The following is a 54,327-nucleotide window of genomic DNA, read 5'->3' as shown; positions in this document are numbered from 1 at the left end:
CTCCCCCATGCGAAGAAGCCACCTATCCGGTATTAGCTACCGTTTCCGGTAGTTATCCCGGTCTTCCGGGCAGGTTGCCTACGTGTTACTCACCCGTCCGCCGCTCCGGTTGATTCCCCGAAGGAAACCATCCAGCGCTCGACTTGCATGTATTAGGCACGCCGCCAGCGTTCGTCCTGAGCCAGGATCAAACTCTCCAATAAATATTGCTTTTACCCCGGAAAGGGGATTGGATGCTGATTCAGCTCATGGCTTTGACTTGCTTAAAGTCGCACAAACACTTGCTCGTTGTTCAGTTTTCAAAGGACAAGTCATCTTCACTTGTTAAAGTCACCGTTCAAGCGGCGACTTGATTAATATAACACAAACCACAAACAAATTGCAAGGCTTTTTTTAAATATTTTTTTCAAATCAAGGTTAGCCTATAACCCACAGCTTTAATGCGGCCAGCATCCCGAGGCCGGGCGCCCCCAATACGCTGACTGTCCCGACCGTAACGGCGTTGATCGGCAGCTCAAAATGCGTATAACTGCTGAACAGATTTATAATATACAACGAAAAGATGGCGAGCGCAACATGCAAACACATCCTCCCCATCCATTGAAAGGCGGACGGCGTGCGAAACACGACAATCATCAGCAAAATCGTCGAAGCAATAAAGATGCCCCAAGGCAAATAAGCAGCCATCTTGCCCCCTCCTATGCTTGTCCGAAGCAAATGTCGCGTGCGGTAACGTTCATTTCCTTGGCCTGCTTAAGCAGCATTTCGAACCGTTTTTCCGCTGCTTCGAGCGCATATACGGCGTAATCGATCTGCTCTTTTTCCACCGCATAATCAAACCGGTGTTGGGCAGTCGTCCATTCCATATGAGCCTTATGGATTTCCTCGAGCAGCAAATAACGGTCCCGTCTGATCGATTCCGACAGTTCGTCCGGCTTCTTTTTCCTGATCCAACGGTTCAGCCACTCCGGCTTCTGCAATAGTAACACCTTCCCTCACTTCTTCTTACTTCATACATATAAAGTCCGAGAGGGAAATAGAACTAAAAAAAGACCCGCATCAAACCGGGTCTTGACTTTACGACTTCTACAGCTCTCTTCTGCCTTCCAGCGCCTTGGTCAGCGTCACTTCATCGGCATATTCCAGATCGCCGCCGACCGGCAGACCGTGCGCAATTCGCGTTACTTTAAGCCCGAACGGACGGACAAGACGGGACAAATACATGGCCGTAGCCTCTCCCTCAATGTTGGGGTTTGTCGCCAAGATCAGCTCCTGCACGCGTTCGTCGCTTAGCCGCTTCAGCAGATCGGCAATGCGAATCTCATCAGGACCGATTCCCTCCATAGGAGAGATCGCTCCGTGCAGCACATGATAGTAGCCGTTATATTCTTTAGTGCGTTCCATCGCCACAAGGTCTTTAGGCTCCTGGACGACGCAGATCGTCGAGCTGTCGCGATGCTTGTCCTGACAAATGCGGCACGGGTCTGTATCGGTAATGTTGCAGCATACCGAGCAATACAGCAAGTTCCGCTTCACGTTAACAAGCGCTTTGGCAAAATCGACAACTTCGTCCTCCTTCATGCGAAGCACGTGAAAGGCCAGCCGGGCGGCGGTTTTTGGCCCGATTCCCGGCAATCTGGTGAACGAATCGATCAGTTTGGCTAACGGTTCCGGATAAAACAAAGGATTTCGGCTCCTCGCTATCTTGAAAATAGCCCCCAGGGCCCGCGACCCAATTTTCACCATCTGATGGTGCCGCGCAAGGCGGCATGGGCGTCTATCTTGAAAATTTGGCGGTATACGCCGACAAAATTTCAACACCGAAGGTGACGACCGATGACGACAGGAATCGCTCGTCATAGGCGTCTATAGTAATCGAATACCGAAACAAACGGCCTCATCTTTATCGCATCGAATGCGCCGCTGTTACAAGGTGTGGCCTGAAAAAAAGCGGCCTTCAAGGCCGCGACCTGCCGGGAACCGTTTAGAACAATCCCGGGATGTTCAGTCCTCCGGTCAGCTTGGACATTTCCTTGCCGGCCATCTCCTCCGCCTTCGTCATCGCATCGTTAATCGCCGTAAGCACGAGATCCTGCAGCATTTCCACATCGTCCGGATCGACCGCTTCCGGCTTGATGACGACGGCGGTTACCTTCTTCGCGCCGTTCACGGTTACCGTGACCACGCCTCCGCCAGCGGAGCCCTCCACGGTTTTCGCTGCCAGCTCTTCCTGCGTTTTCAGCATTTGCTCCTGCATTTTCTTAACCTGCTTCATCATTTGCTGCATGTTATTCATGGTCAATACACTCCTTTAATGTAATCAAGATTCATCTTCCCTGATCTTCACCAAATCCTCGCCGAACAGCTGAATAGCCTCCTGAATCCATTCCTCTTGAGAAGCGCCCTTCCCGTCATCCTCGTGCACCAGCTTCAGCTCTTCCCGCGGCTCAGCCCCGCCCGCTGGCTGCTCTGTTGCGGCTCTCCAATCTTTAAGCATGACTGTAACGAGGCGGTACGGCTGTCCCAGAACGTGTCCGATAACCTCCTCGATCAGTTGCTTGTTGGCCGGCTTCTCCGTCGTCTCCCGATGAATGTCATTGCGGAAAGCAACGAGTAGAGAACCGTCGCTGACAGAGACCGGCTCCCCGTTCTTCAGCCATGCCTCCAGCGAAATGCGCCGTTCCTTCACGCCGGACAGGACGTTACTCCACTGCTGAATCACTGCCGCAGTTTCCTCGCTGTCCTTGGCCTGAAGATACCGATCCAGCTTCTCGACCGTTCGTTTGGATACCGGGACGGACGGACGGGCAGCGGACGCGCCTCCGCCTGAAGCCGGGAACGGCGCCGCGCCTTCCTGCGCGGCGACCCCCTGCTTCATGAGGCGGGAGAGCTGCTCCTCCAGCTTGGCTATGCGCTGCAGCAGCTGCCCGACGATCGCCGTATCCTGCGGCTCCGCTCCGCTCTGCGCGCTTGCCGGATGGCCGGCTGCGGCACCAGCCCGGCTCGGGCCGGCGCCTTCCCCTGCAGCGAGACTGCACAGCTTCATGACCGCAATCTCCAGCAGCGTCTGCGGCTGAGCGGAATATTTCATCTCGGTCTGATAATAGTTAAGTGTATCAATCATGGTCATTAAGGCATCCGCGCTGAATCGCTCCGCCACTGCGACAAATCCCCGTATATCGAGAATGCGTTCGGTAACGGCCTGCGATTGCGGCACGAGCTTGACCATGAGCAAATCCCTGAAATAATAGATCAGGCTTTCCATGCACTTATCCGCGCTCTTGCCTTCTTGCATGAAGCCGTCGATAAGCTGCAGCGCCCCGCCAACGTCCCGCGCCTGCACCGCTGCGACAAGCTTGCCGAACTGATCCGATGCGAGCCCTCCGGTGATCGATAGCACATCGTCATAAGTGACCCGCTGTCCGCTGAAGGCGATGATCTGATCCAGCAGGCTGAGCGCATCGCGCATGCCGCCGTCCGACAGCCTGGCGATGAAAGCGAGCGCATCCTCATCCGCGTCAATCGCTTCATCCTGGCATACTTCCTTCAGCCTTAAGACCTGCTCCTCCAACGGAACCCGGTGAAAATCGAACCGCTGGCAGCGGGAGATGATCGTGGCCGGCAGCCTGTGGGGCTCTGTTGTCGCCAAAATGAACATCACATGCGCCGGAGGCTCCTCCAGCGTCTTGAGCAGCGCATTGAATGCCTCCGTGGTCAGCATATGCACTTCATCGATAATATAAACCTTCCGCCGCACTTCGGTCGGCGCATATTTGACCTTATCGCGAATATCGCGAATTTCCTCCACTCCACGGTTGGAAGCCGCGTCGATCTCCAGCACATCCATCACAGAGCCCTCTGTGATTCTGAGACATGCTTCGCATTGATTGCAAGGCTCCTCGGCAGGACCTCTCAAGCAGTTGACGGCTTTGGCCAATATTTTGGCCGTCGTCGTCTTGCCGGTTCCCCGCGGACCGTTGAACAAATACGCATGGCTGAATCTGCCCTCGCGCAGCGAATTTTGCAGAGTCTGGACTATATGCTTCTGGCCGACCATGTCGCGAAAAGACTGCGGTCTCCACGTCCGGTATAAGGCGATGTGCGTCATCTCGTCCTCTCCACCTATCTTGAAAATACAGCGGTGTACCACACGTTGAACTTTCAATACCGCAGGTGACGACCGATGACGATAGGAATAACTCGTCATAGGCGTCTTTCTTGAAAATTCGACGAAAGTCCTTCGGCGAATTTTCAATACTGAAGGCGACGGCCGATGACGGCAGGAATTGTTCGTCATAGGCGTCTCTCTTGAAAATTTGGCGGTAATCCGCCGACCAAAATTTCAATACCGAAGGCGACGGCCGATGACGAGGAATTGTTCGTCATAGGCGTCTCTCTTGAAAAATTCGGCAATACCTCATGAGCCGAATTTTCAATACCGAAGGCGACGGCCGATGACGAGGAATTGTTCGTCATAGGCGTCTAACGGCTTATTGTGCTATTATACTATACTTGAATGGAGGTTTGAAGCGGACGCTGAGCACAAACCGGAGTTTATTGAAAGGGAATGCATACGGTGAAGGTAGTGCCGAAGCCTTTGGACGATACCCGGATATGCCCGCCGATGTCGTGAATGATGCGTTGGCATACGGACAGGCCGAGACCGGTACCTTCAGGCTTGGTCGTAAAGAAGGGGTCAAAAATTTTATCTATAATGAACATAGGGATTCCAGGGCCTGTATCGCATATGTCGATAAACACTTCTTTTTCTTCGTAATTGACGCCTTCCAGCAAAGTCAAACGCCCTCCTGGCCCCATCGCCTCAATGCCGTTTTTGCAAATATTAATGAACACCTGCTTCAGCATCTCCCGGTCCGCGACTACCAGGGGAAGCTTCTCTTTGACCTCATGCTGCACGGTGACCCCGTGAAGAATCGCTTCATTGTGGATGATCGGCCAAATATCCTTAAGCACCTGGGACAAATCAACCTGCCTGTAAGTGACGTTTTTCGGCTTGCTGAGCAAAAGAAATTCGTTCAGCAGCTCATTGATTCGGTCGATTTCCTCGAGCATGACCTTCGTATAGCTGCCTTCCCGGTCCATGCCTTGCTGCTGGAACGTTTTGAGAAGCACCTGCATGAAGCCTTTGATCGACGTCAGCGGATTGCGAATTTCGTGCGCGGTCCCCGCGGCAATCTGGCCGATCATGGCCAGCCGGTCGCTGCGCTGTACCTGCTCTTCGAGCGAGCGCAAATTCGTGACATCCTTGAAAATGATGTACGCCCCTACGATGCGACCTTCCTCGTCGCGAAGCACATTCGAATCCAGCAGCAATTCGTAGCGTTCCTTGTTGTTAGTCCACGACAACGCCTGATTACGAACAATGACCCCATCCAAAATATTTCTCCGTACCAGGTGATGCTCGAGAGGCAGATCGGCAAATACGTCTTCCATCGAGCGATTGACGATGTCCTCGCGCCTCAGCCCGAGCACTCGGCAGGCCATATCGCTGATATCAATCAGCTCGAATTTCGTGTTGATCAGAATGACTCCCAAATTGACATCCTGTAGAAAAGTTCCTGCGAATCGTTGGAGCAAAGTCAACTTACCGCGCAACGTTTGTCCCTCCTCAAACAACGCTTTCGGAAGCTTTTTCTGAATCAAATCGCCCTTCCTGTTTCGACCCGGCCTCTTTCAGTTCTAAAGAATTGACTGGGTTAACTTTGGTATACAATTCTCTCCTTATTCCACTTTTCCTTCTTTTGGCAACAAAAAAACACCGCCTCCGCCAAAGATTTGGCTGAAAACGATGTTTGCGTTCGTATTAGGCCCGTGCACCTACCTTGATATAACGATCCAAGCGGAATTTCCCGCTCGGGCTCAAGCCAGGCTGCCCTTCGGCACATGGAACCTCCTGCTTACGGCTGCTTCCTTCCGGACCTGACCGGGTTCACAGGCATCCATTGCGAAGGACCTGACTCTCAACACCCCATTGGAAACCACAGACCTTACATCGTTATACCGCGAATAGGCGTTCGACCCCGCTACAGCGGATTGCGGGTTACAGGGCACCGCTACCTCCCCGTCTAGCACGGTATTTACAAGTATAGTGCATTCGCACGCAAATATCAACCTCAAGGATTATTTAGCAGAAACGGTAACGTCCATCTTATATCTCGGTACAGCCTCGGTCAGCTGCTGCAGCGCCTGCTGGCGAATCGTTTCAAGCTGTTCGGCCGCCGCAACGCCGGGGACGCTTAACCGGACGCGGGCATTCGGTCCGTTAATCGTAATGGAGCGAACGACAACCCCCGGAATCGAACGGACGGCCTGCTCCATCGCACGCATGTCATTCCGGTACGTATGGTAAGAAGGATTCAGCGGGACGTTCGGGTTCACATCCGTCATCCCCATATAACCGTCCCGCGAATATGCCTTCGTCTGCTGCTGGCCTTGACAGGACGAGAGGATCAGCACGAGCGCCGTCAGGCAGGCAATCACGAGCGAGGCGATTCGCGTCATCGGATGAGACATAAATAAAAGCACCTCCTGAAGGCTTGAATGATCGACATTCATAGCTTGACCTCAGGAGGCGCGCTTATGCGAAACGGGATACGGCAAAATATTACATGCCGTATTTTTTCTTAAATTTATCGACACGACCGCCGGCATCCACAAACTTCTGCTTGCCTGTAAAGAACGGATGGCAGGCGGAGCAAATTTCCACGCGCAGATTTTGCTTGATGGAGCCCGTCTCAAACGTGTTACCGCAAACGCAAGTAACGGTCGTTTGGTGATATGTCGGATGAATTCCAGATTTCATTGCTTTCACCTCTTTTGCCCTGAATCACCATGTGAAACAGAGTTATCAATAACACAACAGAGATTATATCATGCTGGGCTATCCGGTTGCAACACTTTCCTTATGCCTTGGTTCAACAGCCGCTGCGTTAGCGGTATTGCCATCAAGAGCGCGCATCCGGTCAGGAAACCGAGTGCTTCACTCTGCGGCCGCCGCCTCCGCCGCCGGAGAATTGGCCGTTCTTGTCAAGCGTGTCCAAAAATTCCTGGTTTGTTTTGGTATCGGCGAGCTTTTTCAGGAAAGCGTCCAAATATTCCGGAGAATCGTGCATCGTTTTCCGGATCGCCCATACTTTTTCCAGCTCTTCCTTGCTCAGCAGCATTTCCTCTCTGCGCGTGCCCGAACGCCGAATGTCGATCGCCGGGAAAATGCGCCGCTCCGCCATTTTGCGGTCCAAATGCAGCTCCAGGTTGCCCGTGCCCTTGAACTCCTCGTAGATGACATCGTCCATCCGGGAGCCTGTCTCCACAAGCGCCGAAGCGAGAATCGTCAGGCTGCCGCCCTCCTCGATATTGCGCGCGGCGCCGAAAAAGCGCTTCGGCCGGTGGAACGCGCCGGGATCGATGCCGCCGGACAGCGTGCGCCCGGTCGGAGGAACGACCAGGTTGTAGGCTCTGGCCAAACGGGTGATGCTGTCGAGCAGGATGACGACGTCCTTCTTATGCTCGACCAGCCGCTGCGCCCGCTCCAGCACCAGCTCTGCTACTTTAATATGGTTTTCCGGCAGCTCGTCGAACGTGGAAGCGATCACTTCCCCTTTGACCGAACGCTGCATATCGGTCACTTCCTCCGGCCGCTCGTCGATTAGCAGGACAAACAATTCGACATCAGGATAATTGGTCGAAATGCTGTTGGCGATTTCTTTGAGAAGCAACGTTTTGCCGGCTTTCGGCGGAGCCACGATCAGCCCCCGCTGTCCAAATCCGACAGGAGCCAAAAGATCCATCAATCGGGTGGAAAGATTCGTCGGGGAAGTTTCCAGAACCAATTTTTTTTGCGGATAAAGAGGAGTGAGCGCAGCAAAATGAAGCCGTTCGGCAGCCGTTTCGGGGTCCTCGCCGTTCACGGCCTCCACCTGCAGCAAGCCAAAATACCGTTCGTTCTCCTTCGGCGGACGGCACTTGCCCGAAACGACGTCGCCGGACCGAAGATCGAAGCGCCGAATCTGCGAGGCCGAAATATAAATGTCCTCCGAGCTGGGCAAGTAATTGATCGGCCGCAAAAAGCCGTAGCCCTCCTGCAAAATATCGAGCGTCCCCTGCATGAACATAAGGCCGCTTTGTTCTGCCTGAGCTCTTAAAATCGCAAAAATGAGTTCTTTCTTCTTCATTTGGCCGTAATAAGGAATCTGATGCTTCTTGGCCAGCTTGTAGAGCTCAGTCAGCTTCAGCGCTTCCAGTTGCGCTAATTGCAGATCCATAACTGTTCAACCACCAAACCTATGAAATTTTCAAGACTTGCAAAACTATGTTCTAGCATTGCCCAACCGAAGGATAATCTATACCGATGCTTGCGTATTTTCGCGCCAAACCTCCGCACCCAGGCTTGCTAGATTATCCACCAAATAGTCATATCCCCTGTCAATGTATTCCACGCCGGAAATTTCCGTGACTCCTTCATCGACCGTCAGTCCGGCAATGACAAGCGCCGCTCCTGCCCGCAGGTCGGTCGCCTTGACTTTGGCCGCCGACAGCTTCGAACCCTCAATGACGGCCGATCGTCCTTCCACTTTGATCTTCGCCCCCATGCGCAGCAGCTCGGGGATATGCTTGAAGCGGTTGCCGTACACATAATCGGTCAAAATGCTGACTCCGCGCGCCTGTGTGAGCAGCGTCGTCATCGGCGATTGCAGATCGGTGGCAAAACCCGGATACACAAGCGCCTTGACATCCACGCTTTCGTATTCCGGCTGCCCGACTACGCGAATCGACTCGTCCATTTCGTAAATATGGGCGCCCATCTCCTGCAACTTCGCCGTGATCGCCTCCAGGTGCTTCGGGATGACATTATCGACCACCACATCGCCCCGGGTCGCCGCTGCGGCGATCATATACGTTCCCGCCTGGATGCGGTCGGGGATAATCGAATGCCTGCAGCCGTGCAGCGCATCGACGCCTTCGATCCGGATCGTCTCCGTGCCGGCTCCTTTGATTTTTGCTCCCATGGAGTTAAGCAGCGTTGCTACATCTATAATTTCAGGCTCTTTGGCCGCATTTTCGATAACCGTAACACCTTTGGCCCGAGAAGCCGCCAGCATAATGTTGATCGTCGCCCCTACGCTGACGATATCCAGATATATTCGCGCGCCTCGCAGTTGCTTGGCCCGAATATGCAGTGCTCCGTTCTCCGTAGAAACCGAGGCGCCAAGCGCTTCAAACCCTTTGATATGCTGCTCCATCGGACGCGGTTCGAAATTGCAGCCTCCCGGCATGCCGACAATCGCTTCGCCGAACCGGCCAAGCAGCGCGCCCATCAAATAATAAGAGGCCCGCAGTTTTTTGACATCGCCGTTAGGCATAGGCTTGGATCGAAGAAGGCTCGGATCGATGATCATCTGATCGCCGTTCCTGGTCACCTCTGCCCCTAGTTCACCCAAAAGCTGGGTAAAGACGGCCACATCGCTGATTTGGGGCAAATTATCCAGCGTGATCGCGGTTTCGGCCAGCAGCGCCGTTGGAATGAGCGCGACAGCGCTGTTCTTGGCTCCGCTAATTTGCACCGTCCCCCGCAGCGGACGTCCGCCCGCTACCATCAGTTTCTCCATTTCGTCCTTTTTCCTCCCACATCGCTGCTTTCACGCAAGAACCTGACCGAGCGGACCCGGGAACCGCACGCGGCACGAAATAACCGTTCCTCCGCCGAGCAGAAGACGATTCCTTTCGGTTAAGCCCAGATGATGATAAAGAACAGAAGGGAAATACATCCCGCAGGATGCATTTCCCGGCACGTTATGTGATTACGCCTGGTTGGCGCTTCCGAACAGCTCAATCTTGGACTTCACAACTTCGATCATAGCATTGCGGGCAGGTGTGAGGTATTTGCGGGGGTCGTATACTTTGGCATCCTTGTTCAACACTTCGCGGATCGTGTCCGTACATGCGACTTGGTTTTCCGTGTTGACATTGATTTTGCCGACTCCCGCCGCGATCGACTTGCGGATCATCTCATCCGGTACGCCCGAGCCGCCGTGCAGCACGATCGGAACCGGAATTGCGGAGGATACTTTCTCGATGATATCGAAGCGAATGTTCGGCTCGCCTGCGTACATGCCGTGTGCGGTGCCTACGGCGATCGCCAGGCAATCGACGCCGGTTTCTTCGTAGAAACGGATCGCTTCTTCCGGCTTGGCCAGGTTCGCATCGGATTCGTCAACGCTGATATCGTCTTCCACGCCGCCGATTGTGCCGAGCTCGCCTTCCACGGATACACCCATGGCGTGAGCCGCTTTAACGACTTCCTTCGTCAGGCGTATATTTTCTTCGAAAGGATAGTGGGAGCCGTCGAACATCACCGAGCTGAAGCCAGCGCGGATACATTTCATAGCCACTTCGAAGCTGCTGCCGTGGTCCAGGTGAAGGGCGATCGGCAAGCCCGATTTCTTCGCCGCCGCTTCGGCGATCGCTACCGTAAATTCGATGCCCATGTATTTCAGTGCGCCTTCGGACACACCGTAGATGAATGGGGAGCGGAGCTCCTGGGCCGCCTCGACGATCGCTTGAGCGAACTCCAGATTGTTCATGTTGAACTGGCCTACAGCGAATTTGTTCGCTTTTGCCTTCGGCAAAAACTCGTTCATAGAAACTAGTGGCATACGGTTCTTCCTCCTAGAGTGTTTATTGACCGTGTCGAGTGTGTCGTAGACCGCTCGCTGTCATACTGGCCTATTATATCATAGAACTCGGGAAACGTTAAGAAAAGCTTGATCGATGAAAGCGCGAAGAAGTACATCCGTGTCTAAATTTAAAAAAGAGAGATCCCTTATCAGGATCCCACAGCATATGAATTGTTGGGCGGCATGCACAGATGCTGATTCACCGCCTGGCGCAGCTCGTCGATATCAAAGGGCTTGGTAAAGTGCATAATCGCTCCGAGATCAGTCGCCTCTTTGATCATGTCAAGCTCGCCGTATGCGGTCATCATAATGACTTTGATGGAAGGATTGATGCTCTTGATATGCTTCAAAATATCAAGTCCGTCCATCCCCGGAATTTTCATGTCCAGCAGCACCAGATCCGGCGATACGTTGCGCACGATCTCCAAAGCCAACTTGCCGTTGGAGGCCTGGTAAGTCTCGTAGCCTTCACTGCTGAACACTTCCATGAGCAGGATTCGAATACCGTTCTGATCGTCTACGATAAGCAGCTTCTTCTTCAAATTAGTGCCCTCCCATCCGTCCAAGCGACGGTTCATCCGATCTGTCCGCAGTAGCTTTACGAAGTAACTAATTCGATGCGAAGACCCGTATTCCTGCAAAGAGAATAAATAAAGTTGAAAACTTTTACAGATCAAGCAGTTCCTGCAGATCCCCGGGGGGAAGATCCGGACAGCCTTGCCGCATTGCGATTTCCCGGTTTTTCGACATGATCCGAACGGTTCCAACAATTGACCACTGATCGTATATATATTTCAGCAGACAAAAAAATATACCCGCCGCCAAAAGGCGACGGGCCCAGCTGCCAGGCAATCATCATTGCGCTTGGCGAATAGCGGCTTGTACGAATCCCCGGAACAACGGCTGCGGCCGGTTCGGCCGGGAAGTGAATTCCGGATGGAATTGCACGGCCAGGAACCACGGATGATTCGGGCATTCGATAATTTCGACCAAGCGGCCGTCCGGGCTCGTCCCGGTTACCATAAGGCCTGCCTTCTCCAGCGCGTCGCGATATTCGTTGTTGAATTCGTAGCGGTGGCGGTGACGCTCGTACACCAATTCGTCCTCATAGCAACGCATCGCAAGCGACCCTTCGCGCAGCTTGCACGGATATAGGCCAAGGCGCATCGTGCCGCCGAGATCCTCGATATCCTTCTGCTCCGGCAGCAGGTCGATCACCGGGTAAGACGTCGTCGGATTGATCTCGGAGCTGTTCGCCCCCTCCAGTCCGAGCACCGAACGGGCATACTCCACCACGGCCACCTGCATCCCCAGACAAATGCCGAAGAATGGAATGTTGTTCTCCCGGGCAAAGCGGATTGCGCTCACCTTGCCCTCGATGCCGCGATCGCCGAAGCCGCCGGGCACGAGAATGCCGCGCACGCCGGCAAGCAGTTCGGCAACATTGCGGTCGTTTACTTCCTCCGCGTTCACCCAGCGAATCTTCACTTCCGTGTTGCAGTCGATGCCGGCATGTCCGAGCGCTTCCACGATGCTGAGATAAGCGTCATGCAGCGCAACGTATTTGCCGACAATCGCAATTTCGGTTGTATCCCTGAGCGATTTGACGCGCTGAATCAGGCCTTCCCACTCCGTCATATCCGGCGCGGGAGCTGCTCCGGTCAAGCCGAGATGGCTCACCACAATATCGTCCAGCCCCTGCTGGCGAAGCATCATCGGCACTTCATACAGCGTCTCCGCATCCAGACATTCGATCACCGCGCCGGCATCGATATCGCAAAACTGCGCCAGCTTGCGCTTCATGTCCTCGCTCAGCGGCTTCTCCGTCCTACATACCACCACATGGGGCTGAATGCCGATGCTGCGCAGCTCCTTGACGCTGTGCTGCGTCGGTTTCGTCTTCACTTCGCCCGCCGCCTTCAAATAAGGGATGAGCGTAACGTGAATATACATCACATTGTCCCGGCCGATATCGTTCTTGATTTGACGGATCGCCTCGAGGAACGGAAGGCTCTCGATATCGCCGACCGTACCGCCGATTTCCGTAATGACGACATCCGAATGCGCCTCGCGGCCGGCGCGGAACACGCGTTCCTTGATCTCGTTCGTAATGTGCGGAATGACCTGCACCGTTCCCCCAAGATATTCTCCGCGCCGCTCCTTGGCGATGACCGACGAGTAAATTTTGCCGGTCGTCACGTTGCTGTTCTTGGATAGATTGATGTCGATAAACCGCTCGTAATGTCCAAGGTCAAGGTCGGTCTCCGCTCCATCGTCCGTGACGAAGACTTCGCCGTGCTGGTAAGGGCTCATCGTGCCCGGGTCTACGTTGATGTAAGGGTCGAATTTCTGAATGGTAACCTTCAGCCCTCTGTTTTTGAGCAGCCTTCCGAGCGATGCCGCTGTAATCCCTTTGCCTAACGAGGAAACGACGCCGCCCGTCACGAAAATGTATTTGGTCATTATGTAACCTCCTGAATGAATGTAGTTGACGCAGGCGCGCAAGCTTTTTTACCCCGGTCCGCCCCATAAAAATGCGACTAAAAAAAGAAAAAGCCCCCCGCATTGGCGGGGCACTTTATGCTTAGAACCTCTCGGTTCGTATCGTCCTATCTAAAGCCCGATGACTAGTTTAACCGCTCAGGTCCATGCTGTCAAGTGAACGCAAGACGAAACCGCCCTGATCATTTGACGGGCAAGGACAAAGCGATTCTCCGTCTCAGACGCTTACTTGTCGTCATCGAGATCGTCGTCTTCCGTCTCGGTCTCTTCCTCGTCCACATCTTCTTCGATCTCGGCTTCGTCGAGCTCCTCTTCCTCCATCTCCTCATCCTCGAAGAATTCGGAGTCTTCCTCCACCTCGTCCCCTTCGAAATCTTCGTCGCGAACGGTATCGAAGCTGTCGTATTCCTCTTCCTCGGCGTAGGCATCCTCTTCCTCCGGGAACAGATCCTCGTCGAGTTCATCGTCGTCGTCGTTGATGATGCGAGGCCGCTTGCCGCTGGCTACGGCGTCATCCGACTTATCTACAGGGTACCAGCGCTTCAGCCCCCACAGATTCGTGCCGACGCAGGCGAATCGCCCGTCAATGTTAATCTCCGTATATAATTGAGCAATAACCTGCATGACTTCTTCATCGGAGAGCCCTTTGATTTTGGCGATTTCCGCCATAAGATCCCGATAATAAAACGGGGTGTTCGCCGCTTTCAGCACTTCGAAAGCGAGATCCACCATAGGCATTTCCTGGGCCTGCTCCGCGGTGATTTTCAGCGCATACTGACCGCTCATTCCAGCACTTCCCTTCCAACATTTTCACGGCTACCTCTACAATATCCACTATCTTCAATAAGTAAACCTTATTTTATGTAAAAAAGCAACTGGTTCCCTCCAGGCGAAAGCTTGAGCGGAGGGCGATCCCCTCCGCTCCGACTGTACCCCTTGCCAAGCGCCCCGGCGTTCCCGGCTTGCTCGGCAACTCGCTCGTTTCGGGAAAGCGCAAGCCGCAAGCCTCCCGTTGATATCGTATGTGCACCGGGCGAATCTGACACGGCCACACACCCATTATTCCGGAAAAAGGCCTGTGCTCATACGAAAAACAATTCTCCCACATACGATACACAAATGCTTCTCCATGCTTCATCAGACACGACACACGGAAGGGGAGGTCCCGTGGAACTGTCACAATTTATCGAATGGCTGGCCGAAGCGGCGAACGGATCGGGCAACGACAAGCGCAAACTCATCATCCGTTTTACCAGTCCCCGGGACTACGAATACTGTGTCCGGCTCCTTGGCCGAAAACCGGTATGGTCCAGGTTGCAACCGATGCCGATGATCCAGGCGATCGCGTGTACACTCAGCCCCGCTAGCATCCCCGACGGGGCCATGCTGCACGGAATCGGAACGATCGAAGAGGACACGAGGATGAGCGTTCACACCCCCCTTCGAAAAACCTCAACCGGACTGCAGCCGGCCCGCAAGGCCAAATCCGCTCCCGTCATTCCGTGGGGTGTCCGACATATCCGGGCGCCGCTCGCCTGGAAAAAAACGCGCGGCGAGCGAATTCGCATCGGCGTCATCGACACCGGGGCGGACTATACTCATCCCGACCTCAAACACTGTCTGTCCCACGGCGTCAACATTTTGAACCGTTACTTGCCTCCGGACGACGACAACGGCCACGGCACCCACATCGCCGGAACCATCGCCGCGTTCACCCGCAGCCGCGGCATGATCGGCGTTGCTCCGCTTGCTTTTGTTCATCCCGTCAAAGCGTTCGATCAGTTAGGCAGCGCCTTCGTCTCCGATATCATCGGCGGGATCGAATGGTGCATCGAGAACAATATGCATATTATCAATATGAGCTTCGGTATGAAGACATACAGCAAGGCGCTGGAAGCCGCCATCCGGGCCGCCCATCAATCGGGCATCATCGTGATCGCTTCATCCGGCAACGAAGGCAAGCGGGGCACGATCGACTATCCGGCCCGCCTGCCGCAGGTCATTGCCGTCGGAGCCACGACGCGCCAAGGGCGGATCGCTCCGTTCAGCAACGCCGGCAAGCAGATCGACATTTACGCTCCGGGAGAAAAAATATACTCGACCTGGCTGCGCGGCCGGTACAACGAGCTGAGCGGCACCTCGATGGCCACCTCGCACGTATCCGGCGTCGTGGCGCTGATGCTCTCGCGCAACCCGGCGCTGAACGTGCAGCAGGTGAAGACGCTGCTCAAAAGGCACGGCAAGCCTATTCCGAAGCCGGGCAGGCAAACGATCGCGCCCAAGGAAGTTCACGCCTCGCGCTCCGTGATTGCCGCAGCCCGCCGGAAGCGCTGAAGACCGGTTGACACGAGTCCCGGTCTTCAGCGCTAGCGCGCCTCCAGCTTGAGGCGATACATGCCGGCCAGATCGCCGCCGACAAGCAGCTCGTAGCTCCAGACGGCCTTAAGTTCCCCGGAGCCGCTAACCGGCAGCTCCGTCCGAAGCGACTTCGTCACAATCTCCAGCTCAAGTCTTCCCTGCGGAGTCGCGTAATACCCGCGGAAAGGCGTCCCGACGGAAAACCTTTGCTCTGACCGGATATCCCCGCTCCTGACGATTCGTATTTCCTTCCCGTCCAGACGGATCGTCGTCTGCGTTTCTCCCAGTTCGCCCTCCGTTTCGGCATAACGGAGATAGACGTGATCTCCCTTCGGATATAGTACACCCGAAGCCTTCTGAACGATACGATCGCCGCCGCTGACGCTTTCAATCCTGATGCTGACTTGCCGTTTCGTCATGCTCCTTTGCCGAGCCTGTTCCGTCATGCTCCTTTGCTCCTTTGCCGAGCCTGTTCCATTATGAAAAGAAACAATCTTGTCCAAAATGTAGAATCATAGGTTCTTCCATAGTTTTTTTGCGCTGGCGCTATGCCCAAGAATCGGGCCAATGCCAAGTGTAGCGAAGAAGACGCCGACCGTCAACGCACACAGCGGGCGCCGCCCGGAAGAAACCAATCGCAGCCGCAAACCGTCCTACTATATATAGAAACGACAGCTGCAAGGAGGGCTATGCCCACATGTCTGAATACAAGAACATCCCCCCTGTCCCTCAACCGTCCGCCCGCAGCATGACCCGCCGGAAGTTTATTAAGCGCAGCATCCGTCTGGCCGCCGCGCTGATGGTCGCGCCAGCTTCCGGATTCGGGTATGCAAGGTGGGTAGAGCCGGGATGGCTGGAGACGGTGAGCGTGGACGTGAAGCTTCCCCGGCTGCCGCAAGCCTGGGACGGCATGCGCATCATCCAGTTCAGCGATCTGCATCTTGGCTTCTACCTGCATGCCGAAGACTTGCCTCCGCTCGTGGCAACGATCAACCGGCTTCAGCCAGGGCTCATCTGCTTCACCGGCGATCTCCTCGACCATCCGATTGACAGGGCGGAGAGGACCGCCGCCGCGAAGGCGCTGGCAGAACTGCATGCCCCTTACGGCAAATACGCTGTGCTCGGCAACCACGATTATGGCGGGCGTCCGGAGAACGCCGCGTCCCTGCTGAGCGAAGCCGGCTTCCAAGTGCTTCGCAACGGTCTTGCCCGGCTGGAGCATCCAGGTGGCGCCTTTTGCATTGCCGGCGTCGAGGATTCGGTCAAGGGGATTCCTGACCTGGGCGGGGCGCTTTGGGGCAGCAGAGACGAGGAGTTCAAGCTGCTGCTCGCCCATTGTCCGGATTTCGCGCTGACGGCAGCAAACTTCCCCGTCGATCTGCAGTTGTCCGGGCACAGCCATGGAGGGCAAGTTCGCATCCCCTTCTACGGCCATGTCGTAACGCCGCTGGAAGCCAAACATTTCGTTCAAGGCATGTACTCCCTGAATAACGGCAAGCTGCAGCTGTACGTGAACCGGGGCATCGGCATGTCGCTGCTTCCGGTGCGCTTCTTCTGTCGTCCGGAGCTGACGGTAATCACGCTGCGAAGCGCGCAGAGCGCTCATTAATAAAAAGAGAACGCCTCCGCACATTCGCCGGGGGCGTTCTCGTTCTCCACTGCTGCTTTCACTGCTCCTAGCTCTGCCAATGAACATCCGTATCGCCGGATTATTTCACCAGCCCGAGCAGTATCTCGCGAATCAGCTTGCTGGCGACGATCTGCGTCTGCTCCGTCGGATCGTACGCCGGCGCCACTTCGACGACGTCGGCTCCGACGAATCGCAGCTCGGAGTCCGCCATCGCGTGAATCGCCGCAAGCAGCTCCTTCGAGGTAATGCCGCCCGCTTCCGCCGTTCCCGTGCCGGGAGCGCACATCGGATCGAGCACGTCGATGTCGATCGTCAAATAAACAGGGCGGCCGGCCAGCTCGGGCAGCGCCTTCTTCAGCGGCTCCAGCACCTCGAACGGATAGAAGTTGACGTTCTCGCGCCCGTATCGGAATTCTTCCCGCGATCCGGAGCGAATGCCGAACTGATAGACGTTCTTGCCGCCCATAAGCTCCGCCGCCTTGCGGATCGGCGTCGAGTGGGAGAGCGGCTCTCCCTCGTACGATTCCCGCAGATCGGCATGCGCGTCGATATGAATGAGCGCAAGATCCGGGTACTTCTTGTATACCTGCTCGATAACGGGCCAGGAGACGAGATGCTCGCCGCCCAATCCGAGCGGAAATTTGCCGTCCGCAAGCAGTCCGCTTACATATTCGCCAATGATGTCCAGGCTGCGGCCGGGGTTGCCGAACGGCAGAAGCAGATCGCCCGCGTCGAAGTAAACGATGTCCTCCAGACTCTTGTCCAGATACGGGCTGTACTCCTCCAGCCCGATCGACACTTCGCGGATGCGGGCAGGGCCGAAGCGGGAGCCCGGCCGGAAGCTGACCGTGAAATCCATCGGCATCCCGTAAATGACCGCGCGGGACGCCGCATAATCGTCGGAGCTCAAGATGAACACATTGCCGGAATATTTTTGATCCAATCGCATGCTGGCCTACTCCTTCTATATTAAATGAAGTGCAAACAGGGAGCCCTCAGCTCCCCGTTTCGCGCAGTTCACGATACGGCTGCGCCGCCCCGCTTACTTCGTCATATCTTCTACGAACTTCGGCAGCACGAAAGCCGCCTTGTGCAGACGGGGCGTATAATACTTGGTGTCGATCTCCGGAATCTTCGTTTCGTCCACCTGCAGCGGATCGTATTTCTTGCTGCCCATCGTGAAAGTCCACAGCCCGCTCGGATACGTCGGAATGTTGGCGCAGTACACGCGGACGATCGGGAAAATCTCCTTCACATCCCGGTTCACCGTGCGAATCAGATCCGCCTTGAACCAAGGGTTGTCCGTCTGCGCCACGAAGATGCCGTCTTCCTTCAATGCGTCGTAAATGCCTTTGTAGAAGCCCTGCGTAAACAGGTTGACGGCCGGGCCGACCGGCTCCGTCGAGTCGACCATGATGACGTCGTATGTATTCTTGTGATCATGGATGTGCATGTAGCCGTCGTTGACGATCACTTCGACCCGGGGATTGTCCAGCTCGCCGGCGATTTCAGGCAAATATTTCTTCGAATACTCGATCACCTTGCCGTCGATTTCGACCAGCACCGCTCTTTCCACTTCCGGATGCTTCAGCACTTCGCGGATAACTCCGCCGTCTCCGCCGCCCACAACCAGCACCTGCTTCGGATTCGGATGCGTATAGAGCGCGGGGTGCGCCACCATCTCATGATAGACGAACTCGTCCTTAATCGTGGTCATGACCATTCCGTCGAGAACAAGCATGCGGCCCCACTCGACCGTATCGATCATCGCAAGGTCCTGAAATTCGGTCTTCTCGGTGACGAATGTCCGGCTCACCTTGGCGGTGATGCCGAAGTTGTCCGTTTGCTTCTCCGTGTACCACAATTCCATCGCAGTCCAACCTTCTTTCTTAAAGAGAAATGGTATATGCTTCGGGTTCTCTGTGCGAATCCGCAGCTGGCAAGGCCGCAGAATACGTTCCCGTTTCAGCCAAGACGCGCATGTCAAATTGTATTATAGAGGATCGGGGCAAAATTGCAAGTCAAACAACCGAACCGGAAACGGCAAGCGGCCGCCCTTCTTGACCGGAACGCCTTGATGCGCAGGCGCTTCCTAAAAAAATCGTTTTTGACGCGCTGCCGCAAGTATACGTCGCCTATCATTTTTCCATAATGAGTAATATTCACAGGCGAAACGTGCGGAAAAGATGACTTTCGATTTTCCAAAGAGACACCTTTGACGAGTGACTCCTTCGTCATCGGTCGTCACCTGCGGGGTTGAAAAATTCGCCGAAGGACTTCGTCGAATTTATCAAGATAGACGCCTATGACGAGCTAAGACTTCGTCATCGGTCGTCGCCTGCGGTGTTGAAATTTTGTCGGCGTATATCGCCAAATTTTCAAGATAGAAAGGGCTGATGGGGCATGTCCGGCAAACGAAAGCGCAATTCCTCTTCCTCCGATCCGAGCGGCGATGCGGGCCTGAGGCGGTACCGCCGGTTCAAACGCATCGCGTCCTTGTCGTTTACCGGCCTCACGGCGCTGACCGCGGCACTCATCGTCGCGTTGCTGTTCCTGCGCTCCCAGCCGCTGCCTGTCTCGAAGATAGCGGCATATACCCAAATGTACGATATGCACGGCGAGCCGATCGAAGCCTATGGAAGCGCGAGAACGCGCGATTTCGTGCCGCTCAAGGACATTTCCCCCAACCTGATTCAGGCGACGCTGGCGATCGAGGACCGGAAGTTCTACGATCACCCCGGCTTCGACGTGGAGGGGATCGCCAGGGCCGCTCTCGTCAACCTGCAGCATATGGCCAAGGTGCAGGGGGCCGGGACCATAACCCAGCAGCTCGCCCGCAACCTGTACTTAACGCACGAAAGAACGTGGAGCCGCAAGCTCAAGGAAACGTATTACGCCGTGCAAATGGAGCTGCAGCTGTCCAAGGACCAAATTTTGGAGCAGTATTTGAACCAGATCTATTACGGGCATTCCACCTACGGCATCGGTTCGGCGGCCAAGCTGTTTCTCGGCAAGGACGCATCCAGCCTGACACTTGCGGAGAGCGCCCTGCTCGCAGGCATCCCGAAGGGGCCGCGGTATTATTCGCCTTATTACGATATGGACAAAGCGTTCGAGAGGCAGAAGACGGTGCTGAGGACGATGGTCGAAGCCGGCTACATCACGCAGCGCCAGGCGGACGAAGCGGCCCGGGAGAAAATAACGATTTTGCCGCTGGAGAAGAAGGAATCTTCTGCCGCCCCGTATTTTCACGATTACGTGCGCAACGTGGCGATCGATCAGCTCGGCATTACCGAGGAGCAGTTCGAGAAGGGCGGGCTGCGCATTTATACGACATTGGATCTGAAAGCGCAGCGCATCGCCGAGGAAGTCGTGAGGACGCAGCTGGCGGACTATCCCGAATTGCAGGCCGCTCTGGTGGCCATCGACCCGCGCACCGGATATGTGAAAGCGATGGTCGGCGGACGGAGCTACGCGGAGACTCAGTTCAACCGCGCGCTGTCCAGCGCCCGCCAGCCCGGGTCCGCATTCAAGCCGATCGTGTATTTGACGGCGCTGAAAGAGAAAGGCTACACTCCGGTCACGCGGTACAAAAGCGAGCCGACGACGTTCACCTACGACAGCGGCCGGCAGACGTATACTCCGAGCAATTTCAACGACAAATATTTCGATTGGATCGACATGCGCACAGCCATTGCCAAATCGGACAATATCTTCGCCGTACATACGATTATGGATGTAGGACCGGAGAAGGTGATCGAAATGGCACGGCGGATGGGCATTCGCAGCCCGATGAAGCCCGTCCCGTCGCTGGCGCTCGGCACCTTCGCGGTCAGCCCGCTGGAGATGGCGGCGGCTTACAGCATTTTGGCCAACCAAGGCATCCGCAACGAGCCGACGGCCATCATCCGCATCGAGGACTACCGCGGACGAATTCTTTACGAATCGCAGCCGCAGCAGGAAGCGGTCATCGAGCCGCAATATACGTATGTGCTGACACAGCTGATGGAGAGCGTGTTCGACCAGGGCGGGACGGGCAGCCGCGTGGCCAATGTGCTGAAGCGACCGGTCGCGGGCAAGACGGGGACGACCGATGCCGACGCCTGGATGGTCGGCTTTACCCCCGAGCTGGCGACGGCCGTCTGGGTCGGCTATGACAAAGGCCGCAACGTCAGCGCGGCCGAATCGCATCTGGCGGCGCCGATCTTCGCCGAGTTCACGGAGCGCACGCTGGAATCGGTGCCGCCGAAGCTCTTCGACATGCCGGACGGCGTAAGCGCCGTTTATATCGATCCGGCCTCCGGGAAGCTGGCCAACGACAGCTGTCCGAATTCACGGATGGAGGTGTTCATCGCCGGCACCGAGCCGACGGAATACTGCACCGGCCAATCGGCTCCAGCGCATGACGGAGCTGCGGACTATGACAGCAAGCCGAAGCAGAACCGCTCCTGGTGGGAGGATCTGAAGCGCTGGTGGACCAGCTGACGAGGGCGGCTCCGGCATGGCGGAACCCGGCCAGGACGGCGCCGGAACAAACGGCCGCGCCAGCCTGATTCGCAAGGGCGACCCGCCGTCGATCCCGGCCAGGCGGAGCCTGCAGGGCCACCCGCGAAATAATATCGCGGCAAAGCACAAAAAGGCAGACCTGATCGGTCTGCCTTTTTGCTGTCCTAGTATATGGTGCATATACTAGGCATTAGTATACATGGTTACGACGGGCCGTACAATGCCGGACACATAATGTACAAAATTTATTTTTTTGGCCTGCTCGCGAGAAGGACGTTCCTCCTCTAAGCAAGCGCCGACTTCAGCTCGTCGCTCGAACGCCGCCACATGTCCGGATCGCGCTCCTCCAGCAGCTTCCGCAGCGCCGCCCGCTGCGCCGCGCCCAGATTATCGAGTATAATGCGCCGCTTAAGCGCATAATCCATCCGGTTGACGTGATCGGCCAAAATTTTCCACCCACGCTTCGCTTCCTCGTCGATCAGCATTTCGCATGAAGTGACGCCGGCGTAGTATTTCTCCCCGGCCTCGTCCCGGCCGACCGCTACCCAGACGACCCAGCACGGGCGGCCGTTCGGCACGTCGTCCTTATTGACGGAAAATTTGATCCCCCGCTCCACCTTGCTCTTGGCATGAAGCGCCCCCATATCGAGATAAGCCGAATCCCCGTCGACGATGACGCTCGAGAGCTGGCTCAAATCGATCGTGCCTGAGCCGAAGCCGCGGTGCTCATTCTTGCCGCTGACTATATTCAGGCTTAGCTTTTTCTTTCCTACGGAAGGCCCGTCCTGCGGCGTCTGTCCTTGGAAATCCACTCGTTTCATCCCCTTTATGGCTCGTATGGCAGGCCGCTTTCGGCCATGGCAGGCCGCTTCTGACGCAGGCAGCCCGCGCCCTGCTTCAAGAAAGTTCAGTTCCCTTATAATTTTAGCTAATAATCCCCGGAATGCAAACATATACATGCTGTAGATGCTTGTCAACGGGGTGAATAAAGAAAATGAAGAAACTTCTTGGCAACCGATTCGCGCAATGGGGATGCGTCCTCGTGCTCGCCTGCGGGGGGACGCTTCTGGCCGAAGCGCTGCTTTCCGGCGGCGACGGGCCGGACAGGCCCTCTGCCAGCTTCGTTCCGGAGCCGGCTGCAGCCGGAGCTCCTCCGTCAGGGAAGCCGCTCGCCGGCAACCCTCGTGCCGTCTCTTACCCGCTGCGAACCGCCGAATCCACAGACGCGGCCACAGACGCGGCCTCCTCCGATGCGGCCAAGCCGGTGATGGCGCGGAGCATGGAGCCCGCGCCGGCGCCGACGCCGGCCCCGCCCAGCCTGCCGGCCAAGCCGGCGGAAAAACCGGCCCCGAACCCCCTCTCCGCCCGCATCGTGGAGTATCATCTGAATGCGGAGCTGGATGCGGAAGGCAAGCGGATCATCGGCACCTCCTCGCTGACCTGGAACAATCCCGGCGCCCAGCCGGTGCAGGAGCTTTATTTTCACTTGTACCCGAACGCCTTCGAATCGAAGAAGACGACCTTTATGCAGGAGTCGGGGGGCAAGCTGCGGGACGACCCGCACAAGGATGGCAGCTTCGGCAGCATGCAGGTTGACTCGATCAGGACGAGCGAAGGAGAAGAACTCATCGCCCGTACCTCTTACGTGCAGCCGGACGACGGCAATCCGGATGACAAGACGCTGCTGAAGGTCGCTCTGCCGAAGCCGGTCGGGCCGGGAGAAGCCGTGACGCTGCACATGGCTTATTCCGTCAAGCTGCCCCAGGTTTTCGCAAGAATGGGCTATGCCGGAGACTTCGTGATGGCGGGGCAATGGTTCCCCAAAATCGCGGTATACGAACCGGCGGGAAGGCGCGGGCGGGAGAGCGAAGGCTGGAATCTGCACCAGTATCACGGCAATTCCGAATTTTACGCCGATTTCGGCATTTACGACGTCCGCATCAAGGTGCCCGCCGATTATACGGTCGCGGCGACCGGCTTTCCGACCAAGCCGCCGGCAAGCGACGGCCATTTCAAGACGTATTCCTTCTACGCCGACGACGTGCACGATTTTGCCTGGGCCGCTTCCCCGCATTTCGTGTACTTCGAGGAGCCGTACGCTACGCCGAATTTGCCGGGCGTTCGCATCAAACTGTATTTGGACCCGAAGCACGAGCATCTGAAGTCCCGCTACATGACCGCCGCCAAAAAAGCGCTCGCCCGCTATACCGAGTGGTACGGAACGTATCCGTATTCCACGCTCTCGATCATCGTCCCGCCGGCAGACGGCAACGGCGCCGGAGGCATGGAATATCCGACGTTGATTACCGCATGGGGCGCTGCGGACGAGGACCCGGGGCTGAATCTGGAGCGGGTGATCGTTCACGAGATCGGCCATCAGTTCTGGTACGGCATGGTCGCCTCCAACGAATTCGAGGAGGCCTGGCTCGACGAGGGCTTCACCTCGTATGCGGAGGACCGGATTATGGAGGCGGAATACGGCGTAAGGCCCCAGCTCCCGATCGAATCGGCTTATATGACGCACCCCGCTCCGCTCAAGCTGCATTCCTGGGGTTACGCGGGCGGCCATAATCAGTATGCGGAGAACGTGTACACCAGAGCCAAGCTCGTGCTCAAAGCGATGGAGCGGCAGGTCGGAGCGGAGACGATGGACAAGATCATGAAAACGTATTTCCAGCGCTGGAGGTTCAAGCATCCGACCACCTCGGACTTTCAACAGACGGTCGAGGATGTCACCAAGACGAGCTGGCAGGACTTCTTCGATCAATATGTGTACGGCGGCATGATGACCGACTACGCCGTCACCGGCATTCAGACGCGCCAGGTGACCGAGAACGGCCAAAGCCTGTACGAGAACCTGGTGCAAATACGCAGGCTTGGCGGCACTTATGCCAACGTGCCGATCCGCTTTCGCTTTGCCGACGGCACCCAACTGGACAAAACGTGGGAAGGCCTCGACAGCGAGGTCACGATGAAGCTCAACCACTCCGCGCCGCTGTCCTGGGTCATGATCGATCCGCAGTTCAGCATGGTGCTGGAGAACAAGCGGATCAACAGCTTCATGAAAACCGAAGTCGATCCGAAGCTGGCCATCCGCTGGAATCTCGGCGTGACGAAATTTTTGGAGACGGCGATCGGGTGGCTGGCCTGGTAACAGGGCCCCCGCGCTGCTGAGTAATCGGGAGGTAACCGCATGTGGACATTCATCAAAGCAGGCTGGTCCTCGGCCTGGCGCCAGCCGTTCGCGGTATTCACGCTGTTCGCCTACAATCTGGTATGGGGAGTCGTCATCTACAAGCTGGTGCAGTCGATCGTCGTCCCCCTGTTGCACCGTTATCCGGGCAAGCAGTTATCCCAGGAAGCCGTACAGCTGTTTTGGATTGAGGGGCAGTTCCAGCTGATGAAGACCGACCTGGCCGCCCCGTATATCGGGTGGGGGCTGACGCTTGTGCTGCTGCGAATGGCGCTCAGCCCGGTGCTGAACGCCGGCATTTACTATTCGCTCCAACACCCCGAGCTGAACGCGGGCTACCGGTTCGTGCAAGGCGTGCGCAAGCTGTCCTGGCCTTATCTCGGCCTGTACGCGCTGCAGACGCTGCTGGCGCTCGCCCCGCTGTATTGGCTCATTCCGCGCGCCGCTAGCCAGTTCGCGAAGCAAACCAGCTACATCGGCCTCGGGCTCGATCTGCTGCCGGAAGCCGCCGGGTATGCGATCTACCTGTTCCTGCTGCAGCTGTGCTTCTCGCTGCTCATGATCGGCAAAGCCGCCGAGCGCACGCTCCTGTATACGCTGATTTTCGCGCTGCGCCATCTCGGCACGGCGGCGCTGCTCACGCTGTTCGTCGCGCTGGCAGCCGGGCTGCTGTCCGCCGCGGTCACCGCCTCCGCCTTCATCTGGGCGGGATTCGCCGCGCTGATCGGATTTCAAGCGTATCGGCTGATCCATATGTTTTGCAAAATATGGGCGATCAGCACGCAGTATGCGCTGTGGGCGGAAAAGTCCCGCAGCGCCTGATCGCCGGCTCGCGCACATCAAGCAAGCGAGTCAAAACACCTTGAAGAGTCCGCCTCTTTCTATGCGAGACAGGACAGAGGCCGCCCTCAAGGTGTTTTGCTTTGGCGGAGCGGAGCCTCCTCCGCTGCCAGTTTAATTGTGGCGTGCGGCCGGCTCGCTGGCTTCCTGCCGGGCCTCGGGCAGCAGAACGGTAATCGTCGTGCCCCGGCCCACCTCCGACCAGACGTCCACCCTGCCGGCATGCGCCTCCACGATCGCCTTGGCAATGCTCATGCCGAGCCCCGAGCCATCCACGCCTTCCTCCGTGTTCGTTCCGCGGTAATACCGTTCGAACAGATTCGCCTTCGTCTCCTCGTCCATGCCGACGCCCTGATCGGCAACGAGAATGGCGGCCCAGCCCGGACGGCTCTCGACCCGAACCTCAATCTGGACGCCCTCCGGATTATGCTTCACCGCGTTGATGATCAGATTGTCCATGAGCCGCTGCAGCCACTTGGCGTTGCCGCTGACAACAAGCGGCGTTTCCCCGCCGATATAGGTCAAGTTCGCTTCATTCAGCGTGGCGTCGTTCACGTATTTCAGCACGCAGCGGCGGACCAGCTCGTTCAGATCGAGCGGGACCAGCTCCTGCGGGCGGATCGTGCTTTTCAGGCGAAACACGAGGGAGAAATCGTCGATCAGCTCCAGCATGTAATCCCCTTTCTCCCGAATGACGGTCCCCATCTCCCGCAGCTCCTCCGGGCTCCAATCCTGAGGCGCCTTCTCCAGCATGTAGCCGTAGCCCTGAATGGAGGAAAGCGGGGTGCGCAAATCGTGCGATATCCCCGACATCCATTCCTCCCGGTTCCGCTCGAGCCGGGCCCGCTCCCGCTCGGCCTCCGCCAGCTGCTCGGCCATCCGGTAAAAGGAGCGGATCACCTCCTCGTACAGTCTGTAGCGCATGCGCAGCTTGCCGTTCTTGCGAAAGACGCGTTTTCGATCCTTCGGCGTCAGCACTTCCTCGTAGGCCCCCTTGCCCATTCGCTCGAACCAGCCGGTAAAGAGCAATAGCGGACGGCTGTAGCGGTAGCCGTGCCAGATCGCGATGCCGAGCGACAGCAGCAGCACGGCCAGCATCGTCCACAGCCCTGCGCGCAGCAGCTCGTTCATCATCGGTCTTTTCCTTAACGCTCCATCATGAGGGGTGTGGTACACCCAGGTATTGTCGCTGCCCTTGTCCAAATATACGGCGATATGCGTAGCATAGGTGCCTGGCTGCTCCTGCATCGCGATGATCTCCAGCGGATGATATGCCGTTTTGTCCCCCGCCCCTTGTCCAAGGGTCTGAACAATGCGGCCGTCCCGGTCGACGATATGGAGATATCCGCCGGAGGCGGCAAGCTTGTTCTCCAGGTCGCTCCTAAGCTGCGGGTCGATCAGCCCGTCCTTTTCATAAGCGCCCGCCCACTCGCGCAGCCGGTTGGCGGCGGCATCGACGCGCCCCATCAGGAACAGCAACGGTTTATCGTAGAACAGGTCCATTTCCCAAGCCAACGTATATTTGCCGAGCCGCCGTTCTTCTTGAATGGCGAGCAGGCTGCTGACGGTATATTCCTTCGGGACGTCCTCCGGCGTGTTGGTGGCATGGATCACTTTCCCTTCCATATCGACAACCTGAAGCCACATGCCTCTCTCCTCAAGCAGCAGCTTCCAGTGCTCCTCCAATTGGATGGCTCCCTGCTCGGCGATCGTCTCCGTAACGATGCCGCTCAGCACTCCCGCCGGAAAATTGCGCTTCATCTCTTCGTTGTTCATAAAGCTCACCAGGAAAAACAGCAGCACGATCAGAAAACAGAACATGAGAGCCGAGAGCGCAATCATTTGGTACGCAAAATGAAAAGCGAGTCTCCTGCGCAGCTTCATCGGCCGTTCTCCTTAACGAGCTTGTAGCCGAGCCCCCTTACCGTCAGCAGGTACTTCGGGTTGCTCGGGTCCTCCTCGATTCGCTCCCGAATGCGCCGGATATGCACCGTCACGGTATTGTCCTCGCCCATGCCATCGATGCCCCATACCGCTTCGTACAGCTGCGATTTGGAGAAGACGATGCCGGGATGTTTGCAGAAATACAGCAGCAGCTGGAATACTTGCGCCGGACACGGCACAGGCTTGCCCAGCACCGTCAGCTCGCCGGCGGCCTCGTCCACCTTGAACCGTCCGAAATCCCAGGCGCGCGGAAGGACGGGCGGTTCGGCGGCCGGCCTTGATCCGAGCTCGCCGCGGCGCAGCCGGGCCTTGATCCGGGCCGCGATCTCCAGCGGATTGAACGGCTTCGTCACGTAATCGTCCCCGCCTATGGCAAAGCCGGTCAGCACGTCCAGATCGGATGCCCTGGCCGTCAGGAACAGGATGTGCGGGCTGCCGTAAGCGCGCAGCTGCGGGCACAGGTCGAAGCCCGTGCCGTCGGGCAGCATGACGTCCAGCAGCACGAAATCGGCGCCGTGGGCGGCAATTTCGCTGAGCGCCTCCCGGCAGCTCGCCGCGGTGTATATTTGCCCAAAGCCTTCCTTGCGCAGCACCATCTGCAGCATTTTTACAATCGCAGGCTCGTCATCTACAATTAATATTCGTGCATGATCCATATTTGTTCACCCGTACATCATGCTAACACAGCAACATTAACACCAGTTAAACAAAAGCCGAAAAAGTTAAGAAAACGTTTGGCCGCCGTTTCTCTCCTATTCATATACGGCCGCTATACTGGACCATAGAGGTGATCGCATGCATACACAACAACGTTCAACAGCCGTCGACGCGATTCGCGGGCTAAGCCTTGCGGGCATCCTGATGGCCAACATGCTCATTTTTCAATACGGTATATTCGGCAAAGACGAGCTGCATTACTTCCAGGCCACCGCTCTGGACCAGGCCGTCCACAACGTGCTGAAAATATTCGTGGAAGGCAGCTTCATGCCCATCTTTGCTTTCCTGTTCGGGTACAGCATGGTGATGATGAGAGAAAGCCTGATTGCCAAAGGACTGAAGTGCGGCCGCAGTCTCTTCCGCCGGTCGGTTCTGCTGATCGCACTTGGAGCGCTGCACTCGTACTACATCTGGGAAGGCGATATCCTGCTGTTCTACGGAGGGGTCAGCTTCTTCCTGCTGCTGTTCGTGAAGCGAAAACCAAGGACGCTGCTGATCTGGGGCACCGCTTTGCTGGCGCTGATGGCGGCGTTCAGCTATGGCACCGCGGAGACGACGGCGGAAGGGACAGCGCGCATGGCGGCCTATGTGAAGAAATCGATCGAGGTGTACGGCAGCGGCACATACAGCGAGATTATGCATTTCCGGCTGACCGAGGAGTTGCCCATCGATCTGCCGGAGTGGCTGCTGCTGCTCGTGTTCCTGATCACTCCGCTAATTAGCGCGCCGATGTTTCTCTTCGGCATGGCGGCGGCGAAGCGCGGGCGCTTCCTCGATCCGTCCGCAGAAATCAAGCGGTATGTCCGCGGAGCGCTCCTCGTTCCCGTCGCCCTTGCGCTGAAGACGGCCTGCGTCTTGCTCGGGACGGGCAGCGCTTGGAACGGCCCCCTCACCTTGCTCGGCGGTCCGCTGCTGGGCTTGGGCTACGTGTACCTGTTCGCCCTGCTGTACGCCGTGTCGCCCAGGAAGTCGGCCGTGATCCGGGCTTTTGAGGCGGTCGGCCGCTTGTCGCTGACCAATTACTTAATGCACAGCATCGTCTGCGTGCTCATCTTCTACGGATTCGGACTCGGCCTGTTCGGCAAGCTCGGCGTGCTTCCGGGAGCGCTGCTGGCCGTCGTCATCTATGCGGCGCTGGCAACGGGCAGCCTGCTGTGGCTGAAGCGGTTCCGCAGCGGTCCCGTGGAGAGGCTGCTCCGAGTCGGCACCTACTGGTCCTGGAGCGGACGGCCGAAGGCCAAGGCGGCTCCGCCCCCGATCTCCGATGTTCGGGGCCAAGGTCCGGCAGCTCTGTAAACACGCCCCCTCTGATAAGGCGTATAAGGCGCGAAAATCTGCTGCTCCGACATAGGCCGGAGGACACTTTCCCGGTCCGGGGGCCGGCTTGCCGGATCGGGCGGCCCCCGGGCAAGCCGGCCTATCCTGCACATAAACCGGCAAGCCGGCCTGACAACGCTCCAAAGCCGGCTTCATGCTTCCCAGCATCCGTCCGCCTCCCCGCCGACTCCTCTATCTGCCTATCCGCCGACGCGACGAAATCATCCCCCCTCTGCCCCCTTTTGCGTAAATATCGCACCCTTGCAGGGCCTCTTCAAAAAAAGTTTCAGGTTTAGACCTTGTAATTGTGAATATTGTGTGACAACGGAAGGAAAAACACGGATTTGCTCGAATATATGTATCCGGAATCAAAACATGAAAATTTTGCCGAATTTCCGCATCGTGAAGCGGAAAACGGGGGAACCACTTCCGGGTGAATTGATCTCGCGTCTGAGTGATCATAGGGTGCCTTCAACCGAACCCACAAGCTAACCTCGTAGGCATCGGAAGGGGAAACCTCTGTTGAAAAAGCTTGTTGGTGCCGCACTGTCCTTAGCGATGTTTTGCAGTATTCATGTCAGCAGCGCTTTCGCCGAGACGCCTTTGAGCGCAGCCGTCAACGACGGATTGGGCGCCCCCTACAAATGGGCGGGCACATCCAAGCAAGGCTTTGACTGTTCCGGATACACTTCTTGGGTATTCGCCAAATTCGGCATTGAACTGCCGCACACTTCCAAAGGACAAGCTGAGAAGGGCACAGAAGTAAGCAAGGAAAATCTCCGCGCTGGAGATCTCGTTTTTTTCAACACGGACGGCCGCGGCATCTCGCATGTCGGCGTTTATGTCGGAGACGGAAAGTTTTACCATTCGGCCACCAATCAAGGTGTCGTCATTACGAAGCTTAGCGAGGATTATTACGCCAAGCGGTACGTTACGGCCCGGCGCATCTTGTCGGACGAGCAGTACCAAGAGCTCATGACGGACAACCAGTAATCGCAAACGCGAGTCGCAAACCATCAATAGCCCCAAGCGGGGCGCACCTCCGAAAGCCCTCAGTGCGGCTGTCCCTCCCCAGGAACGGCTGGCTGCAGGGCTTTCTTCAAATCGTCGGGTGCCGGAAAGCCCAGCGATCCTTGCCGACGAAAACCAATCGCATGGAGGTACACACTGCATGAAATGGATTCAAGTGGAACGGTCCCCGGAATTAAACGGCACGGTCAGCATTCCCGGTTCCAAAAACAGCGCTTTGGCGCTGCTGGCTGCCGCATGCCTGGCGGACGAGCCCGTTGCTTTATCGGGCATTCCCGATATTGCCGATTTTAAGGCGGTGTGCCGGCTGGCCGACGGCATCGGGCTTTCCGTGCACCGCGACAAGTCGGGCATCGTGCACATCGATCCGCGAAGCATCCGCCACACGTCGCTGGATCCCGTACAATCGTCCTCCTTCCGGACCGCCTATTATTTTGCAGGCGCTCTGCTTGCCAAATTCGGCAAAGTCTCCGTGGGCTATCCCGGCGGCGACGATTTCGGGTCCCGTCCGATCGACCAGCATATCAAGGCATTGAAAATGCTGGGGGCCCGCTTTACTTTTCATGACAAGCATTACGAGGTCGAAGCCCGCGAGCTGAATGGCGCGTCGATCTATTTCGATACGATTACCTCGGGCGCGACGATCAACGCCATGCTTGCCGCCGTCCGCGCCAAGGGCAGCACGGTGCTGTACAATGCCGCGCGCGATCCGGAAGTGACCGATACAGCCAACTTTTTGAATCAGATGGGGGCCAAAATAAGCGGTGCCGGGACGGATACGATCCGGATCGAGGGCGTCCGATATTTGCGCGGCTGCCGCTATACGGTCATCCCGGACCGGCTCATCGCCGCAGCTTTCCTGATCGCGGCAGGCGTCGCTGGCGGTACGGTCACGGTATGCGATGTCGTGCCCGAGCATCTGTCTGCCTGCACGGCCAAACTGAGGGAGATCGGCCTGGATATCGAGGAAGGGGATCAGTCGATCACCGCCCGCTCGACGGGGGTGCTGCGGGCAACCAGGGTCAGAGCGGCGATGTATCCCGCTTTTCCGACGGATGTGCAGCAGCCGCTCACCGCGCTGTTGACGCAAACCCCCGGCAAAAGCATCGTGTGCGACACGGTGTTCCCGGGCCGCTTCAACCACGTTCAGCAGCTCAATCGGATGGGAGCGGATATTAAGGTTCGTTCCGGCGTAGCCTTTATCCGGGGCGGCATTCCGCTGCAGGGCGCTCTGGTGCACGCCTCCGACATCCGGGCAGGGATCTGCCTCATTCTGGCCGGGCTCGCCGCCGAGGGAACGACGACGATTGCCGGAGTGCAGCACATCGAACGAGGCTACGAGAATGTCGTTGGCGCTTTTCGCTCGTTGGGCGCGAGCATCAAATATGCGGAGGCTGGCATCAGCCACCCCGGCATCCGGCTGACGGACGCCAATTGACTGTGCCGCTCCGGCCGGATTTTCGGCGATCCGGCGGGGCGAAGCTTTCCTTGTGCTATCCTGCCATCTTCCTTCTGTCCTCCCGCTCTCCGGTCCCGTATACCAGCCTGTCGGGCAGGCGACAACTCGCAGTTACGGTGCCGTCGGGCAGGGGATATGCCGCTAGAACGCTGCCCGCTCCCCGGATGGCGGGAGCAGACCGCGTCCCGGCATACAGCGGCGCATCGCGAGCCTGAAGGATGCGGCAGGGCCGTTATTGCCGCGCCTTGATTTCTTCCATCGCCAGCACGACCGGGCAGTGATCGCTGCCCATAATGTGACAGTCGATTTGCGCATCCAGCAAGTACGGCTCCAGCCGGGATGAGGTCAGGAAATAATCGATTCGCCACCCGATGTTCCGCTCCCGCACCTTCGGCATGTAGGACCACCAGCTGTACGCCCCTTCGCGGTCCGGATAAAAATAGCGGAAGGTGTCGGTAAAACCGGCGGCCAGCAGGTCCGTCATTTTGCCCCGCTCTTCCGCAGTGAATCCGGAGTTGCCTTCGTTCGATTTCGCATTTTTCAGGTCGATTTCCTTATGGGCGACGTTCATATCGCCGCATACGATGACCGGCTTCGCTTCGTCCAATTGCCGGAGATAAGCGCGGAAGCGATCCTCCCATTCCAGCCGGTACGCTAGCCGGGACAAGTCCCGTTTGGCGTTGGGCGTATAGACGTTAACGAGATAGAAGCCTTCGAACTCCAACGTGATGATCCGCCCTTCCGGCTCTCTGTTCTCCTCCATGCCGTATCGCACCGACAGCGGCTTGATTCGCGTAAAGACGGCGGTGCCGGAATATCCTTTTTTCTCCGCGTAATTCCAATATTGCTCATACGCGTCGCCCAGGTCCAGCTCGATCTGCCCCTCCTGCAGCTTCGTCTCCTGAAGGCAGAAGATGTCGGCGTCCGCTTCGTTAAAATAGTTCATAAATCCTTTGCTCACGCAGGCTCTAAGGCCGTTGACGTTCCATGAAACCAGCTTCATCCGCATTCTCCTTGCTCCTACGTAAATTCCAGGCCAATCGCCTCTTATCCGGACAGGTCCGCATAACGACAAAGCCGCAAGCCGCTTGTCAGCGGTTCACTGCAAGCGATTCGCGGCTTCAGAGCGGCGTCCCTCGCGCGCCTTAGGGCTGCAACAATTCGCCGACCTGTTTTTTCCACAGCGGCACGTATTTGTCTACCGCCCACTGCGACATGATTACCGTTTCGTTCTCGGCCAGCGGAATCGTCAGCGTATCCTTGGGCACGATGCGGTCCTGATAAGGATAGAAGGTGATGCGGTCCGTTCCGACCACCGCGACCATATCTTCCGTCGGCGAGGAGAAAGCGTCGGTGGCCAGCGGCTGGTACTGGCGAATGCCCTCCCAATCGGCCGCCAATTTGTCGTGCGCCACGACCAGCTCCGGCAGGGCGGACGGGACTTCCATCAGCATATATTGATAGGACTCGTCGGCCGATTTGGAATAGATCGCCTGCTCGGCTGCCCAGCGGCCCTGCTTGCGGACGATCGTCCAGCTTTCTCCCTCGGCGAACGGCTCCGCGGCCCGCGGCGAACTCACTTCTGCTCCCTTGCCGAACACATCTCTCATCGCCACGTGCGGCTCCCGGTGCGGCAGCGAGACGACGGTGCGGGCCGACTGCTTGATCTGCTCGATCTCCTTGACCCAAACGTAATCATGAAGTACGGGTTTGCCGTCCTCCACCGATTCGACCTTCTGGCTCAAAGCCAAATACCGATTGCCGGCAAACAGCAGCTTCTCCTCGACGACGATCGGGGTATCCCGAACAACCGGTCCGTTCCATGCCGACTTCGCCTGCGCTTCCGCGGCCTGTTCTTTCGCTTTATAGGCGGTAAGAACAAGCGATTCCCGGCCGCCAAGAGCCAGCCGTTCAGGAGCCACCCTCCAAAAATCCTGCTTGTACGGCATCAGAATCCCTTGGCCTTCCGCTACCTTCTGCAGCCGCCCGTCCTCCGGGGCGACCAATACGGTCCGGTAGGTGCTGTAGGCTTCGCGGCTGCCTTCGGCCGGATGATCCGTCCTTAGTCCGAGCAGCAGCGCGGATTGAAGCTCCAGCGGCTTGACCGGTCCGATGAAGGGAGCATCCGCAGCATCCGCATAACCCGGCGCGGCGCTTGCCGCCTCCGGCCGTTCTCCCGAGGGCTGGCCGAAACAGACGATCAGCAAGGCGAGCAATCCCGAGGCAGCGCCCATGAAGCTGAGTCGGGGCAGCCATTTGGCGTGCGCGGCTTCCTTCTCGTCCAACCGTTCTTCGATCCGGCTCTTCAGTTCGTCGTCGAAACCGTTGCGGTTCAGCGGCTCGGGAGCAAGCTTCTGCTTCAACTCTTTGTCCATCGGATCCAACAGTTCAACTCTCCTTCATCTTCGAAATCTTGTTCCGCGCATGGAACAGCCGCGACTTGACCGTTCCGACGCTGACGCCGAGCACCTCCGCCATTTCTTTCATGGACAGCTGATAATGAGCGTACAAGATCAGAACTTCCCGATATTTTACCGGCAGCTTAAGAACGGCTTTCCACATATCGTTGATCGCCATCTGTTCGATCACCTCTTGCTCCGCGGAAGATTGCTCTCCCCGCGAAGAGATGAAATCGATCAGCGTCACCCTCCGGTAAAACGCCGATTTCCGGTAGTCGAGCGCCATATTCCGGGTAATGGCCAGCAGCCACGTTTTGACGGAAGCCTCGCTGCGGAAAGTAAATATATTTTTATATACCTTAATAAAGACTTCTTGCGTGATATCGTCGGCCTGATCCCATTTGCGGGTAATGCTGAAGGCATAATTCCATACGTCTTTGCCGTATTCCGTCATCAGCTCCTCGACGATGGCCTTCGCATCGGAGCTCTCGGACAAATACTTCAAGTATTCGAATTTTACATTAGATTCCACAGCCGCCACCTCAATCATATAAACGGAATTACCCCTCCTTTTGGTTCGCTTTGACATCATTTTTTTACAAAAAAATTTATGGCTCGGCCGTCCGGATTATGATTTTGCCGAAAGCTCGGGCACGGTGACGAAGCGGTAGCCCTGCTCCCTCAGATCCTTGATCAATTGGGGAAGCACTTTCACCGTATTGTCGAGCTTCCCTTGCTTCCCGCCGAAGCTGTGCATCAGAATAATGCCGCCCGGCTTCAGCTGCCTGTGCACCGTCTCCATGATTTCCTCCGGCGAAGTGCCGGCCCAGTCCCGCGTATCCACCGTCCAGCGAACCAGCTGCCGCCCCGAATCGGCCACGTGCTTCCTCATCGCCTCCGACTCGGCGCCGTACGGCGCCCGGAACAGTGCGGAGGAAGCGCCGACGATCCGCGCGATCGCCTCATCGGCCGCGGCGATGTCTTCCTGCACCTCTGCCGCCGAAAGCTTCGACAGATCGGCATGCGCGAAGGAGTGATTGCCGATGGCGTGCCCCTCCTCGTGAATCCGCTTCAGCACGTCGGGAAACGCTTCCGATTGCTTGCCCACGACGAAGAACGTCGCTTTCACATCATGCTCTTTCAAAATGTCCAGTATAAGCGGCGTATACTTGGCATCCGGGCCGTCGTCGAAGGTGAGCGCGACCTGCTTCGCTTCCGTTGCCGCCGGCGGCGCTGCCTGATCGTCCGGAGACGTCGGCTGTCCTGGCAGCAAGGCCGGCGTCTCCTTGTGCGGCGCGGACGGCGGCGGTGGGGCCGGCGCCTCATCCTGAGGCTGCGGCTGCGCCGATGTGCCCGGCTCCTCGCCGCGGGCCTGCGGCTGCGCCGACGTGCCCGGCTCCCCGCCGCGGGGCTGCGGCTGCGCCGACGTGCCCGGCTCCTCGCCGCGGGGCTGCGGCTGCGCCGACGTGCCCGGCTCCTCGCCGCGGGGCTGCGGCTGCGCCGATGTGCCCGGCTCCCCGCCGCGGGGCTGCGGCTGCGCCGACGTGCCCGCCTCCTCGCCGCGGAGCTGCGGCTGCGCCGACGTGCCCGGCTCCCCACCGCGGGGCTGCGGCTGAGAAGACGCGGCTGAACCGTCTTCTTGCGGCGGCTCGCCGCCGGCAGCTCCCGCTGCGGAATTGGCGGAGGCGGTCCGGCTCCCGGGCGCGTCCTCGCGCGCAGACTTCGCGCCTCCATCCGCGTCTGGCGGCTGCGGCAGCCCGCCCCCGCGGCCCGCGCCGGTCGCGGCGCCGAGCGCTTTCCCCGGGACATGCTCCGCCGTGCGAGCGTCGGCCGCCATGCGACCGCCAGCTCCGGCCGCCGCCGCGTCCCCAGCCGCTGCACCCTGCAGCGGGCCGGGTTCCGCACCGGCAGCGGTTGCGGGAGCCGTGCGTTCTCCCTCGCCGCCCCTTGCGCCGCCTCCGAATAGCGAAGGCCCGCCGGCCGCATACATCGCGGCCATTAACATGACGGTGGCTGTCAAAGCAAATACGGCCAAGCGTCCCCGCTTTTTGGCGCTGGCCGGAGCAAAGGCCTTGTTCCTGCTTTTGCGCATCGCTGTTCCTCTTCCCTGCTGTGTCATTGCAGCGGAATTTGCAAAGCCGCCCGTACGCTGCCGCTTCCCATTCCCCTGTTGCTCTATTTGACGAAACGCAGCGAAGGAAGGTTGATCTTGGACGGGAAGAAAGTCGATTTTTGGCTTGTCCTGCCGATCATCTGCTCTCTGCTTGCGAACATCGAGCTCGGCTGAGGGGAAGCCGCGGAGCACACCCTCATTTTCAGAAGGAAAAAGAGCCGTAGGCCGCCATCGCGGAAACGGCCAGGGGCAGCGCCGTCGCCAGCAGCGCCACTTTAATGCTGTTTGAGATAATATAGCGTAAACGGAACGGCCTCCAGCCATACCTGACTGTGGTTTTCGAACCGGCTTGTCGGAATGCGGGGGGATGAATAGCGAGGACGATGCAAGCTTTGCAGCGATTTCGCGTTGAGAAAAAGCAGTCGACGACTCGACGTCCCATTCAAGGACGAGCACCGCGCTTTTAGCGGTCGTTTTTCCAGGTGCAGACAGTGATGTTAAAAAAACCGCTCAATGACTTGGGGCATAGTCACCAGCGGTTTCGCGTTTTGGGGGGCCGTTATCCGGCGCAATTCGCAAGGTATGGCTTTAAGCCGCATAAACGGAGGCAGCGCGGCACGGAGAAGCCGGCCGAGAACGAGAAGGCGGTCCTTCTGGAACCTTCTGAACCGCAATATCATCTCTAACGCTTGCGACAAACGCAATTTTGATGAATCGAACGCTGTGGAAACGGTAACGAAACGGGGTAACGCTATTTTATCAGAAACGTTGATTTCGGTAGCCAAAATTGCAGAATAAGACTGCTCACAAGCGTTACGATTTCAAATCGATCGTTTTGCGCGCAATAAGCTCTGTGGCAAGCGTTAACGAAAGCTAAACACCGATCGAAGGCTAGCGATGCGAGCAATCTATTCCCGGCAAGACAAGTCGAAGCGCACCACGGCTGAGCGCTGAGCGCTGGGGGCATTACAGCGCCGCTTCCGATGCTTCGAGCCGGCCTTCTCGGCAAGCACGCCTGCATACCGGCGCCGCGTCCGCCCGCAGCAGGTCCTGGTGCAGCGCGCGAACGCGCGCCGCCCCGGCCCGGCCGTCTCCGGCCGCCATCCGGCGCAAGTAATGTGTCATTTCGCCTTGAAATACAAGCGTCAGCTTATCCGATGCAGCCAAATCCGCGGGCCTAACCAGCGAATCGGATTTATCCGTCAGACGGAACCCTGCTCTGCGACAGACGGTCGAGACGAATTCCGAGCAAAAAAAAGCCCGTCTGCGAGAGAGGCCCCGTCCCAAGCCAACGGCAATAATCCCCAACAAGTTGAAAGCATATTCCTCGTGCCGCTCCTCGATCCGTTTAACCTCATTGCGAATGCGCATGAATGTCTCCGCATCGACTGAACATCGATATACGGCGCAGCGCGAGCCGGACATCAGCGGCCCGCGCACGTCTTCCTTGACGAAGCCGCCAATGACCGGGTTGCGCTGATCCTTGCGCCCAAAGCTGTATACTTCCCGCAGCCCCGGATCAAAAGCGAGCGAAGCGTGATTCAGCGGCTCCTTCGTATACCATTTGATCAGCCGGGACAACCATGTCCCCGTATCGGTTAACAAAATATAGACGTGTTTGTTCGCTCCCATTGCCTTCTCCCCCGTACCGCTCTTGTTTGACTCTATTGTATAGAGCGCTGCGCACTGGCAAAACGGTCCGGCGATGGGTCCTGAACTGGACTATAGTAGGGGAGCGATACTGGCCCCGGCGAAGAGGTTCGGCGCGGGAAAGAGCTGGCGGCCATGCGGCAAATTCAAGCCTGACACAGCCGCAGCCGCTCGCGGCTGCAGCTGTGGCTGCGAGCGGCTGCGGCTGCGATAAGCTCCAGGTCTAACGATTACTGCTTCACCGCTTTTCCTTTCCTTACGGCCTTCACCTCGTACATATTGACGGACGTGCTGATGACGTATTCCGGTTTAGGCTGCCCTTTGCTTTGACGGTGGCCCTGAATATGGGCATCGCTCTTCTCCCAGTTTTTCCAGGCCTCCTCCGATTCCCAGCGGATCATGACGACGACCTCTTCCTGCTCTTTCGCCCGCTTGTTGACCATCACGCTCACATCGAGCAGCCCTTCCATGCTGTCGATCGCGCCTTCCTTGCTGAACCGCTCGACCACCTGGTCGGCAAAGCCTTTCTCCACCACAATCGTTCTCGTTTGAATAAGCATCGATAAGCTCCTCCTTGGGGAAGTATTCCATCTCAAATTCTCTGCTTCTTCTATTGTATTGATAAAAAGAATCATTATCAACTAAAAAAAGATAAAAGCGGAACCCCCGAAGTTCCGCTTTCGATACAAACCAGCTTGCCGCTGCACATGCATGTTCGGCGCTGCCGAGATGCCCAAGCCGCAACAGGCGATGATGGCGGCGGCCGCTTTCGCTCTTTGCCGCGCAGGCGGCTGGATGCGCATCAGCCCGCCGAAGTCGGGGACGGCCACTCGTGCTCCTGCCGCTCCACCCTTCGCGGGTATGCGATATGGACGCCCCGCGATTGCAGCTCCCGAATAAGCTCCTTGCGCATTTCTTTGCAGGCTGTCCAGTAATGCTGATCGCGAACGAGGCTGGTGACCGTATACTTGGCGCCAAGCGCGCCGTTCTCGACATCGGTAATGCCGTACAGCTGCGGCGGCTCGACGACCTGCCCTTTATCGTCCAGCAAAAATAAATGCGGCATTTGCTCCACCATGCGGTGCGATACTTGGTGCACCGCGGACTCGACCTCGCTGGGATCGGTCTCGTATGGAACGGTCACATGTACGATCGCTCTCATCCGTTCCCGGTTGTAATTTTGGCTGATTCTGATTTCCGAGTTTTGGATGACGACGACGTGCTGAGCCCACGTTCGGATTTTGGTTGCCCGCAGTCCGACGCTGACGACCGTCCCGTTGATTTGGCCGTTGTTGATCGTCACGTAGTCGCCTACGGAGAACTGATCCTCGAAAATAATGAAAAAGCCGGTAATCAGATCCTTGACCAGCGTCTGCGCGCCGAATCCGACCGCCAGTCCGACGACGCCGGCGCCAGCGATAATCGGCCCGACCTCAAACCCCAGGTTGCTTAGACACATCAGGAAAGAAATCACGAAGATCACGTACCGGCTGAACGAAAACAGCAGCGATTCGAGCGTATCCTTCTGCTTCTTCTCCAGCTTGGCGATCGCGAAGATGCGATGGATCACGATTTTTCTGACCTTCAGCGCGAGCCACGTCAGGGCCAAAATGATGACGAGCATCAGCGATTTGTTTGTGATCAGCTGCAGCACGTCAGCCCAGAACGTCCATGTGAACCATTGATCCATCTGATCCGGCCGCCACTTCGTCCATTCCATCTCTCGTTCCCCCTCGTCGATTGCTCCTGTTCATTGTAACAAACAGGCGGCGCGCGGGACAACGAAGATACTGGCGGCATTCATAGGCACAACGCGGCAATGGAGGTGTTTTTTATCAAAGGGCAGTCATCCGTCGCCCGGCTCGCTTCCGGTTCCGATCCTCCAAATGCTATAATATAGTATTGTGCAATTAAACTAGCGAATAAGAAGGGATCAGCATGAAACGAATTTGTGTTTATGCCGGCTCTAACGCGGGGAATGCGCCCGATTATGCCGAAGCGGCGGAACGGCTGGGCCTGGAGTTGGCCTCAAGGAATATTGAGCTTGTCTACGGCGGGTCGAAAATGGGTCTTATGGGCATCGTCGCCGATACGGTCTTGGCGAATGGCGGGAGAGTGATCGGCGTCATGCCGAAGGGGCTGTTTCGCGGGGAAATGGTGCATACGGGGCTGACCGAGCTGCGCGAAGCCGAGCATATGCACGATCGAAAGGCGACCATGGCCGAGCTGGCCGACGCCTTCATCGCATTGCCCGGAGGGCTGGGGACCTTCGAAGAATTGTTCGAGGTGCTGAGCTGGTCCCAGCTGGGCATACACCAGAAGCCGGTAGGCTTATTGAACGTTCGCAGCTTCTATGCCCCTTTGTCCGACTTCATCGCTCATGCGATTCAGGCCGGGTTTGCCCGCCCCTCGAATATGAGCTTGTTCCTGATGAAGGAGCAGCCTGCAGAATTGGTTGACGCGCTCCTCCAGTACCAGCGGACCGAGCAGGAGAACAAGTGGGGACTAGACGAATAGGACGATTGAGAAATAACTTATCTTGAAAATAGCCCGGGATTCGCTGCCCTTCCTGCGCTCCTGCCGAAGCTTCCAAATCTCTAACGCTCGTGACAAACGCTATTTTGCTGAATCGTACCTTTTTTAAAATGTAACGAATGTTGCACAAAGTAAAACATTGAGCCGCAAAAATTCGACGAAGTCCTTCGGCGAACTTTCTGGCACCGCAGGTGACGCCGATGGCGATAGGAAGCGCTCGTCATAGGCGTCTATCTAATAGACACAACGAGCGGCGGAGCCCTATCGTCAAGCGGCGACGGGCCCCGCAGCTGCCAATATCGCTGCTGTGATTAACCTTTGGCCGTTCCCTGCAACAGCGGCGGCCCGGCATATTCGCGCAAATGCGCATTGCTCTCTATGTAGCTTGTGACCTTTGACAGGATTCCCTTGCTGCTGGGCACATAGGCCAATCGATGAAGCAGCAGCCACCTTATGCAGGCGATCGCCTCGAACAGCTCGAGCTCGTCCGCAGTATAGCCGCTCTGCGCCAAGCATGCGGCGCGCAGCATCGTCCCGTAACGGGGGCCGACATAAATGTGCAGCAGCGCGATCGCCCAGGCCATATCGAATCGCGGGTCGCCAAGCTGTCCGTTCGTCCAGTCGACGATCGTGAGCTTCCCCTGCAGCTCCAGCACATTTCCCAGGTTCACGTCGCCGTGAATCAATCTTTCGTGCTTGATCCGGCCGGCAGCTACGAGCTCCTGGAGCAAGCTGTGCAAATCCGGATGCTGACGAATGCCGGGATAAAAATAGTCCACAAAATCGTAACGTTCCAGCAGGCCGTTCTCCAGCTGCTCTACAGGGAATTGATGAACGGCGGAAATCATGTGCGCCAGCCGGACGATCGCCGCCTTATTCAGCTTGGCCAGCGGAGTCCCGTCAAAGCTGGTCAGCAAAGCGGCATGCCCCTCGCTGTCCATCCCCCAGCCGAGCGGCTTGGAAACCGGCACCCCGTGTCGGTGCAAATGCTTAAGCAGCCGGTACTGCTTGGCTACATCAGGCCGCGACTGCTTATTCCATGTTTTCATGACCACCTGCTCATCGTTCAGGATGAGCTGCATCGCATCAGCTTCCAGACCGCCGTTTAAAGGCATGATCGTCACCTTCGCGGCTTGCAGCAGCCGGTCTAGCTCGCCGCTCTTTTCCATCCAATTGATGTCTGCTAATCGGTTCTCCATCGTTATAAGCTCCTCTCAAGTCGACAGACTCTATCGAGTATGCGATTCTATTTAAACTGGACAAACGTTTAGCCTAATGCCGACGCTCTTGGCGTACGCGCGCCAGTGCCTTCCGGGCGGGGGCTTCGCCTGGCAGCCCGTTCAGGCAACGGCGTGAGCAGACCCGGCTCGATTGCGGCGCAAAGCGCAGCGCCGCACCGCTACTTCAATCCCGCTTGCGCCTTGGCCGTAAGCTTGCCGTTCATGAACGTCAGCACGGCATTGGCGCCCAGATCCCCCTTGCCATTGTAGGAATAGACCACGATACCGGCAGCTTCGCTCATCGCCGTGCCGTGTCCGCCAATAATCTCGGTCACCTCCTCGTACGTCATGCCGATCTCCAGCTTCTTATATTGGTCAAAGGTGATCAGCACGCCGTCTCCCTTACCGGCAGGGCCGTTGTCTCCGACAGCGGCCGAGCCGCCGGGGCCTGCGGCCGGAATAGCCGCGGCAACGCTTGCTTTCAGCTCGCCCAGTTCCTTCTCCTTATCCGCCAACTGCCGCTCCAGTTCGGCAACCCGTTCCTGCAAACGGTCGAAATCGGCCTGGGAAGGACCTGCCGAGCCGCATGCGGACAACATAAATAGCGACAGCAGCAGGGCTGAACCGGCCGCCCATCGTCTTTTTGGATGCTTCATACGACAACAACCCCTCTAATAAAATTGACGTTGACCTGCACTTTACAGCACGCAGTTACTCTGCCAAGAGTTTAACACAAGCAGGTAAAGGCTGTAACTGAGTCTTTCGCTTCAAAAGGCGGTGATTATCGCGACAGGCGTGCTGGACGATGCGGTATACGAGCAGCTTGGCAAAATCGCGCCGACGATTGCGTACAGCCGCCCGGTTTTAAATTCATACTTGACAGGTCGGGTTAATAGGTTATATGATAATGTCAATTCGTTCAACATTCATTAAATGAACAGTAAAATATAGACCGAGCCGATTGGACCGCCAAAGGCTCCCGAGATTGCTTAGCAACGAGCAGCTCCGGGGGTCTTTTTTGTTTGGGCCTATAGGCTGGGACGAGGAGGATGGAATGAACGGCAGCGATTGGGAGACGCTGGAGAAAGCAGACTGGCTGTTCCGCAAAATGGTCCGGCGGTTTGTGAAAGAGCGGGATCGCGTCACGGTGGAAGGCGTCAGCCTGCCGGGCATGCTGATTCTGCACCAAATCATCCGGGAAGGAGCGCAGCGGCTCAGCGATCTGGCCGAGCAGCTCGATTTCACATCAGGGGCGATCACCGCGTTAACCGACAAGCTGGAGAAACAAGGCTACACTATCCGCAGGCGCAACGAGACCGATCGCCGGACGGTATTGCTGGACATTACCGCCAAAGGGCGCGAAATGTATGCGCGAAACAGCAACATCGGCGCCCGATGTATCACGCTTCTGTTCGAGGGGTTTACCGCGGCGGAGCTCAGGCAGCAGAGCCGATTCTATGAGCGCATGATCGCCAATCTGGAAGGCTTCTCGGATACGCTGATGGAACTGGCCGAGCGCAACGGCCAGCTTTCCGAAGCCGCGCCCCCGGAGCAGAAGCGCCAGGAAAGCATAGGAAGGAACAACTATCTCAGTTATTAAAATGCGAGGAGAGATTAGCGATGGGACATCCAACGATTTATCCAACCGGAACGACGGTGTATCGTCCGGATAAAGCCTGGAGCGGCTATACCGTCTATCAAGCAGGCGAGGAAGGCGTCGTGCTGATCGACATGAACGGCAAGGAGGTTCATCTGTGGAAGGGGCTGCTCGGTTTCCCGGCCAAAATTTTCCCGGGAGGCTACGTGCTTGGCAGCACGGGCCGCAGAGACCCGAAATTCGGCATCCAGGACAATGTCGATCTGGTCCAGGTCGATTGGGACGGCAACATCGTCTGGAAGTACAACGGCTACGAGCATATTGCCGATCCCGGCTATGAACCGCTGTGGTATGCCCGCCAGCATCACGATTACCAGCGGGAAGGCAATCCGGTCGGCTATTATGCGCCTGGCCTCGATCCCAAGACCGACGGCGGCAGAACGCTCATCCTGGCGCACAAAAATGTCAGCAACCCGCAAATCTCCGACAAGCCGCTGCTCGACGATGCCATCATTGAAGTGGATTGGGAGGGCAACGTGCTGTGGGAATGGCTGCCGCACGAGCATTTTGACGAGCTCGGTTTTGATGAAGCGGCCCGCAATGTGCTGTTCCGCGATCCGAATACCCGCTCGTTCGGCCATCTTGGCGGAGGCGTCGGCGACTGGCTGCATATCAATTCCGCTTCCTATGTCGGCCCGAACCGATTCTACGACGCGGGCGACGAGCGCTTCCATCCCGACAATATTATTTGGGACGCCAGGGAAGCGAACATTATCGCCATAACGGACAGACGCTCCGGCAGCATCGTGTGGCGGCTTGGCCCGGACTATTCCGCGCCGGAAGCAAGGCATATCGGCTGGATTATCGGCCAGCATCATGCGCATATCATCCCCAGAGGCCTCCCCGGAGAAGGCAATCTGCTCGTCTTTGACAATGGCGGCTGGGGCGGCTATGGGCTGCCGAACCCTTCTTCTCCTTACGGGCTGAAGGCGGCGCTGCGCGACCATTCGCGCGTGCTGGAGATCGACCCGGCAACCTTGGAGATTGTGTGGCAATACACGTCGGCGGAAGCTGGATTCTCGGTGCCGACCGATTCCTATAAGTTCTACAGCCCGTATATCAGCTCGGCGCAGCGCCTGCCCAACGGCAACACGCTGATTACCGAGGGCTCCAACGGCAGACTGTTCGAGGTAACGCCGGACCATGAGCTGGTCTGGGAATATATATCGCCCTACAAAGACCGCCGCAATACAAACATGGTGTACCGCTCCTATCGCGTGCCGTATCACTGGGTGCCCCAGCTGGAGAAGCCGCAGGAGACCGCGATTGAACCGATTGACGTATCGAGCTTCCGAGTGCCGGGGGCGGCGCCTAAAGGCTCCGATTCCGTGGTGAGCGTGGAGACGACGCTGCCGTTCGTGGAAGGAGCAGCCTGTGTGGCGACGACGGATGAAGGCAGAATCGGCAAAAATAACCCTACTCGAACGGAATGAGGCGCATATCGTGCGACAATCGTCCATTTCGACAAGTCTGCCGCTGCTGCTCCTTGCCTTAATGCTTCTGTTATCCGGCTGCGGCGCCAAGGGAACGGCATCCGGTGTTGAGGGAGCCTCCGGCAAGGCGACCCCGAAGGTGAAGATCCGGATAGCGGATACGAGCTCGAATCCTACGTTCAGGGTAGCGATTGCCAAGGGCTTCCTGGCAAACCGCGGCATTGACGCGGAGAGCATCACCTTCGGCTCGCCGGCCGAAGGGGTTAACGCCCTGTTCATCAAGCAGGTGGACATCGCCTACGGGGCCGATTTCCCCGTGCTGAACGCCTTGGCGAAGGGCGATTATTCCGTCATTGCATCCGCCGGCCAGGCAACGGATGAGGCGGCGGCCGCCTGGAAGCTCTATACGAAGAACGACATTCGCAGCGCCGCCGATCTGAAGGGCAAGAAGGTCAGCTTTATCCGCGGCACGTTCATCCCTTACCTGTGGGACGAATATTTGAAGCAGCAGGGGCTGGCGCTGGGCGACGTGAAGCTGATCGGGCAAGGTTCCTTTGACGAGTCTTATATCGCCCTGAAGCAAGGAGATTTGGACGCCGTATGGGTGATCGGCTCGGCCTTAACCGATAAATTCGATGCTCTGGAAGGCGTGCATCAGCTTACCGACATGTCCCACACTCCCGTGCGCCTCGGCATGGGGCTCGTTGCCAGCAACGAATTCATCCGGGCGAATGCCGATGCGGTCAGCGGCTTTTTGGCGGCGCTGGATGAAGCCGCTGCTTACGCCCAGGCGCATCCCGAAGAGGTGGCCGAGCTGATGTTCAAGGAGACGAAGCAGCCGAAGGAGGCGACCTTGAAGGATCTGCCGATCAATCCGTGGAAAGTCGGCTTCACGCAGGCGGCCTACGACAGCCTGGCCGGGCAGAAAAAATATATGGTCGATACCGGAATCATCGAGCGCGATTTTGATCTGGACAGCAAGCTGAATCTGGAACCGCTCAAGCAGGCGCTGCCGGATCAAGTCACCTACCGGAAATAACACCACCGGGAAACCGAAGGGGAGGCGATCAGCATGTCCATATCTGCAGCTCAGCATACGATTCACATCGAACAGCTGCGCAAAAGCTATAACGAGCAGACGAGCGGCGATATGCATTACATCATCAAGGATGTCAATCTGGTCATCAAAGGGGGCGAATTCTTTGTGCTGCTGGGCCCCAGCGGGTGCGGAAAGTCTACGCTGCTGAACATGATTGCCGGCTTCATCTCGAAATCGGGCGGACAGCTTAAGGTGGGCAATATCGAGGTCGACAAGCCGGGCAGAGACCGGGCGATGGTCTTCCAGCAGGCCGATTCGTCCCTCTTCCCGTGGCTCACGGTTCGCGAAAATGTAGAATTCGGTCTGCGGATGTCCAAGGTGCCGAGGGAAGAGCGGCGGGCTATCTCCGACCGATACATTCAGCTGGTCGGCTTGGGCGGTCATGAGAGCAAATTTCCGAAGGAGCTGTCGGGCGGCATGAAGCAGCGGGTGCAGCTGGCCCGGGTGCTGGCGAACGATCCGGCCATTCTGCTGATGGATGAGCCCTTCGGCGCACTGGATGCGATGACCCGCCGGACGATGCAGAAGGAGTTGGTTAACATTTGGCAGAAGACGCATAAGACCGTTATATTCGTCACCCACGATATTCAGGAGGCGCTGCTGCTGGGAGAGCGAATCGGCATCATGTCGGTGGGTCCCTCTTCCAATATTACGGATATCTACAGCAATCCTATGCCCTATCCGAGGAACATCGCTTCCGCGGAACTGGGCAGCTTATATGACCGGATTCAAAGCCATTTTGACGAATAACTGGGGTGGAGCGACAATGAAATGGTTGGAGAAAAAATCGGTGTCCGTTCCTCTCTTGTGGATTGTAGTGATCGGTATTTGGCAGCTCGGCGCATTGGCGTACGGCCCGGATGTCGTCCCCGGACCGTGGGACACGATTCAAGGCGCCGGCGAGCTGATTGCCGACGGGACGCTGCTGCAGTACATCGGGATCAGCTTCAGCCGCGTGCTGACAGGCTGGGCGCTGGGCAGCCTCATCGCCATCCCGGTCGGTCTGGTCATCGGCAAGGTGCAGCCCATCCGCCTATTGGCCGAACCGTTCCTTAATTTTATCCGCTTTATCCCGCCGATCGCTTTCATCACTTTGTTTCTTGTCTGGTTCGGCATCGGCGAGCAGTCGAAAATCGCTCTCATCATGTATGCGACCTTCTTCATCGTTGTGCTGAATACGTTGACGGGCGTCCTGTCGGTCGAAGAGGACAAAATCCGTTCAGCCCGCAGCATGGGAGCGAGCGAATGGCAAATTGTGCTTCATGTCATCGTTCCGGCGACGACGCCGTATATTTTCACGGGGATTCGGCTGGCGATGGGGACATCTTACATGGCGATCATTGGCGCGGAGATGATCGCTTCGAACGAAGGCGTAGGCTATTTGATCTGGAACTCGCGCTTGTTCTTCCGCACGGATTGGATCTTCGTCGGCCTCATCTGCCTCGGCTTTATGGGCTTCATCACCGACAGGCTGTTCAACTGGTTCGGCCGCAGAATGCTGTATCGGTACGGCGTGGTAAGCAATGCGAAGCGGTGAAGCGAGGGTTCATCATGGCAAAAACTTCTTCATTCGGCCTGCTCTTGGCGGCTTGCAGCTCCAGGGCAGGCTTTCTTGTATTTTGCGCCCATATGCATCGTCTTCCCTAGCCTTTCTTATTACACCGCTCGCGTATTACATGACAATCCCTCCTCAATGATCGGATGAAGTAGTTATATCGTTTTGTAACGGCTAGCTGCTCCTTATCGCCTACTTTACCGCTTTCCCTTACTGCTCGGCAGCGGCCAGCCTGTTCGGCTCGACCGGCTTGCTCAGCCAGTGCTCGTCGGTTTGCACATGATTTTGGCGTAACAAACTTGGCGACAGAGCGCTTGAAATCGTCATAGGCGAACGCTGAAGCGAGCCGGACAACGTATCCTTCCTGCTCGCCGCCGCAGCGGGACTGCTTCGTGTAGCACGCTTTGGCCGCCGCCTCGCTCCAGATGCCGCGATACAGGACAGGCACTAACGGAACCCCAAGCCTGGCCGCCCATTCTTCGGTCTCGTCCCAGGAAAGGCATACATTGCGCTCGTTCCATACGGAGAAGAGCATGAAGTAGCCGGGCAATGCAGAATAGGCGATCGAGTGCTTGGCAAATACGTTCTCCCCGCACAGCCGGTACCCCGCCGGAATTAGATAACGTATGCCCCCGTGCAGCATTTTGACATAATGGCGGGAGGCATGATCCTTGCTGTCCAGCGAGCGGGCGTGCATGAAGTCCGCGTACAGGGTCGTGTTTTCCCCGTCCATTTTTTCGGTGATGACGACCTCTTTCCCGGCAAAATGATCGGTATTCCGCAATATTTTATCGTCGTCCGTATAGCTTCTCGATCAGGGCAGGTGCATCGTTTTAGATGTTATAGCGTTTCCTTGATATCGGATGATGTCCCCAACCCGCTCGATCTTCTTGCCCTTATCCCCTTCAAAACAAGTAATTGTTACACCGGCTAATGAATTGGTTCGTTTTTAATGCGTCAACTTCGTTATGGTCAAGTACAATGGGATCGTCTTGCAAGTCTTTGGGTATTTTAATGAGTCCCGACTTGCTTGTATCCAGATATATCCCCGCGTTTTCGTTGTACAAAATACAACATTTGCTTTAAAAGGTTCTTTTTCTCACTTTTTGTTTCGTTTTAACATTTCAAGGTTAATAGCATGCTAGAATTGCAAAACTGTCTTTTACCAAATGACAGCGATTTCATTTTGCGAGGGGGTGGTGACCAAACGCTTGTCAGCGACCGACCATACCGCTGAATGTCAGGGAGTACCTGTGATTCAATCCTATTCTAATCAATTCGGGAGGGATTAACTTGAGACGGAATGCGAAATTTGCCAAGAAGCTTTTTCTGCTGTTAACGGCAGCCCTGATTTTCTCCGCAACGATAGCTATACCTTCGCCGGCTGCGGCGGCGACGTTATTCAGCCATAACTTTAATTCCGGCAGCGCTTCGGGATGGACAGCTACGAACGGGACCTGGGATGTCGTCGTCGACGGCTCTCACGTATACCGGAAAACCGGGAACGTGGAAGGCCGAACTTATGCAGGGAACGCTTCCTGGACGAATTACAGCGTTGAAGCAAGGATCAAAGTCGACAATTTCAACGGCGCCAATCGCGCTATGCTCAATGCCCGCTACCAGGACGGAAACAACTATTATGCGGCATCCCTGTACAACAGCAGCGGCGGCAAGCTGGAAATCCGCAAAAAAATCGGCGGTTCCTCGACCACGCTGGTCAGCAAAAATTACACGTTAAATACCGGCACCTGGTATACCGTCAAACTTGAGGTAAATGGCAGCTCGCTGAACATGTACGTGAACGGTGTGCTGGAGCTGTCCGCAACGGACGGCAGCTTGACGAGCGGCCGCATCGGCCTGGTGACGCAAGGCGCAGCGGTAGCCAAGTATGACGATATCGTGGTCGCGGACGTCGCCGCCGCCCCTGGCGTCAACATGGACAGCTTCTTCACGAATTACCGCGATTTCAGCAGTTTCGTGACCGGCAATTTGACGACGGACACGAATTTCGCCTTGAATATCGCTTCATGGCAAATGCCGCACGGGGGATTTTTCAAAGGGATGGAGGCCAAATACCAGAACCCGTGGAACGGCACGGAACGCCGATCGGATTGGGTGGCGAACGGAGTAGAGCTCGGCACGTTTGACAATGATGCGACCGTCAAGGAAATTCGCTTTCTGGCCGATATGTACAAAAAAACCAATAATACCACGCTGCGCAATGCCGTGCGCAAAGGCGTCGATTTCATTCTGAATTCCCAGTACGCCTCCGGCGGATGGCCGCAGGTCTATCCTCAGCGCAACAATTACTCCGATTATGTGACCTTCAACGATAACGCCATGATTCGTGTCATGGTGCTCGTCGACGATATCGTGAACGAACGCTACGCTTTTGACACCGATGTCGTGACAAGCACGCAAAAAACGCAACTGGCTGCCGCGCTGAACAAAGGAATATCCTATATTTTGAATTCCCAGATTGTCATGAACGGCACGCCGACGGTATGGTGCGCCCAGCATGACCCGGTGACCTACGCTCCGCGCGGAGCCCGCGCTTACGAGCTGCCGTCGAAGTCCGGCAGCGAATCGGTCGGCATTACCGCCTTCCTCATGTCGCGGCCGCAAACGCCGGAGATCCGCAGCGCTGCCTTGAACGCGCTGGCCTGGTTCGATCAGGTAAGAACGGACGGCGTACGCTATAACCGCAACGGCCCGGTCTTCTTCGAGCCCGATTCTTCCAGCGTCATCTGGTACCGGTTCTACAACCTCGAAAACAATAACCACTTCTTTGCCGACCGGGACGGTCAAAAGTATTACGACATCATGCAGATCAGCGAGGAGAGAAGGCTCGGCTATTCCTGGGCCGGCAGCTATGCGAAAAACTTGCTCCAGAGAGCTTCCAGCACCGGGTATTACACGTTATCGCACCCGCTTCCCTAACGTTAGGAGTGCGGGATGGCCGATGATCACGGCGACAGATACGGCGCGTCGCGAAAGGGATGGGGCAGCGGTCTCATCCCTTTTCTACGCAGCAGGTTTGCAAAGTTATGGAGCTATCGAGAAGACTGAATGACTTTTGCCGCGATTACCTGACGACGAAGGCTACCATCGGTTCTTTCATGCGGAAAAACAAAGACGGTTGCACGTATATACGTGCGCAAGTATAATAAAACTATAGAAGGAGCCGTGCGGCTAACACGGCTCCTCCTGGCACAGTAGCCGCTTCAAAGGCGGACGGCTTCAGGAAAAACGGATATGGAAATAGACCGCATTCCTAGCAGGGGGGCGGTCTATTTCCGTGTTGCGGACAGCAGTGCAACGATCAGCAAACCGAAAGTAAGCATGATCATAAGCGCTTCGTACACTGTCACGGGCATCCCTCCCTTCTGCGAGAGGTAGCCGACCGCCCTTGCAAGCCGTTCTATGTGCTTGTCCAATTATAGCATATTTTGCCTGCCCGCTCATAGACGAACGGGGGAGAAATCACAGGTTTCAAAGCTGTTGGACGAGAACGCCAGAGGGGGCCGCACACGCTCCCAACCTGTCACAGCCCCCAAAATTCGCGTCGAACGCGGCCTCTCGGCTCTTACTCCTCCCCCGTCGCCACCGGATTGTCCTTGTACGACACCCAGTCGCTCCAGCTCCCGGCATACAGCTTCACATTGCGCAGCCCCGCCTCGTCCATCGCCAGGACGTTCGGGCAAGCTGTAACCCCGGAGCCGCAGTAGACGATGATTTCTTCGGCATCCGTCAGACCGGCGAAGCGGGCAGCCAGAGCATCCGAATCTTTCCAGAGACCGGCTTCATTCAGCGCTTCCTTCCAAAACATATTTTGGGCACCGGGAATGTGGCCGGCGACCGGATCGATCGGCTCCTCTTCGCCGAGGTAGCGCTTGCGCTCGCGGGAGTCGATCAGCACCGCACCGGGACGATTCATCCGCTCCTTGACCTGCTCGACATTGACGACCATCTCCGGCCGGACATCCGGCTTGAAGATCGTCTCCGCAGGAGATGCCGGTTCGTCGCTGACCGGATACCCCGCGGCCTTCCAGACAGCATAGCCTCCGTCCAGGACGTATACGTTGTCGTGTCCGAGGTAACGGAGCAGCCACCAGAGGCGGGAAGCCATCGCTCCCCCCTGATCGTCGTAGGCGACGACGGTCTTGCTGGCGTCGATGCCCGCCCGGCCCAGCTTGTCCGCCAGTTCCGCGATATTCGGCAGCGGATGCCTTCCGCCATGGGCCGCCACAGGCCCGGAGAGGTCCTTCTCCAGATCGAGGTATACGGCGCCGGGAATATGACCCTCGTCGTAGCTTGCCCGCCCGGCCCCGCCATTTCCGAGCTGGAAGCGGCAGTCGGCAATGACGACCGAGTCGTCCGTTCTGTGCTCAAACAGCCAATTTGCGCTGACGATATGCTTCATCCATTGTCCCTTCCTTTGGCGAATTGAATTGGGTATAGTGTCAAGTATACAACGTAAGGCGCCTGAATGTAACAAGGCCGCCCCGCAATATGATAGGACGGCTCCGGAAAGGAGATCTCCATGATGACGCCAATCTTCAAGCTGATCCCGTTCGAGGAAAATCATGGACAGCTTGTCTGCGCATGGCGCTACCCGGCTCCTTACCATATATACGACTTGAAGCCATGGCAGCAGATGACAGCCGCCGGGGAGGAATTTGCCGATCCGCAGCTGCGCAAGGAGCAGTACCGGGCCGTTGCCAACGAGCGCGGCGAGCTGTGCGGCTTCGCCCAATTTTTTCCGATCGTCGGCGTCAGCCGTCTCGGGCTCGGCCTGCGGCCGGATCTATGCGGCCGGGGATACGGCGAACCGTTCGTGCGGACCATCGTCCAGGAGGCACGCAGGCTTAAGCCCGGGAACGAGATCGACCTCGAAGTATACACCTGGAACGTTCGAGCCCGCCGCGTCTATGAACGGGCCGGATTTGTCGTCACCGACACTTACGAGCGAATGACTCCGGTCGGCATGGGGCAGTTTCACTGCATGGTCTGGTCCGGGGAAACGGGCGGCAAACATTGATACAAGCTTGGCCCAGCTTCGGAAGGGCTAGCATTGATGCTATCAGGACCTGCTCCCTCCTACGCGATGGGGGTACCGTTCGGTACAGGCTCGTCCGGCCTCAGCAGCACCACATCGCCCTCGCCCGGGATGCCGCCGAGCACCAGCACCTCCGAGACGAAGCCGGCGATGCGCTTCGGCGGAAAATTGACTACAGCCGCGACCTGCCGGCCCACCAGCTTCTCCGGCTCGTAGCGGGCCGTAATTTGGGCGCTGCTCTGCTTGACGCCAAGCTCCCCGAAGTCGATGCGCAGCTTGATCGCCGGCACCCTCGCCTCCGGGAACGGCTCAGCGGCGATGATGGTGCCGATCCGCATCTCCAGCTTCAAAAAATCGTCTATCGTTGCTATAGCTCCCCACACTCCCTCTTACATCAAATGAATGATCCGGGTTACCGCGTCCCCCTGATCGATCCGGATCAAATGCCGCTTGGCGTCATGCCTGACCATGCTGTCAGCTACCGACAAGCTCGGCTCCGTCCCGAGGCCGTAGATCAGATCATCGGCGAGCGTGCGGACGCAAGCTTTCTGCTCGCTCTCCCCCAGCTCCGACCATTCCTCGTCCGTCATATCGAAGGCTTCGTAGAAGCGCTCGATCCCCTGCAGCGCCAGCGAGAAATCGTCCAAGATCTCCCGGTAATCCCGTCCGAATAGAATTCCCATCAACAGCACCTCCCGGCGAAAATTGGAAATCCTTTTGCCCCATTCTACTCAACAAGCGATGCCATTGCAACTTTCGGCAAGCGGAAGCAGGCTGGCAGGGAGCGAGCGGGCACGCCGCCTGGCCGAATGTTTTCATCTGACTGCCATATATATCAGTAGATAAGCGTTTAATCCGGGCCTTTTCGCCGTAAAATGAGAAGATGGGCTTTACGCTCGCACGATATGGCGGTTGCTTTTGGAAGCCGTGCGGGGTTACACTTATAGGATAAACACCTATGACGAACGATTTCTTACGTCAGGGTCGTCACCTGCAGTATTGGAAATTTTCCAGGTAAATCGACTTCAAAATAGACGCCTATGACGAGTGCTTCCTGTCGTCATCGGTCGTCACCTGCGGTGTTGAAAATTCGCCGATAAGCTTCGTCGAATTTTCAAGATAGACGCCTATGACGAGTGCTTCCTGTCGTCATCGGTCGTCACCTGCGGTATTGAAATTTTGTCGGCGTATACCGCCAAATTTTCAAGATAGACGCCCATGCGGCTTGCGCAGCACCATCAGATGGTGAAAATGAGCCGTGCACCAAGCGCTATTTTCAAGATAAACTAATGGGGTCGGAGGGCGGCTGAGGAACCCATGCTGAAACTGCAAATCCCGAAAAATCGCATGAACGCACTGATCGAATGGTTTCGCGACTCGTCGGACCCGGAGCGGCTCGAACGAGGCTGGGATCATTA

Annotated in this window: 49 protein-coding genes, 1 rRNA gene, 1 other RNA gene, 1 pseudogene and 1 riboswitch; of the genes and pseudogenes, 16 read left to right on the top strand and 36 right to left on the bottom strand. The window is 57.1% G+C overall.

All coding sequences use genetic code 11. The features are described 5' to 3' along the window. The 16 genes from F591_RS0116520 to rpoE all read right to left on the bottom strand — a co-directional run. Positions 1 to 203 (bottom strand): 16S ribosomal RNA (locus F591_RS0116520); the annotation flags it as partial. Positions 204 to 417: 214 nt separating this feature from the next. Continuing rightward, positions 418 to 687, bottom strand: a complete 270-nt coding sequence (locus tag F591_RS0116515) for a pro-sigmaK processing inhibitor BofA family protein (protein WP_019535732.1) — start codon at positions 685 to 687, stop codon at positions 418 to 420. Positions 688 to 698: 11 nt separating this feature from the next. Beyond that, a complete protein-coding gene (locus F591_RS0116510) occupies positions 699 to 989 on the bottom strand; it encodes a DUF2508 family protein (protein ID WP_156829594.1) in 291 nt (96 codons plus the stop codon). 97 nt (positions 990 to 1,086) lie between these two features. After that, positions 1,087 to 1,683 (bottom strand): recombination mediator RecR, encoded by a 597-nt coding sequence (gene recR / locus F591_RS0116505; protein WP_019535730.1) that lies wholly within the window; start codon positions 1,681 to 1,683, stop codon positions 1,087 to 1,089. Between the two features lie 301 nt (positions 1,684 to 1,984). Next, positions 1,985 to 2,296 (bottom strand): YbaB/EbfC family nucleoid-associated protein, encoded by a 312-nt coding sequence (locus F591_RS0116500; RefSeq protein ID WP_019535729.1) that lies wholly within the window; start codon positions 2,294 to 2,296, stop codon positions 1,985 to 1,987. Between the two features lie 24 nt (positions 2,297 to 2,320). After that, positions 2,321 to 4,108, bottom strand: a complete 1,788-nt coding sequence (dnaX, locus tag F591_RS0116495) for a DNA polymerase III subunit gamma/tau (RefSeq protein ID WP_019535728.1) — start codon at positions 4,106 to 4,108, stop codon at positions 2,321 to 2,323. A gap of 446 nt (positions 4,109 to 4,554) precedes the next feature. Continuing rightward, complete coding sequence (locus F591_RS0116490; protein WP_026326675.1) at positions 4,555 to 5,616, bottom strand: ATP-binding protein; 1,062 nt, start codon at positions 5,614 to 5,616, stop codon at positions 4,555 to 4,557. Between the two features lie 214 nt (positions 5,617 to 5,830). After that, positions 5,831 to 6,095: signal recognition particle sRNA large type (ffs, locus tag F591_RS30495), an RNA gene on the bottom strand. 46 nt (positions 6,096 to 6,141) lie between these two features. Continuing rightward, positions 6,142 to 6,534, bottom strand: coding sequence for a hypothetical protein (locus tag F591_RS0116485; RefSeq protein WP_019535726.1), 393 nt, complete (start codon positions 6,532 to 6,534; stop codon positions 6,142 to 6,144). 91 nt (positions 6,535 to 6,625) lie between these two features. Next, positions 6,626 to 6,823: a 50S ribosomal protein L31 gene (gene rpmE, locus F591_RS0116480; protein ID WP_019535725.1), complete on the bottom strand. Its 198-nt coding sequence runs from the start codon at positions 6,821 to 6,823 to the stop codon at positions 6,626 to 6,628. Between the two features lie 160 nt (positions 6,824 to 6,983). After that, positions 6,984 to 8,282 (bottom strand): transcription termination factor Rho, encoded by a 1,299-nt coding sequence (gene rho, locus F591_RS0116475; protein ID WP_019535724.1) that lies wholly within the window; start codon positions 8,280 to 8,282, stop codon positions 6,984 to 6,986. A gap of 78 nt (positions 8,283 to 8,360) precedes the next feature. Further along, on the bottom strand, positions 8,361 to 9,626 hold the full coding sequence (locus F591_RS0116470; RefSeq protein WP_019535723.1) for a UDP-N-acetylglucosamine 1-carboxyvinyltransferase: 1,266 nt from the start codon (positions 9,624 to 9,626) through the stop codon (positions 8,361 to 8,363). 192 nt (positions 9,627 to 9,818) lie between these two features. Beyond that, the gene (gene fba / locus F591_RS0116465) at positions 9,819 to 10,673 is read right to left on the bottom strand and encodes a class II fructose-1,6-bisphosphate aldolase (RefSeq protein ID WP_026326673.1); all 855 of its coding nucleotides are present in this window, start codon (positions 10,671 to 10,673) and stop codon (positions 9,819 to 9,821) included. Between the two features lie 170 nt (positions 10,674 to 10,843). Continuing rightward, positions 10,844 to 11,236 (bottom strand): response regulator, encoded by a 393-nt coding sequence (locus F591_RS0116460; protein ID WP_019535721.1) that lies wholly within the window; start codon positions 11,234 to 11,236, stop codon positions 10,844 to 10,846. 313 nt (positions 11,237 to 11,549) lie between these two features. After that, a complete protein-coding gene (locus F591_RS0116455; RefSeq protein ID WP_019535720.1) occupies positions 11,550 to 13,157 on the bottom strand; it encodes a CTP synthase in 1,608 nt (535 codons plus the stop codon). Positions 13,158 to 13,421: 264 nt separating this feature from the next. Continuing rightward, complete coding sequence (gene rpoE / locus F591_RS0116450; RefSeq protein ID WP_019535719.1) at positions 13,422 to 13,982, bottom strand: DNA-directed RNA polymerase subunit delta; 561 nt, start codon at positions 13,980 to 13,982, stop codon at positions 13,422 to 13,424. Positions 13,983 to 14,363: 381 nt separating this feature from the next. On the opposite strand from rpoE, the gene F591_RS0116445 reads away from it, so the two are divergent. Continuing rightward, positions 14,364 to 15,530: a S8 family peptidase gene (locus F591_RS0116445; protein ID WP_019535718.1), complete on the top strand. Its 1,167-nt coding sequence runs from the start codon at positions 14,364 to 14,366 to the stop codon at positions 15,528 to 15,530. A gap of 32 nt (positions 15,531 to 15,562) precedes the next feature. Here the strand turns inward: F591_RS0116445 and F591_RS28285 are convergent, their stop codons facing one another. Further along, entirely contained in the window at positions 15,563 to 16,000 is a 438-nt protein-coding gene (locus tag F591_RS28285) for a YwiB family protein (protein WP_019535717.1), read from the bottom strand. Between the two features lie 251 nt (positions 16,001 to 16,251). Here F591_RS28285 and F591_RS0116435 point away from each other — a divergent pair, with 251 nt between their 5' ends. Beyond that, complete coding sequence (locus F591_RS0116435; RefSeq protein WP_019535716.1) at positions 16,252 to 17,163, top strand: metallophosphoesterase; 912 nt, start codon at positions 16,252 to 16,254, stop codon at positions 17,161 to 17,163. 100 nt (positions 17,164 to 17,263) lie between these two features. On the opposite strand, the gene speB is transcribed toward F591_RS0116435, so the two are convergent. Together speB and speE are read right to left on the bottom strand one after the other, a co-directional pair. Beyond that, complete coding sequence (speB, locus tag F591_RS0116430) at positions 17,264 to 18,133, bottom strand: agmatinase (RefSeq protein ID WP_019535715.1); 870 nt, start codon at positions 18,131 to 18,133, stop codon at positions 17,264 to 17,266. A gap of 93 nt (positions 18,134 to 18,226) precedes the next feature. Then, positions 18,227 to 19,054: a polyamine aminopropyltransferase gene (speE, locus tag F591_RS0116425; protein ID WP_019535714.1), complete on the bottom strand. Its 828-nt coding sequence runs from the start codon at positions 19,052 to 19,054 to the stop codon at positions 18,227 to 18,229. A 533-nt stretch (positions 19,055 to 19,587) separates the two neighbouring features. Here speE and F591_RS0116420 point away from each other — a divergent pair. Continuing rightward, positions 19,588 to 21,669 carry a transglycosylase domain-containing protein gene (locus F591_RS0116420; protein ID WP_019535713.1) on the top strand — a complete coding sequence of 694 codons (2,082 nt, stop codon included), beginning with the start codon at positions 19,588 to 19,590 and terminating at the stop codon, positions 21,667 to 21,669. A gap of 305 nt (positions 21,670 to 21,974) precedes the next feature. Here the strand turns inward: F591_RS0116420 and F591_RS0116415 are convergent, their stop codons facing one another. Beyond that, positions 21,975 to 22,511 (bottom strand): YwhD family protein, encoded by a 537-nt coding sequence (locus F591_RS0116415; RefSeq protein WP_051109208.1) that lies wholly within the window; start codon positions 22,509 to 22,511, stop codon positions 21,975 to 21,977. 173 nt (positions 22,512 to 22,684) lie between these two features. Between F591_RS0116415 and F591_RS0116410 the strand changes: the two genes are divergently transcribed. Continuing rightward, positions 22,685 to 24,844: a M1 family metallopeptidase gene (locus F591_RS0116410; protein WP_019535711.1), complete on the top strand. Its 2,160-nt coding sequence runs from the start codon at positions 22,685 to 22,687 to the stop codon at positions 24,842 to 24,844. A 39-nt stretch (positions 24,845 to 24,883) separates the two neighbouring features. Then, positions 24,884 to 25,705 (top strand): hypothetical protein, encoded by an 822-nt coding sequence (locus tag F591_RS0116405; RefSeq protein ID WP_019535710.1) that lies wholly within the window; start codon positions 24,884 to 24,886, stop codon positions 25,703 to 25,705. A gap of 132 nt (positions 25,706 to 25,837) precedes the next feature. Here F591_RS0116405 and F591_RS0116400 read toward each other — a convergent pair whose 3' ends face one another. Both F591_RS0116400 and F591_RS0116395 read right to left on the bottom strand, forming a co-directional pair. Next, positions 25,838 to 27,607 carry a sensor histidine kinase gene (locus tag F591_RS0116400; protein ID WP_019535709.1) on the bottom strand — a complete coding sequence of 590 codons (1,770 nt, stop codon included), beginning with the start codon at positions 27,605 to 27,607 and terminating at the stop codon, positions 25,838 to 25,840. Then, positions 27,604 to 28,323 (bottom strand): response regulator transcription factor, encoded by a 720-nt coding sequence (locus tag F591_RS0116395; protein WP_019535708.1) that lies wholly within the window; start codon positions 28,321 to 28,323, stop codon positions 27,604 to 27,606. The genes F591_RS0116400 and F591_RS0116395 overlap by 4 nt, the downstream gene beginning before the upstream one ends. A 139-nt stretch (positions 28,324 to 28,462) precedes the next feature. Between F591_RS0116395 and F591_RS0116390 the strand changes: the two genes are divergently transcribed. From F591_RS0116390 to murA, 3 genes are all read left to right on the top strand, one after another. Continuing rightward, the gene (locus F591_RS0116390; protein WP_019535707.1) at positions 28,463 to 29,680 is read left to right on the top strand and encodes a DUF418 domain-containing protein; all 1,218 of its coding nucleotides are present in this window, start codon (positions 28,463 to 28,465) and stop codon (positions 29,678 to 29,680) included. Positions 29,681 to 30,076: 396 nt separating this feature from the next. After that, positions 30,077 to 30,219, top strand: a riboswitch (cyclic di-AMP (ydaO/yuaA leader). A 1-nt stretch (position 30,220) separates the two neighbouring features. Continuing rightward, on the top strand, positions 30,221 to 30,694 hold the full coding sequence (locus F591_RS0116385) for a C40 family peptidase (protein WP_026326671.1): 474 nt from the start codon (positions 30,221 to 30,223) through the stop codon (positions 30,692 to 30,694). 178 nt (positions 30,695 to 30,872) lie between these two features. Next, positions 30,873 to 32,168, top strand: coding sequence for a UDP-N-acetylglucosamine 1-carboxyvinyltransferase (gene murA, locus F591_RS0116380; protein ID WP_019535705.1), 1,296 nt, complete (start codon positions 30,873 to 30,875; stop codon positions 32,166 to 32,168). Between the two features lie 253 nt (positions 32,169 to 32,421). Here murA and F591_RS0116375 read toward each other — a convergent pair whose 3' ends face one another. The 7 genes from F591_RS0116375 to F591_RS0116330 form a co-directional block, all read right to left on the bottom strand. Then, positions 32,422 to 33,192 carry an exodeoxyribonuclease III gene (locus F591_RS0116375; RefSeq protein WP_019535704.1) on the bottom strand — a complete coding sequence of 257 codons (771 nt, stop codon included), beginning with the start codon at positions 33,190 to 33,192 and terminating at the stop codon, positions 32,422 to 32,424. A gap of 142 nt (positions 33,193 to 33,334) precedes the next feature. After that, positions 33,335 to 34,573, bottom strand: coding sequence for a hypothetical protein (locus tag F591_RS0116370; protein WP_019535703.1), 1,239 nt, complete (start codon positions 34,571 to 34,573; stop codon positions 33,335 to 33,337). Positions 34,574 to 34,577: 4 nt separating this feature from the next. Continuing rightward, complete coding sequence (locus F591_RS0116365; RefSeq protein WP_040741875.1) at positions 34,578 to 35,120, bottom strand: RNA polymerase sigma factor; 543 nt, start codon at positions 35,118 to 35,120, stop codon at positions 34,578 to 34,580. Between the two features lie 96 nt (positions 35,121 to 35,216). Next, positions 35,217 to 36,680 carry a polysaccharide deacetylase family protein gene (locus F591_RS32330; protein ID WP_019535701.1) on the bottom strand — a complete coding sequence of 488 codons (1,464 nt, stop codon included), beginning with the start codon at positions 36,678 to 36,680 and terminating at the stop codon, positions 35,217 to 35,219. A gap of 987 nt (positions 36,681 to 37,667) precedes the next feature. Further along, a complete protein-coding gene (locus tag F591_RS28275) occupies positions 37,668 to 38,333 on the bottom strand; it encodes a hypothetical protein (RefSeq protein WP_019535699.1) in 666 nt (221 codons plus the stop codon). Positions 38,334 to 38,581: 248 nt separating this feature from the next. After that, complete coding sequence (locus F591_RS0116340) at positions 38,582 to 38,911, bottom strand: antibiotic biosynthesis monooxygenase (RefSeq protein WP_019535698.1); 330 nt, start codon at positions 38,909 to 38,911, stop codon at positions 38,582 to 38,584. A 242-nt stretch (positions 38,912 to 39,153) separates the two neighbouring features. Beyond that, positions 39,154 to 40,071: a mechanosensitive ion channel family protein gene (locus F591_RS0116330; RefSeq protein ID WP_019535696.1), complete on the bottom strand. Its 918-nt coding sequence runs from the start codon at positions 40,069 to 40,071 to the stop codon at positions 39,154 to 39,156. 218 nt (positions 40,072 to 40,289) lie between these two features. On the opposite strand from F591_RS0116330, the gene F591_RS0116325 reads away from it, so the two are divergent. Further along, positions 40,290 to 40,868 carry an LOG family protein gene (locus F591_RS0116325; RefSeq protein ID WP_019535695.1) on the top strand — a complete coding sequence of 193 codons (579 nt, stop codon included), beginning with the start codon at positions 40,290 to 40,292 and terminating at the stop codon, positions 40,866 to 40,868. A gap of 329 nt (positions 40,869 to 41,197) precedes the next feature. On the opposite strand, the gene F591_RS28270 is transcribed toward F591_RS0116325, so the two are convergent. Together F591_RS28270 and F591_RS32895 are read right to left on the bottom strand one after the other, a co-directional pair. Beyond that, on the bottom strand, positions 41,198 to 42,085 hold the full coding sequence (locus tag F591_RS28270; RefSeq protein ID WP_019535694.1) for an aminoglycoside phosphotransferase family protein: 888 nt from the start codon (positions 42,083 to 42,085) through the stop codon (positions 41,198 to 41,200). Between the two features lie 200 nt (positions 42,086 to 42,285). Then, on the bottom strand, positions 42,286 to 42,762 hold the full coding sequence (locus F591_RS32895; protein WP_019535693.1) for a hypothetical protein: 477 nt from the start codon (positions 42,760 to 42,762) through the stop codon (positions 42,286 to 42,288). Positions 42,763 to 43,160: 398 nt separating this feature from the next. On the opposite strand from F591_RS32895, the gene F591_RS0116310 reads away from it, so the two are divergent. From F591_RS0116310 to F591_RS0116290, 5 genes are read left to right on the top strand one after another with little or no spacing between them, the layout of a single operon-like run. Continuing rightward, a complete protein-coding gene (locus F591_RS0116310) occupies positions 43,161 to 43,706 on the top strand; it encodes a MarR family winged helix-turn-helix transcriptional regulator (protein WP_019535691.1) in 546 nt (181 codons plus the stop codon). A gap of 20 nt (positions 43,707 to 43,726) precedes the next feature. Beyond that, positions 43,727 to 45,196 carry an aryl-sulfate sulfotransferase gene (locus tag F591_RS0116305; protein ID WP_019535690.1) on the top strand — a complete coding sequence of 490 codons (1,470 nt, stop codon included), beginning with the start codon at positions 43,727 to 43,729 and terminating at the stop codon, positions 45,194 to 45,196. A gap of 10 nt (positions 45,197 to 45,206) precedes the next feature. Further along, positions 45,207 to 46,235 carry an ABC transporter substrate-binding protein gene (locus tag F591_RS0116300; RefSeq protein WP_019535689.1) on the top strand — a complete coding sequence of 343 codons (1,029 nt, stop codon included), beginning with the start codon at positions 45,207 to 45,209 and terminating at the stop codon, positions 46,233 to 46,235. A 33-nt stretch (positions 46,236 to 46,268) separates the two neighbouring features. Further along, positions 46,269 to 47,045 (top strand): ABC transporter ATP-binding protein, encoded by a 777-nt coding sequence (locus tag F591_RS0116295; protein ID WP_019535688.1) that lies wholly within the window; start codon positions 46,269 to 46,271, stop codon positions 47,043 to 47,045. A gap of 16 nt (positions 47,046 to 47,061) precedes the next feature. After that, positions 47,062 to 47,832, top strand: a complete 771-nt coding sequence (locus tag F591_RS0116290) for an ABC transporter permease (RefSeq protein WP_019535687.1) — start codon at positions 47,062 to 47,064, stop codon at positions 47,830 to 47,832. Positions 47,833 to 48,060: 228 nt separating this feature from the next. Here F591_RS0116290 and F591_RS28260 read toward each other — a convergent pair. After that, positions 48,061 to 48,637 (bottom strand): annotated as a pseudogene (locus tag F591_RS28260) (RNA ligase family protein). A gap of 506 nt (positions 48,638 to 49,143) precedes the next feature. On the opposite strand from F591_RS28260, the gene pelA reads away from it, so the two are divergent. Beyond that, positions 49,144 to 50,790: a pectate lyase gene (gene pelA, locus F591_RS0116280; RefSeq protein WP_019535686.1), complete on the top strand. Its 1,647-nt coding sequence runs from the start codon at positions 49,144 to 49,146 to the stop codon at positions 50,788 to 50,790. Between the two features lie 350 nt (positions 50,791 to 51,140). Here pelA and F591_RS33570 read toward each other — a convergent pair whose 3' ends face one another. Next, positions 51,141 to 51,227, bottom strand: a complete 87-nt coding sequence (locus F591_RS33570) for a putative holin-like toxin (protein WP_425414361.1) — start codon at positions 51,225 to 51,227, stop codon at positions 51,141 to 51,143. Between the two features lie 209 nt (positions 51,228 to 51,436). Next, positions 51,437 to 52,273 (bottom strand): sulfurtransferase, encoded by an 837-nt coding sequence (locus F591_RS0116270; protein ID WP_019535685.1) that lies wholly within the window; start codon positions 52,271 to 52,273, stop codon positions 51,437 to 51,439. A 123-nt stretch (positions 52,274 to 52,396) separates the two neighbouring features. Between F591_RS0116270 and F591_RS0116265 the strand changes: the two genes are divergently transcribed. Further along, positions 52,397 to 52,891 (top strand): GNAT family N-acetyltransferase, encoded by a 495-nt coding sequence (locus F591_RS0116265; RefSeq protein ID WP_019535684.1) that lies wholly within the window; start codon positions 52,397 to 52,399, stop codon positions 52,889 to 52,891. Positions 52,892 to 52,950: 59 nt separating this feature from the next. Here F591_RS0116265 and csaA read toward each other — a convergent pair whose 3' ends face one another. Together csaA and F591_RS0116255 are read right to left on the bottom strand one after the other, a co-directional pair. Further along, positions 52,951 to 53,280 (bottom strand): chaperone CsaA, encoded by a 330-nt coding sequence (csaA, locus tag F591_RS0116260; RefSeq protein WP_026326669.1) that lies wholly within the window; start codon positions 53,278 to 53,280, stop codon positions 52,951 to 52,953. Between the two features lie 18 nt (positions 53,281 to 53,298). After that, positions 53,299 to 53,592, bottom strand: coding sequence for a hypothetical protein (locus F591_RS0116255; RefSeq protein ID WP_019535682.1), 294 nt, complete (start codon positions 53,590 to 53,592; stop codon positions 53,299 to 53,301). Positions 53,593 to 54,327 lie beyond the last annotated feature (735 nt).

Source organism: Paenibacillus ginsengihumi DSM 21568 (genome assembly GCF_000380965.1).
Lineage (GTDB): Bacteria > Bacillota > Bacilli > Paenibacillales > NBRC-103111 > Paenibacillus_G > Paenibacillus_G ginsengihumi.
Note: the sequence above shows the minus strand (reverse complement) of the source record. Positions and strands in the feature narration are given on the sequence as shown.

What these genes read in the sequence shown, in the direction of transcription:
- F591_RS0116515 (WP_019535732.1), bottom strand. Translation starts at nt 687, where the DNA reads ATGGCTGCTTATTTGCCTTGGGGCATCTTTATTGCTTCGACGATTTTG.
- F591_RS0116500 (WP_019535729.1), bottom strand. Translation starts at nt 2,296, where the DNA reads ATGAATAACATGCAGCAAATGATGAAGCAGGTTAAGAAAATGCAGGAG.
- F591_RS0116485 (WP_019535726.1), bottom strand. Translation starts at nt 6,534, where the DNA reads ATGTCTCATCCGATGACGCGAATCGCCTCGCTCGTGATTGCCTGCCTG.
- F591_RS33570 (WP_425414361.1), bottom strand. Translation starts at nt 51,227, where the DNA reads ATGCCCGTGACAGTGTACGAAGCGCTTATGATCATGCTTACTTTCGGT.
- F591_RS0116415 (WP_051109208.1), bottom strand. Translation starts at nt 22,511, where the DNA reads ATGAAACGAGTGGATTTCCAAGGACAGACGCCGCAGGACGGGCCTTCC.
- F591_RS0116410 (WP_019535711.1), top strand. Translation starts at nt 22,685, where the DNA reads ATGAAGAAACTTCTTGGCAACCGATTCGCGCAATGGGGATGCGTCCTC.
- speE (WP_019535714.1), bottom strand. Translation starts at nt 19,054, where the DNA reads ATGGAATTGTGGTACACGGAGAAGCAAACGGACAACTTCGGCATCACC.
- F591_RS0116395 (WP_019535708.1), bottom strand. Translation starts at nt 28,323, where the DNA reads ATGGATCATGCACGAATATTAATTGTAGATGACGAGCCTGCGATTGTA.
- F591_RS32330 (WP_019535701.1), bottom strand. Translation starts at nt 36,680, where the DNA reads ATGCGCAAAAGCAGGAACAAGGCCTTTGCTCCGGCCAGCGCCAAAAAG.
- F591_RS0116435 (WP_019535716.1), top strand. Translation starts at nt 16,252, where the DNA reads ATGTCTGAATACAAGAACATCCCCCCTGTCCCTCAACCGTCCGCCCGC.
- speB (WP_019535715.1), bottom strand. Translation starts at nt 18,133, where the DNA reads ATGCGATTGGATCAAAAATATTCCGGCAATGTGTTCATCTTGAGCTCC.
- F591_RS0116330 (WP_019535696.1), bottom strand. Translation starts at nt 40,071, where the DNA reads ATGGAATGGACGAAGTGGCGGCCGGATCAGATGGATCAATGGTTCACA.
- rho (WP_019535724.1), bottom strand. Translation starts at nt 8,282, where the DNA reads ATGGATCTGCAATTAGCGCAACTGGAAGCGCTGAAGCTGACTGAGCTC.
- F591_RS32895 (WP_019535693.1), bottom strand. Translation starts at nt 42,762, where the DNA reads ATGAAGCATCCAAAAAGACGATGGGCGGCCGGTTCAGCCCTGCTGCTG.
- F591_RS28275 (WP_019535699.1), bottom strand. Translation starts at nt 38,333, where the DNA reads ATGGGAGCGAACAAACACGTCTATATTTTGTTAACCGATACGGGGACA.
- F591_RS0116310 (WP_019535691.1), top strand. Translation starts at nt 43,161, where the DNA reads ATGAACGGCAGCGATTGGGAGACGCTGGAGAAAGCAGACTGGCTGTTC.
- murA (WP_019535705.1), top strand. Translation starts at nt 30,873, where the DNA reads ATGAAATGGATTCAAGTGGAACGGTCCCCGGAATTAAACGGCACGGTC.
- F591_RS0116340 (WP_019535698.1), bottom strand. Translation starts at nt 38,911, where the DNA reads ATGCTTATTCAAACGAGAACGATTGTGGTGGAGAAAGGCTTTGCCGAC.
- F591_RS0116470 (WP_019535723.1), bottom strand. Translation starts at nt 9,626, where the DNA reads ATGGAGAAACTGATGGTAGCGGGCGGACGTCCGCTGCGGGGGACGGTG.
- F591_RS0116375 (WP_019535704.1), bottom strand. Translation starts at nt 33,192, where the DNA reads ATGAAGCTGGTTTCATGGAACGTCAACGGCCTTAGAGCCTGCGTGAGC.
- fba (WP_026326673.1), bottom strand. Translation starts at nt 10,673, where the DNA reads ATGCCACTAGTTTCTATGAACGAGTTTTTGCCGAAGGCAAAAGCGAAC.
- F591_RS28285 (WP_019535717.1), bottom strand. Translation starts at nt 16,000, where the DNA reads ATGACGGAACAGGCTCGGCAAAGGAGCATGACGAAACGGCAAGTCAGC.
- rpoE (WP_019535719.1), bottom strand. Translation starts at nt 13,982, where the DNA reads ATGAGCGGTCAGTATGCGCTGAAAATCACCGCGGAGCAGGCCCAGGAA.
- F591_RS0116420 (WP_019535713.1), top strand. Translation starts at nt 19,588, where the DNA reads ATGTCCGGCAAACGAAAGCGCAATTCCTCTTCCTCCGATCCGAGCGGC.
- F591_RS0116390 (WP_019535707.1), top strand. Translation starts at nt 28,463, where the DNA reads ATGCATACACAACAACGTTCAACAGCCGTCGACGCGATTCGCGGGCTA.
- F591_RS0116295 (WP_019535688.1), top strand. Translation starts at nt 46,269, where the DNA reads ATGTCCATATCTGCAGCTCAGCATACGATTCACATCGAACAGCTGCGC.
- F591_RS28270 (WP_019535694.1), bottom strand. Translation starts at nt 42,085, where the DNA reads ATGGAGAACCGATTAGCAGACATCAATTGGATGGAAAAGAGCGGCGAG.
- F591_RS0116265 (WP_019535684.1), top strand. Translation starts at nt 52,397, where the DNA reads ATGACGCCAATCTTCAAGCTGATCCCGTTCGAGGAAAATCATGGACAG.
- F591_RS0116400 (WP_019535709.1), bottom strand. Translation starts at nt 27,607, where the DNA reads ATGAAGCTGCGCAGGAGACTCGCTTTTCATTTTGCGTACCAAATGATT.
- rpmE (WP_019535725.1), bottom strand. Translation starts at nt 6,823, where the DNA reads ATGAAATCTGGAATTCATCCGACATATCACCAAACGACCGTTACTTGC.
- F591_RS0116255 (WP_019535682.1), bottom strand. Translation starts at nt 53,592, where the DNA reads ATGGGAATTCTATTCGGACGGGATTACCGGGAGATCTTGGACGATTTC.
- F591_RS0116405 (WP_019535710.1), top strand. Translation starts at nt 24,884, where the DNA reads ATGTGGACATTCATCAAAGCAGGCTGGTCCTCGGCCTGGCGCCAGCCG.
- F591_RS0116270 (WP_019535685.1), bottom strand. Translation starts at nt 52,273, where the DNA reads ATGAAGCATATCGTCAGCGCAAATTGGCTGTTTGAGCACAGAACGGAC.
- dnaX (WP_019535728.1), bottom strand. Translation starts at nt 4,108, where the DNA reads ATGACGCACATCGCCTTATACCGGACGTGGAGACCGCAGTCTTTTCGC.
- F591_RS0116305 (WP_019535690.1), top strand. Translation starts at nt 43,727, where the DNA reads ATGGGACATCCAACGATTTATCCAACCGGAACGACGGTGTATCGTCCG.
- F591_RS0116455 (WP_019535720.1), bottom strand. Translation starts at nt 13,157, where the DNA reads ATGACCAAATACATTTTCGTGACGGGCGGCGTCGTTTCCTCGTTAGGC.
- F591_RS0116290 (WP_019535687.1), top strand. Translation starts at nt 47,062, where the DNA reads ATGAAATGGTTGGAGAAAAAATCGGTGTCCGTTCCTCTCTTGTGGATT.
- F591_RS0116325 (WP_019535695.1), top strand. Translation starts at nt 40,290, where the DNA reads ATGAAACGAATTTGTGTTTATGCCGGCTCTAACGCGGGGAATGCGCCC.